This is a genomic window from Burkholderia sp. NLJ2 (genome assembly GCF_049487195.1).
Taxonomy (GTDB): domain Bacteria; phylum Pseudomonadota; class Gammaproteobacteria; order Burkholderiales; family Burkholderiaceae; genus Burkholderia; species Burkholderia pyrrocinia.
In genome coordinates this window covers 860,190-917,289 of sequence record NZ_CP137809.1, presented here as the reverse complement: position 1 = coordinate 917,289, position 57,100 = coordinate 860,190, and the positions used below count along the sequence as shown (strand labels likewise).

At 66.3% G+C, this 57,100-nt stretch carries 49 protein-coding genes and 5 pseudogenes (2 of these 54 only partly in view); 34 read left to right on the top strand and 20 right to left on the bottom strand.

Annotation, left to right across the window (positions count from 1 at the left end; translation table 11 throughout):
- The 4 genes and pseudogenes from R9B84_RS20730 to R9B84_RS20715 all read left to right on the top strand — a co-directional run.
- Positions 1 to 762 carry the 3' portion of a hypothetical protein gene (locus R9B84_RS20730; protein ID WP_423760228.1) on the top strand. It extends 582 nt beyond the left edge of the window, so the window shows 762 of its 1,344 coding nt (coding positions 583-1,344); the start codon falls outside the window, past its left edge; its stop codon occupies positions 760 to 762.
- 285 nt (positions 763 to 1,047) lie between these two features.
- Complete coding sequence (locus tag R9B84_RS20725; protein ID WP_423760227.1) at positions 1,048 to 2,892, top strand: type III effector HrpK domain-containing protein; 1,845 nt, start codon at positions 1,048 to 1,050, stop codon at positions 2,890 to 2,892.
- Between the two features lie 24 nt (positions 2,893 to 2,916).
- A complete protein-coding gene (locus tag R9B84_RS20720) occupies positions 2,917 to 3,450 on the top strand; it encodes a GNAT family N-acetyltransferase (RefSeq protein WP_423760226.1) in 534 nt (177 codons plus the stop codon).
- Between the two features lie 16 nt (positions 3,451 to 3,466).
- Positions 3,467 to 3,619, top strand: a pseudogene (locus R9B84_RS20715) (IS110 family transposase); the annotation flags it as partial.
- Here the strand turns inward: R9B84_RS20715 and R9B84_RS20710 are convergent.
- The 5 genes and pseudogenes from R9B84_RS20710 to R9B84_RS20690 all read right to left on the bottom strand — a co-directional run.
- Positions 3,579 to 3,767 (bottom strand): annotated as a pseudogene (locus tag R9B84_RS20710) (IS256 family transposase); the annotation flags it as partial. The pseudogenes R9B84_RS20715 and R9B84_RS20710 sit on opposite strands and share 41 nt — an antisense overlap.
- A 15-nt stretch (positions 3,768 to 3,782) precedes the next feature.
- Positions 3,783 to 5,123, bottom strand: a complete 1,341-nt coding sequence (locus R9B84_RS20705) for a sigma-54-dependent transcriptional regulator (RefSeq protein ID WP_423760225.1) — start codon at positions 5,121 to 5,123, stop codon at positions 3,783 to 3,785.
- Positions 5,120 to 6,997, bottom strand: a complete 1,878-nt coding sequence (locus tag R9B84_RS20700; protein WP_423760224.1) for an ATP-binding protein — start codon at positions 6,995 to 6,997, stop codon at positions 5,120 to 5,122. The genes R9B84_RS20705 and R9B84_RS20700 overlap by 4 nt, the downstream gene beginning before the upstream one ends.
- Before the next feature lie 51 nt (positions 6,998 to 7,048).
- On the bottom strand, positions 7,049 to 8,410 hold the full coding sequence (locus R9B84_RS20695; RefSeq protein WP_423760223.1) for an MFS transporter: 1,362 nt from the start codon (positions 8,408 to 8,410) through the stop codon (positions 7,049 to 7,051).
- Positions 8,411 to 8,756: 346 nt separating this feature from the next.
- Positions 8,757 to 9,443 (bottom strand): annotated as a pseudogene (locus tag R9B84_RS20690) (MFS transporter); the annotation flags it as partial.
- Between the two features lie 71 nt (positions 9,444 to 9,514).
- Between R9B84_RS20690 and R9B84_RS20685 the strand changes: the two are divergent.
- Complete coding sequence (locus tag R9B84_RS20685) at positions 9,515 to 10,723, top strand: NAD(P)/FAD-dependent oxidoreductase (protein ID WP_423760222.1); 1,209 nt, start codon at positions 9,515 to 9,517, stop codon at positions 10,721 to 10,723.
- A 116-nt stretch (positions 10,724 to 10,839) separates the two neighbouring features.
- Here the strand turns inward: R9B84_RS20685 and R9B84_RS20680 are convergent, their stop codons facing one another.
- Positions 10,840 to 11,340 (bottom strand): Ohr family peroxiredoxin, encoded by a 501-nt coding sequence (locus R9B84_RS20680; RefSeq protein WP_423760221.1) that lies wholly within the window; start codon positions 11,338 to 11,340, stop codon positions 10,840 to 10,842.
- Positions 11,341 to 11,744: 404 nt separating this feature from the next.
- The gene (locus R9B84_RS20675; protein WP_423761008.1) at positions 11,745 to 13,265 is read right to left on the bottom strand and encodes a PLP-dependent aminotransferase family protein; all 1,521 of its coding nucleotides are present in this window, start codon (positions 13,263 to 13,265) and stop codon (positions 11,745 to 11,747) included.
- Between the two features lie 193 nt (positions 13,266 to 13,458).
- Here R9B84_RS20675 and R9B84_RS20670 point away from each other — a divergent pair, with 193 nt between their 5' ends.
- From R9B84_RS20670 to R9B84_RS20660, 3 genes are all read left to right on the top strand, one after another.
- Positions 13,459 to 14,202 (top strand): SDR family oxidoreductase, encoded by a 744-nt coding sequence (locus R9B84_RS20670; protein WP_423760220.1) that lies wholly within the window; start codon positions 13,459 to 13,461, stop codon positions 14,200 to 14,202.
- Positions 14,203 to 14,283: 81 nt separating this feature from the next.
- Positions 14,284 to 15,321: a LysR family transcriptional regulator gene (locus R9B84_RS20665; RefSeq protein WP_423760219.1), complete on the top strand. Its 1,038-nt coding sequence runs from the start codon at positions 14,284 to 14,286 to the stop codon at positions 15,319 to 15,321.
- Between the two features lie 456 nt (positions 15,322 to 15,777).
- A complete protein-coding gene (locus tag R9B84_RS20660) occupies positions 15,778 to 17,244 on the top strand; it encodes a sensor domain-containing diguanylate cyclase (protein WP_423760218.1) in 1,467 nt (488 codons plus the stop codon).
- Between the two features lie 167 nt (positions 17,245 to 17,411).
- Here the strand turns inward: R9B84_RS20660 and R9B84_RS20655 are convergent, their stop codons facing one another.
- The gene (locus R9B84_RS20655; protein WP_423760217.1) at positions 17,412 to 17,540 is read right to left on the bottom strand and encodes a hypothetical protein; all 129 of its coding nucleotides are present in this window, start codon (positions 17,538 to 17,540) and stop codon (positions 17,412 to 17,414) included.
- 217 nt (positions 17,541 to 17,757) lie between these two features.
- On the opposite strand from R9B84_RS20655, the gene R9B84_RS20650 reads away from it, so the two are divergent.
- From R9B84_RS20650 to R9B84_RS20640, 3 genes are all read left to right on the top strand, one after another.
- Positions 17,758 to 18,729, top strand: coding sequence for a hypothetical protein (locus tag R9B84_RS20650; RefSeq protein WP_423760216.1), 972 nt, complete (start codon positions 17,758 to 17,760; stop codon positions 18,727 to 18,729).
- 151 nt (positions 18,730 to 18,880) lie between these two features.
- Positions 18,881 to 19,990, top strand: a complete 1,110-nt coding sequence (locus R9B84_RS20645) for a DNA alkylation repair protein (RefSeq protein ID WP_423760215.1) — start codon at positions 18,881 to 18,883, stop codon at positions 19,988 to 19,990.
- 263 nt (positions 19,991 to 20,253) lie between these two features.
- Entirely contained in the window at positions 20,254 to 20,727 is a 474-nt protein-coding gene (locus tag R9B84_RS20640) for a universal stress protein (protein ID WP_423761007.1), read from the top strand.
- Between the two features lie 361 nt (positions 20,728 to 21,088).
- Here R9B84_RS20640 and R9B84_RS20635 read toward each other — a convergent pair whose 3' ends face one another.
- Positions 21,089 to 22,855 carry a SulP family inorganic anion transporter gene (locus R9B84_RS20635; protein WP_423760214.1) on the bottom strand — a complete coding sequence of 589 codons (1,767 nt, stop codon included), beginning with the start codon at positions 22,853 to 22,855 and terminating at the stop codon, positions 21,089 to 21,091.
- 185 nt (positions 22,856 to 23,040) lie between these two features.
- On the bottom strand, positions 23,041 to 23,265 hold the full coding sequence (locus R9B84_RS20630; protein ID WP_423760213.1) for a hypothetical protein: 225 nt from the start codon (positions 23,263 to 23,265) through the stop codon (positions 23,041 to 23,043).
- Positions 23,266 to 23,567: 302 nt separating this feature from the next.
- Between R9B84_RS20630 and R9B84_RS20625 the strand changes: the two genes are divergently transcribed.
- Positions 23,568 to 24,557: a zinc-dependent alcohol dehydrogenase family protein gene (locus R9B84_RS20625; RefSeq protein WP_423760212.1), complete on the top strand. Its 990-nt coding sequence runs from the start codon at positions 23,568 to 23,570 to the stop codon at positions 24,555 to 24,557.
- A gap of 25 nt (positions 24,558 to 24,582) precedes the next feature.
- Here R9B84_RS20625 and fnr read toward each other — a convergent pair whose 3' ends face one another.
- Positions 24,583 to 25,326: a fumarate/nitrate reduction transcriptional regulator Fnr gene (gene fnr, locus R9B84_RS20620; RefSeq protein ID WP_423761006.1), complete on the bottom strand. Its 744-nt coding sequence runs from the start codon at positions 25,324 to 25,326 to the stop codon at positions 24,583 to 24,585.
- On the opposite strand from fnr, the gene R9B84_RS20615 reads away from it, so the two are divergent.
- Entirely contained in the window at positions 25,223 to 25,624 is a 402-nt protein-coding gene (locus R9B84_RS20615; protein WP_423761040.1) for a hypothetical protein, read from the top strand. The two genes, fnr and R9B84_RS20615, sit on opposite strands and share 104 nt — an antisense overlap.
- Before the next feature lie 91 nt (positions 25,625 to 25,715).
- Here R9B84_RS20615 and R9B84_RS20610 read toward each other — a convergent pair whose 3' ends face one another.
- Positions 25,716 to 26,363 (bottom strand): response regulator, encoded by a 648-nt coding sequence (locus tag R9B84_RS20610; RefSeq protein WP_423761005.1) that lies wholly within the window; start codon positions 26,361 to 26,363, stop codon positions 25,716 to 25,718.
- A gap of 339 nt (positions 26,364 to 26,702) precedes the next feature.
- On the opposite strand from R9B84_RS20610, the pseudogene R9B84_RS20605 reads away from it, so the two are divergent.
- Positions 26,703 to 26,810 (top strand): annotated as a pseudogene (locus R9B84_RS20605) (universal stress protein); the annotation flags it as partial.
- Between the two features lie 100 nt (positions 26,811 to 26,910).
- Here the strand turns inward: R9B84_RS20605 and R9B84_RS20600 are convergent.
- The 3 genes from R9B84_RS20600 to R9B84_RS20590 form a co-directional block, all read right to left on the bottom strand.
- Positions 26,911 to 27,744, bottom strand: a complete 834-nt coding sequence (locus R9B84_RS20600; RefSeq protein ID WP_423760211.1) for a universal stress protein — start codon at positions 27,742 to 27,744, stop codon at positions 26,911 to 26,913.
- A complete protein-coding gene (locus R9B84_RS20595) occupies positions 27,741 to 28,244 on the bottom strand; it encodes a universal stress protein (protein WP_423760210.1) in 504 nt (167 codons plus the stop codon). Before R9B84_RS20595 ends, R9B84_RS20600 begins: the two co-directional genes overlap by 4 nt.
- 212 nt (positions 28,245 to 28,456) lie before the next feature.
- Positions 28,457 to 29,296, bottom strand: coding sequence for a universal stress protein (locus R9B84_RS20590; RefSeq protein WP_423760209.1), 840 nt, complete (start codon positions 29,294 to 29,296; stop codon positions 28,457 to 28,459).
- Between the two features lie 180 nt (positions 29,297 to 29,476).
- Between R9B84_RS20590 and R9B84_RS20585 the strand changes: the two genes are divergently transcribed.
- Positions 29,477 to 29,629, top strand: coding sequence for a hypothetical protein (locus tag R9B84_RS20585; protein ID WP_423760208.1), 153 nt, complete (start codon positions 29,477 to 29,479; stop codon positions 29,627 to 29,629).
- A gap of 74 nt (positions 29,630 to 29,703) precedes the next feature.
- Entirely contained in the window at positions 29,704 to 30,744 is a 1,041-nt protein-coding gene (locus R9B84_RS20580; RefSeq protein WP_423760207.1) for a zinc-dependent alcohol dehydrogenase family protein, read from the top strand.
- Positions 30,745 to 30,814: 70 nt separating this feature from the next.
- Here the strand turns inward: R9B84_RS20580 and R9B84_RS20575 are convergent.
- A pseudogene (locus tag R9B84_RS20575) lies at positions 30,815 to 30,958 on the bottom strand (MBL fold metallo-hydrolase); the annotation flags it as partial.
- A gap of 107 nt (positions 30,959 to 31,065) precedes the next feature.
- On the opposite strand from R9B84_RS20575, the gene R9B84_RS20570 reads away from it, so the two are divergent.
- A complete protein-coding gene (locus tag R9B84_RS20570; RefSeq protein WP_423760206.1) occupies positions 31,066 to 31,623 on the top strand; it encodes a GNAT family N-acetyltransferase in 558 nt (185 codons plus the stop codon).
- Between the two features lie 30 nt (positions 31,624 to 31,653).
- On the opposite strand, the gene R9B84_RS20565 is transcribed toward R9B84_RS20570, so the two are convergent.
- Entirely contained in the window at positions 31,654 to 32,532 is an 879-nt protein-coding gene (locus R9B84_RS20565) for a LysR substrate-binding domain-containing protein (protein ID WP_423760205.1), read from the bottom strand.
- Positions 32,533 to 32,658: 126 nt separating this feature from the next.
- Between R9B84_RS20565 and argH the strand changes: the two genes are divergently transcribed.
- The 9 genes from argH to R9B84_RS20520 all read left to right on the top strand — a co-directional run bounded on the left by argH (position 32,659) and on the right by R9B84_RS20520 (position 42,858).
- Positions 32,659 to 34,092 (top strand): argininosuccinate lyase, encoded by a 1,434-nt coding sequence (argH, locus tag R9B84_RS20560; protein ID WP_423760204.1) that lies wholly within the window; start codon positions 32,659 to 32,661, stop codon positions 34,090 to 34,092.
- A complete protein-coding gene (locus tag R9B84_RS20555; RefSeq protein ID WP_423760203.1) occupies positions 34,086 to 34,979 on the top strand; it encodes an amino acid ABC transporter permease in 894 nt (297 codons plus the stop codon). Before argH ends, R9B84_RS20555 begins: the two co-directional genes overlap by 7 nt.
- Positions 34,976 to 35,779: an amino acid ABC transporter ATP-binding protein gene (locus tag R9B84_RS20550; protein WP_423760202.1), complete on the top strand. Its 804-nt coding sequence runs from the start codon at positions 34,976 to 34,978 to the stop codon at positions 35,777 to 35,779. The genes R9B84_RS20555 and R9B84_RS20550 overlap by 4 nt, the downstream gene beginning before the upstream one ends.
- Before the next feature lie 97 nt (positions 35,780 to 35,876).
- Entirely contained in the window at positions 35,877 to 36,710 is an 834-nt protein-coding gene (locus tag R9B84_RS20545; protein WP_423760201.1) for an ABC transporter substrate-binding protein, read from the top strand.
- Positions 36,711 to 36,717: 7 nt separating this feature from the next.
- Positions 36,718 to 37,590 carry a polysaccharide deacetylase family protein gene (locus R9B84_RS20540; RefSeq protein ID WP_423760200.1) on the top strand — a complete coding sequence of 291 codons (873 nt, stop codon included), beginning with the start codon at positions 36,718 to 36,720 and terminating at the stop codon, positions 37,588 to 37,590.
- A 2-nt stretch (positions 37,591 to 37,592) separates the two neighbouring features.
- A complete protein-coding gene (locus R9B84_RS20535; RefSeq protein ID WP_423760199.1) occupies positions 37,593 to 38,495 on the top strand; it encodes a polysaccharide deacetylase family protein in 903 nt (300 codons plus the stop codon).
- The gene (locus R9B84_RS20530; RefSeq protein WP_423760198.1) at positions 38,492 to 39,886 is read left to right on the top strand and encodes an MmgE/PrpD family protein; all 1,395 of its coding nucleotides are present in this window, start codon (positions 38,492 to 38,494) and stop codon (positions 39,884 to 39,886) included. Before R9B84_RS20535 ends, R9B84_RS20530 begins: the two co-directional genes overlap by 4 nt.
- A 1,393-nt stretch (positions 39,887 to 41,279) precedes the next feature.
- Complete coding sequence (locus R9B84_RS20525; protein ID WP_423760197.1) at positions 41,280 to 42,650, top strand: undecaprenyl-phosphate glucose phosphotransferase; 1,371 nt, start codon at positions 41,280 to 41,282, stop codon at positions 42,648 to 42,650.
- A gap of 46 nt (positions 42,651 to 42,696) precedes the next feature.
- Positions 42,697 to 42,858: a hypothetical protein gene (locus R9B84_RS20520; RefSeq protein WP_423760196.1), complete on the top strand. Its 162-nt coding sequence runs from the start codon at positions 42,697 to 42,699 to the stop codon at positions 42,856 to 42,858.
- A gap of 124 nt (positions 42,859 to 42,982) precedes the next feature.
- On the opposite strand, the gene R9B84_RS20515 is transcribed toward R9B84_RS20520, so the two are convergent.
- The 3 genes from R9B84_RS20515 to R9B84_RS20505 all read right to left on the bottom strand — a co-directional run bounded on the left by R9B84_RS20515 (position 42,983) and on the right by R9B84_RS20505 (position 47,031).
- On the bottom strand, positions 42,983 to 44,002 hold the full coding sequence (locus R9B84_RS20515) for an acyltransferase family protein (RefSeq protein ID WP_423760195.1): 1,020 nt from the start codon (positions 44,000 to 44,002) through the stop codon (positions 42,983 to 42,985).
- Between the two features lie 242 nt (positions 44,003 to 44,244).
- Positions 44,245 to 45,474, bottom strand: a complete 1,230-nt coding sequence (locus R9B84_RS20510; RefSeq protein ID WP_423760194.1) for an O-antigen ligase family protein — start codon at positions 45,472 to 45,474, stop codon at positions 44,245 to 44,247.
- A 48-nt stretch (positions 45,475 to 45,522) separates the two neighbouring features.
- Positions 45,523 to 47,031 (bottom strand): lipopolysaccharide biosynthesis protein, encoded by a 1,509-nt coding sequence (locus R9B84_RS20505; RefSeq protein WP_423760193.1) that lies wholly within the window; start codon positions 47,029 to 47,031, stop codon positions 45,523 to 45,525.
- 1,128 nt (positions 47,032 to 48,159) lie between these two features.
- On the opposite strand from R9B84_RS20505, the gene R9B84_RS20500 reads away from it, so the two are divergent.
- The 8 genes from R9B84_RS20500 to R9B84_RS20465 form a co-directional block, all read left to right on the top strand.
- Complete coding sequence (locus R9B84_RS20500) at positions 48,160 to 49,215, top strand: polysaccharide biosynthesis/export family protein (protein WP_423761004.1); 1,056 nt, start codon at positions 48,160 to 48,162, stop codon at positions 49,213 to 49,215.
- A 5-nt stretch (positions 49,216 to 49,220) separates the two neighbouring features.
- Positions 49,221 to 49,652 carry a low molecular weight protein-tyrosine-phosphatase gene (locus tag R9B84_RS20495; protein ID WP_423760192.1) on the top strand — a complete coding sequence of 144 codons (432 nt, stop codon included), beginning with the start codon at positions 49,221 to 49,223 and terminating at the stop codon, positions 49,650 to 49,652.
- Positions 49,653 to 49,657: 5 nt separating this feature from the next.
- Entirely contained in the window at positions 49,658 to 51,844 is a 2,187-nt protein-coding gene (locus R9B84_RS20490) for a polysaccharide biosynthesis tyrosine autokinase (RefSeq protein WP_423760191.1), read from the top strand.
- Positions 51,845 to 51,913: 69 nt separating this feature from the next.
- Entirely contained in the window at positions 51,914 to 52,798 is an 885-nt protein-coding gene (locus R9B84_RS20485) for a glycosyltransferase (protein ID WP_423760190.1), read from the top strand.
- Between the two features lie 85 nt (positions 52,799 to 52,883).
- Positions 52,884 to 53,840: a hypothetical protein gene (locus R9B84_RS20480; RefSeq protein ID WP_423760189.1), complete on the top strand. Its 957-nt coding sequence runs from the start codon at positions 52,884 to 52,886 to the stop codon at positions 53,838 to 53,840.
- On the top strand, positions 53,837 to 55,381 hold the full coding sequence (locus tag R9B84_RS20475; protein WP_423760188.1) for a hypothetical protein: 1,545 nt from the start codon (positions 53,837 to 53,839) through the stop codon (positions 55,379 to 55,381). The genes R9B84_RS20480 and R9B84_RS20475 overlap by 4 nt, the downstream gene beginning before the upstream one ends.
- 77 nt (positions 55,382 to 55,458) lie before the next feature.
- Positions 55,459 to 56,688, top strand: a complete 1,230-nt coding sequence (locus R9B84_RS20470; protein WP_423760187.1) for a glycosyltransferase — start codon at positions 55,459 to 55,461, stop codon at positions 56,686 to 56,688.
- Positions 56,685 to 57,100: the start of a glycosyltransferase family 2 protein gene (locus tag R9B84_RS20465; RefSeq protein WP_423760186.1), read on the top strand. The gene runs 823 nt beyond the window's last position; 416 of the gene's 1,239 nt are visible here — the first part of the coding sequence; its start codon is at positions 56,685 to 56,687; its stop codon lies beyond the right edge, outside the window. Before R9B84_RS20470 ends, R9B84_RS20465 begins: the two co-directional genes overlap by 4 nt.

The window sequence follows — 57,100 nt, the reverse complement described above, 5'->3', positions numbered from 1 at the left end:
AGGCTTTACCAGCTCGCGATGAATCCGTCTTCGGGAACACCTGGGGACGTGTCGAAGGCCGCCAAGTTCATGCTTGCCAACCCGGATACATACCGGCAGCTCGAAACGCATGACGTTGCGGGTGCCGACGGTATTTCGGGGGTTGCCAACTTCCAATGGGCGGCGCAGGGCGGACTCGATTCGAGTTCGGCTGCGCGGACGGCCGATACGGGCTCGGCTGAGGAAGTCAAGCTCGGGAGCAAGGCGGAACTCAATGATGCGTCGATGACCGCTCAGTCGGCCGCGGGTGCGCTCGGCAGTTACATGAGCCAGAACGGGATCAGCACGGTCGATCCGAGCAGGCTTTACCAGCTCGCGATGAATCCGTCTTCGGGAACACCTGGGGACGTGTCGAAGGCCGCAAAGTTCATGCTTGCCAACCCGGATGCTTACCGGCAGCTCGAAACGCATGACGTTGCGGGCGCCGATGGTATTTCGGGGATCGCCAACTTCCAGTGGGCGGCCCAGGGTGGGCTTGATTCTTTCGCGGCGGCTGACACGAAAGTGGTTGCCGGCCCCATCCTGGCTGGCGCCCCGGTCATGGCGGCTGGCCCCAGCTTGACTGCCGGCGCGAAATCGGAAGCCAGCGTGAATTCTGGCGGCTTGCAGAGTGCGATCGACGCGATGAACAGTGCCGTCGCGCAGGCGGCGAAGGCGCAAACGGCTGCCAGTTCGATCTCGGGCGCTGACCCGGCGGATTCAGCATCCGACGACAACGCGTAACCCGGCCGTATGCGGGTGAAGCAAGGTGGCGGCGGACGCCCGCGCGTAGCGTCGGGGTTCGCCGGATCCTTGCCTCGCGACGACACGGGCCCGCCACCGTCACGAGCCTCGTTCCAGGTCGGCATGTGGCGTGCCGGCGTTGCGTTCGGCGCCCTATGGAATCGCGTGGCGTAGTCGACCCAAACCCACGTATGAGGCCGTGGCAAGCCGGAATTCGAAGCGAACCAGTGGACGATCGACATTCAGGTACGTACGGGCATCAATATATAAGGATTCCTGCGTTTCATGGCTATCTCACCGACTCTTGCGACGAACAGGCAACCCGTCGATTTGACCGGCTACGAAAATGTGCCCGGTCCGGCCGCCGAGGCGCTACAGAGTGTCGAAGCACAGCTTCATCACCTGATGGCGCGTCAGTTGCAGGGCGGTATTGCGACGGCACGGCACCAGAACGTCGATTTCCGAGCGGCGCAATACGCTCCGCTCGACGACTACACCAAGATGTACGACCAGGCGGACCGGGACCGGTGGTCCGATCTTGCTGCCCTTGGTCAGGGCATGTCGCTCGAGCGGCCGCTGGCCGCGATGCAAATTCTGTCCGGAGAACGACAGCCGTCTGCGGCACAGACCGCGGCTGCGCTGCAGTTCGTCAACGATAATCCATCGCTGAAGACCGCGATGCAGAACACCGGTGGGCTAAAGCCTGATGGCAGCGTCGATCGGAACAAGGTCGGAGATCTGCTAAAGGACGTCGAGGCGAATCTCGCCAAGGCGGACGATGACGTGAAGGCGTATCAGAAGGACCATCCGAGGGCTGGCCGGGATGCGCTCAACACAGTCCGTGCGGCCGCATTGCTGGAAGCCTATGAGCCGATTGTTGGCGAGTCGGCGGGACACCAGTCGAGCGGAAAGAACCACAGCTATTCCACCGGCGGTAAAAACAATGGCGGCGGTCTGACGACAAAACAGCAAGTTGCCGATCTGCAAAAGAATGAGGGTTTCAGTTCGGCGCTGAGAAGCGCCGCGAAGGCGTGGTCGACGAGTGGGGCATTCGATGACCTTGATCGCGCCGGCGACGACAAGGCGACCGAAAAGGTCGACGACATCTTTTCGGCCAATAACCTGCATCACTTCATCACGAAGGACGCGCCGACCAGCGATTCGACCGAACATGCATTCCTGGAGAAAGCGAGCCTCGAGAACATCACGGCCGGCACCGACATCAGCAAGCTCGATCAGGACATCTTCGCCAATCCGCAAAACTATTCCCCGCAGCAAAAAGCTGCGGTGATGGTCAAGCTGATGGAGACGCTGGTCGACGTGCAAGCGGGTGGCGCTGACAAGCTGCGCGATGTTACCGCAACGGTGCTTGCGCTGAAGCAAGACATCATGATGCTGGCGAATGATCCGGCGACGAACGACTATCTGCACCAAACGGTGCCGCCGGAGATGCAGAACCTCGACGCGACGTTGGAGCAGGCGGGCGGCCTCGTGAGAGATTCCGAAGGGGAAGGTGGAATGGCCAGTGCAAACGGCACGAACCAGGTTTCCGCTCGTAATACCACAAACCAGGTGAAAGACGCACTCGACGAAGCGGAAAAGAACGCAAAGAGACTGGGCAAGTTGGGGAATGAAGAGGGCGTGGAGGCGACGGATGCGACGGAGAGCATCACTGATGGTGCGGAAACTGCGGAGAGTGCGGTGGACAGCGCAGTGGAAGGTACCGCGGAGGGTATAGGAGAGGCGGCGACAGGCGCCGTCGATGGAGCGGAGGGTGCGGTAACGGGCGTTGCGGAAGGTGCGGTTACAGGCGCTTCGGAAGGCGCGGTAACGGGCGCGGAAGGCGCGGCAACGGGCATTGCGGAAGGCGTGGAGGGTGTACTGGCCGGAACCGAGGGAGCGGTAGTCGGCGCAGAGGCCGGCACGGGCGTGGCCGAAGGCTTGATGGGCGCCGTGGCAGGAGGAATGGCCGCGGCGGCTCCGGTGCTCGCAGTCGGCGCCGCGATTGCAGGGATCGCGGGCATCATACTGGCGATCGTGGAAGCAGTGAAAAAAGCACAGAATCAGAAAGCATTCGGCGAGAACGTCAATCCCACACTCAATCAATTCGGCATTCCATTGCCGAAATGAAGAGGCAAGCCGGAGGGGCATGCAATGCGCCGAGTGCTGCTGGATCGCAGTGAGGAAGTCATGCGCTTCGTCGCTGACAGGACTGGAGAGCGTCGCTACGACGACTATGCGACGATCGGCCTCGAGAAGAATGGTTGCATTGTCGCGGGGGTTGTCTTTCAAGGGCACAACGGCCCCAACGTGCTGATGCATTTCGCGCTCGACGGATCGCGCCATCTCATTACACCGGCGTTCATCTGTGCCGTGTTTACCTATCCATTCAAGGTACTGCGCTGCAAGCGAGTGACAGGTCTCGTGCGGACCGACAATCACGACGCGCAGCGGTTGGACGAGCATCTCGGCTTTGTGCAGGAGGGGGTGATGCGCGCAGGTGCGAACGACGGGACCGACTTTATCCTGTATGGGATGCTCAGGCACGAGTGCCGATTTCTGAGCGGTCGATATTTCGAAGCGCTGCGGATCGAGTTGCCAAGAATTGCCGACGGATACCGCGAAGCGGCTTCGTCGGCGAGAGGCGACATGGCCAACGCAAGTCTATCCGGTGTGGTAGGTGGCTAATCAGACGATTCGGAACCTGCCCGAAGTCTGGATGCCCGACGAGTCGACGCTGGCGATGCGCCGCCAGATCTCACGCCGTTCACAATGGGTCCGGCAACGCACGCGGCTGAACAACGAGATTCATGCGGGGCTGGCCGCCCACCTGAACCTGGCGAGCCCGGATACAGATTCATCTCGGTGCCCATCGCGGGTTCGATGGCCGCCTTGTTGAACGCCGGCATCAGGTCCTGCACCTCGGCGGGCGCCATGGGTCCCTTGACCAGTTCCTCCAACAGGACCTTGGGCAGCTCAGGCAGCGGCCCTCGGGCCGATGCCATTAAGACTACTGAAAGTTATCGAAACGTCGTCGCGTCGATCCCGTGCCGGGTGATCTTGTCGTACAGCGTCTTGCGAGGCAGGCCCAGTGCCTCGGCGGCCCGGATGACCTGCCCCCCTGCATTACGCAGCGCCTCCTCGATGCATACACGTTCCGCCCGCGCCATGCGCGACGCGAGCGATTCGGCACCGGCTGGCGGTTGCGCCAGACCGTCGTCAACGCCCAGGCAGAACCGCTCGGCCACGTTCTTGAGTTCGCGCACGTTGCCGGGCCAGTCATGGAGCTGCCAGCGCATCATGTCCTCTGGTGCCCACGCCGGTTCCGGCTTGTCGTAGCGGACGCTCGCCGCGCGTACGAAGTGCGAGAATAGCTCGGGAATATCATCCGCGCGGTCCCGCAGCGGCGGCAGATCGATCGACACGACATTGAGCCGGTAGTACAGATCCGAGCGAAACCGCCCCTGATCCGACAGTTGCTTGAGATCCTGCTTGACGGCGCCGATCACGCGGACGTCGACCGAGATCGACGCGTTGCTGCCGAGCCGCTCGATGCTGCGTTCCTGCAGCACGCGCAGCAGCTTCGCCTGGAGCGCGAGCGGCATCGTTTCGAGTTCGTCGAGAAACAGCGTGCCTCTGTTCGCGTATTCGAACTTGCCGATGCGCCGCTGGTGGGCGCCCGTAAACGCGCCCGGCTCGTGACCGAATATTTCGCTTTCGAACACTGCCTCAGGCAGCGCCGCGCAGTTCAGTGCGACGAACGGACCCGGGCGGTGGCTGGCCGCGTGGAGCGCCCGCGCCAGAACTTCCTTGCCGGTGCCGGTTTCGCCGACGATCAGGACATCGGCGCCCGTGGGCCCGATCGCATCGATGAGCGCATGAATGCGCTGCATCGCCGGCGAGCGGCCGAGCAACGGCCGTTCGCTGCTCAGTTGCGCGCGCAGGCTCTGGTTCTCCATCACGAGCTTGCGGTGCGCCAGCGCCCGCCGCACGGTATCGACGAGCCGGTCGGAGTGAAACGGCTTCTCGATGAAGTCGTACGCACCGGAGCGCATCGCGCCGACCGCCATCGCGACATCGCCGTGCCCGGTCGTCAGGATGACGGGTATGTCGGCTTCCGCAGGGCGCGCCTTGATGCTGTCGAGCAGTGTGAGACCGTCGATGCCGGGCAGCCGGACATCGCTGACGATCACCGCCGGTGGATCGTCGGCGAGCGCGGCGAACGCGCTTTCGGCGTCCTCGAACTCGCGGACGTCGATGCCTTCGAGCCTCAGCGCTTGCGCACAGCCGAGCAGCACTGCCGGGTCGTCGTCGATCACGTAGACGGCGTGTGCGCCGTGCGTGGTGTTCAGGATCGTCATGTCGATAGTGAAGCTTTCGTTACGCGTTGCAGTTCAATCGTGAAGACCGCGCCGCCTTCGTCGCGATTGCGCGCATGCAGGCGGCCGCCAAATTCGTCGACGATGGCCTGCGAGATCGCGAGCCCGAGCCCGAGGCCTTTTCCAGCCGGTTTGGTCGTGAAGAACGGTTCGAAGAGGCGCGCCATGACGTCCGGCGCGATGCCGTTGCCGCTGTCGGCCACGCCGACGCGCACGGATTCTCCGGACAGGTCCGCCGTGACCGTGACCTGGCGGGCCGCGACGGCCGTCGCACTGGCGTCGATCGCGTTGGCGAGCAGGTTGACCAGCACCTGTTCGATCCGGATCGAACTGGCCAGCACGATGGCATCCGGCGGCACCGGCTCGACGCGGATCGTCACGCCCGCCGCCTTCCGGTGCGGCTCGATCAGGAGCAGCGCCTGGCGCAGCGATTCGCCGATCGACACGGGCTCCCGGATGATTCCCTCGTGCCGCGCGAATCCCTTCACGTGCGCGACGATCCTGCCCATCCGTTCGGCCAGCTCGTTGATCAGCACGAGGTTGCGCGTCAGGTCGCCCGGGCGGCCCAGTTCGGTCATGCGCACGGCGTTGCTCGACAGCGTCATGATCGCGGCCAGCGGCTGGTTCAGCTCGTGCGTGATGCCGGCCGCCAGCTGGCCGAGCGCAGCGAGCTTGCCGGCCTGGATCGCGGTGTCGCGCGTGTCGCGCAGGATGCGTCGCGCCGCATCGAGCGCGTCGACCTTCTCTTCGAGCGTTGCGTTGGCGCGAGTCAGTTCGGCGGTGCGCTCGGCGATCCGTTGCTCGATGTCGCGCTGCGCTTCCAGCAGCGCAACGCGCGCATGCTGCCGCTCCTTCTTCCGGCTGTTGCGGAGCCAGACGAGCGTGACGAGCGCAAACGCGAGCGCCGTCGCGGCGGCCGCGCTGATGGACGCGAACGCCGCGCTGCGCCGGTCGTCGGCCGGATCGACGAGCACGGCGACCTTCCAGCCGAGCGGGCCGACCGGACGATACACGACGCGATACCAGTCGGGACGTCCGCCGAACGGCGCGACGTGGAGCCGATCCGGCGGGGCGGCCCGTTGCGGGGTGCCGCGCGGGAGCGTGGTGATCGTTCCGAGCGGCGCGTCGCCGTATTGCCGGGTCTCGTCGAGCTTGCGGCGCGAGTCGGCGGACAGCGGCATGAGCGCGCGATAGCGCCAGCCGGTCACGGACGACAGGAATGTCACGTTGTCCCCGTCGATCACCAGCACGATGTCGCCGCTTTTCGTCAATGCGGATTCGTACCGGTCGAGCGATGACTTGATCGCAACCGCGCCGATCGCGCGCCGCCCGGGACGGGCAAGGTCCTCGATCGGCACCGCGAGGAAGTAGCCGGCCTCCCCCGTGGTGTTGCCCACGCCGTAGAACCGCCCGACGCCATGCTGCATCGCGCTCGAGAAATAGGGGCGAAACGCATAGTTCGCGCCGACGAAGCTCCCCGGTCCATCGCTGTTGCTCGCGGCGAGCGTGGTGCCGTCCGCGGTCATGACATACGCGGCAGAGAGCTCCGCGTTGGTCTGCACGGCCTTCAGATAGGTGTTGGCCTGCTCGCGCAACCGTGCGTTTCCGGGCTCGTCCAGCAGTTGCGCGAGCACGGGCTCGAGTGCGGCGATGCGCGGCAGCGATTCGTAGCGCGCGAGCTGCGATTCCAGCGTCAGCGCATAAAACGACGCACGCTGCGCGACTTCGGCGACGTGCACGCGCGCGTAATGCCGCAGCGCGAGCACGTAGGTCAACCACGCGGTCGCGCCGCAGCACGCGACGATCGCGAGCGCGGCCGTCGTGCGGCGCAGCCGCCTGGCGGTGCGCGCATTCATCGCGCGGCGCCCCCGGTGCGGGCGCCGCGCGGCGAGGCGGCGCGGCCGGCGTCAGTCCTTGATGAGCGAATGCTTGCCGGTGTCGCGCATGCAGACGTAGACGAGCAGCGAACAGAAGATTGCCGCGGTGACGTACCAGTAGAAGAGCGTTTCATGACCTGCCTGTTTGAGCCAGAGTGCCAGATACTCCGCGGTGCCGCCGAAGATCGAGACGGTCAGCGCGTACGGGAAGCCGACGCCCAGTGCCCGGATTTTCGCAGGAAACAGCTCCGCCTTGACGACCGCGTTGATCGACGTATAGCCCGACACGATCACGAGCGCCGCCATGTTCAGCAGGAAGGCCGTCCATGCGTCGTGCGTGTGGCTGATGGCCGTCATGATCGGCACCGTGAACAGCGTGCCGAGCACGCCGAACGCGATCAGGACCGGGCGGCGGCCGATGCGGTCGGAAATCCAGCCGACGACGGGCTGAAGCAGCGCGAACAGCGCGAGCGACGCAGCGGACACGAGCGTCGCGTCGTGCTTGCTCATGCCGACCGTGTTGACGAGGAATTTCTGCATGTAGATCGAGTACGTGTAGAACGCGATCGTGCCGCCGATCGTCAGGCCCACCACGGTCAGGACCGCACGCGGGTGCTTGCGCAGCTCGGCCAGCGCATTCTGTTTCTCCTGCTTCTTCTGCGCGCCGCGGGCCTTTTCGAACTCGCCCGTTTCCTCCATCGACGCGCGCAGGCGCATCGCGGCGAGCGCGCCGGCCGCGCCGATGAAGAACGGAATGCGCCAGCCCCAGCTTTCGAGCTGGTGGGTCGTCAGCACGAACTGCTGAAGGACGATCAGCACCGCCAGCGCGAGCAACTGGCCCGCAATGAGCGTCACGTACTGGAAGCTCGAATAGAAGCCGCGATCCCGCGCCGTCGCCACTTCGCTCAGGTAGGTGGCCGACGTGCCGTATTCGCCGCCGACGCTCAACCCCTGGAGCAGGCGGGCGACGACGAGCAGCGTGGGCGCCGCGACACCGATCACGTCGTAGCCGGGGCACAGGGCGATGATGAGCGAGCCCATGCACATCAGCACGACCGATACGAGCAGCGCCGGGCGGCGGCCGTAGCGATCGGCATAGACGCCCATCAGCCACCCGCCGATCGGGCGGGCAAGGAAGCCGACGGCAAACACGGCGGCGGTGTTCAGCAGTTGGGCGGTCTGGTTGCCGGCCGGGAAGAACGAATGGGCGAAATACAGCGCGAAGGCCGAATACACGTACCAGTCGTACCACTCGATCAGATTGCCCGCCGACCCCGAGAAGATCGATTTGAGGCGGCGCAGCTTGTCGGCAGATGCTGAGGCCGCCGGCGCTTGCGCTGAAGCTCGGGGGGACGGTGCGTGCGCACCGGGTTCGGTAAAGGTCGGCTCCATGGCGTCTCCTGAAGTGTTATGAGCGTGCCGCTCGGTGCGGCTTCAGGACGAAGGCAATTATGGTGCCAACGCGCAAGCGTGAGGTCTGTTTTTCAAGCCTTTGAATTTGTTGATGATTTCTTGATTTGCCGAACGAGGCGGCAGGCCGTCTGTGCGGATTTCCGGAATCTTCCTGCGTTCTCGTGCGGTTGGCCGCTCAGCGTCGACGCGTGCGGGCCGGATGCTCGCTCACGGGCCGCCGAGACCTGGCGCTTCGGCGGCAGATCCCCGACTCGTGGCGTCGAACGACACGGCGCCGGTGTCGCAGGTTTGCGCGCCGACGGCATCGGCCACGCGGCGCGCGTGTTCAATGCACGGTGCGCTCGCGCAGCACATGCGCCGGCCGCGCATGACGCACGAACACGCCCGCCAGCACCGCGCCGATCAGCGCGATCGCGCCGGCCAGCACGAACGCGAACGACCCGCTGCGCTCGACGATGAAGCCGGTCACGGCCGGCCCGATGAGGCCGGAGAGACTGCCCATGCAATGCAGGAAGCCGCTGACGCCGCCAACACGTTCGGGATGCACGACGTCCTGCACGATCGCCCAGTAGATCGCGCCGGTGACGTACAGGAAGAACAGCGACACGGACATCAGCGCCACCGCACCCTGCGTCGACTTCACCGTGCCCGCGAACGCGACGCATGCGCCGGCGCCGAGCAGGCAGGTGACGAGCACGATCCGCCGCGACATCAGCAGGTTGCCGGTGAGCCGGTACAGGCCGTCCGAGATCGCGCCGCCGCACGCGAGGCCGATCATGCCGACGAGCCAGGGCACGACGGTCGCGACGCTCATCTCGCGGATGTTCAGGTGATGCGCGCGCACCAGGTAGCTCGGGAACCAGCTCAGGAAGAAGAACAGCACATAGTTGTAGCTGAAGAACGCGACCGCGGTCGCGAGGATGCGCGGCTGCCGGACGTAATGCGACAGCGTGAGCGCCGCCGCGTCGCCAGCCATGCGGTGGGCGGCTGCCGGTGCGCTGCCGGTCGGCGCGCCGTTCACCCGTTGCATCGAGTTCGGTGCCTGTCGTCGAATTTGCAGTTTTCCAACCGAAGGCAATAATCATGTCGCAGAAAATCTTGATCGTGGGTGCCGGCTTCGCCGGAGTGTGGGGTGCACTGGGTGCGGCTCGCGTGCTTGACAAGGCCGGTGTGGGAAGCGGTGACGTTGAAATCACGTTGATCTCCCCGAAACCGGAATTGCAGATCCGGCCGCGGCTGTACGAAAGCGAACCGCAACGGATGGCCGCACCGCTGCTGCCGCTGCTCGACGCTGTGGGCGTGAAATTTGTCGAGGGCAGCGTCGACGAGATTTCGGTTCGCGAGAAGACGCTCAGCGTTGCGCTGGCCGACGGACAAAAGCGTTTGCTGGCGTATGACCGGTTGCTGCTGACCAGCGGCAGCGCGTTGAGCAGGCCGCCGGTTCCGGGGCTGGCGGAACACGCGTTCTCGGTCGATCGTATTGAAGACGCGGTAGCGCTCGATGCGCATTTCGCTGCGCTCGCGAAGCTGCCGGATTCTCCGGCACGCAATACGGTCGCCGTTGTCGGCTGCGGCTTTACGGGTATCGAGGTCGCCACTGAATTGCCGAAGCGCTTGCGCGAGTGGTTTGGCGCCGACGTTGCGAGTCGTGTCGTCGTGATCGGCGCGCAGGACGATATCGGTCCCGATCTTGGTCCCAATCCTCGGCCGTACGTATCGGAAGCCTTCGACTCGCTGGGCATCGAGACCGTACTCGGATCGCGCGTCGTGTCGGTCGGGGCAGACGGTGTTCGCACCGCGTCGGGCACCCATATCGAAGCGATGACCGTGATCTGGGCCGGCGGGATGCGTGCGAGTTCGCTGACGGCGCAAGTCTCGTCGCAGCTTGACCCGCTCGGGCGCGTCGAGGTGACCTCCGATCTTCGCGTGGCGGAAGCCCCCCATGTGTTCGTCGCGGGAGATGTGGCGCGCGCCCGGAGCGACGATGACGGGCACTATGCGTTGATGTCCTGTCAACACGCGATCGTGATGGGGCAATTCGGCGGGCACAACGTCGCCGCGGATCTGATCGGGGAGGCCATGCTGACATACCGGCAGCCGTTCTATGCGACCTGCCTCGACCTTGGCGAATGGGGCGCGGTTTACTCGGAAGGCTGGGATCGTCAGATCAAGCTGACGCACGCGGAAGGAAAGGCGCGCAAACAGGTGATCAACACGCAGTGGATCTACCCGCCGGCGCCGAATCGTACCGAAGCGTTGGCAGCCGGTAACCCGCAAGCGTCGGTCGACTGACCCATTCGTGCCGCCTGAGTTGTTGCGAGATGCGCAGCGATTCAGGCGGGCGGCGGCGGTGAGCGTCTTCGACAGATAGTCGCGCCTCCGCCGCCCGCCGCCCGACGGGCGGCGAGTCAGTCGACGACGGTCACGATATTGACCGACCCCTGCCTGGCCATCTTTACGTACGGGCACAAGCGTTCTGCAGTTCGAACCCTCTCTTCCGCGGTGCTTCGGTCTACACCCGGCATCCGGACCCGCACGTCGATGACCAGTGCATAGCCGCCATCCATGGGATCGCGGCCGAACGTCACTTGTACCTCCACGACAGTGTCGGTGATCTCCACTGCCGCGCGCTTCTCGATCAGGTTCAGCGCCCCATGGAAGCATGCGGCGAAACCCGCGGCGAACAGTTGTTCGGGATTGGTGCCGTTACCGGGCCCGCCGAACTCGGCGGGCAGCCGCAGATCCACGGCAAGATTCCCGTCATCCGAACGTGCCACGCCGGATGCGCGGCCGTGCCCCGTCTCGCCGCCGGAAACCGTGACCGTCGTCGTATAGAGGGGATGGAAATCCCGGCCCCGATACCGGTCGAGGAGGGAAAGCGGGGGCGCTTGCAGCTTCTTGTCGTGCATGATGCATTCTCGTGTTCAAGGACGCGCGTTCCGATCCCGGTCGATTGATTCGTCGAAGTCGTCTTGCGAAGGCGGGCCGCACTGCCCGGGCAGACATCGTCTTCGGGAAATGGCATGGAACGAACGGTCATATCAGGAATGCGGCAATCTCGTGGTGCAGCCCGATTCCTGGTTGGTCCGCGGGACAAAGTCGCCCCCATGCTAAAGGAGTACGGGTGGTGGCGGTACGGCTGCCGACGGAGACATGATGTTTCCCGTTCGGCACCAATCCGGACCGACAGTATCTGGCTGTTGCCGGTGCGCTTCATGACGACCGGTGCGCCGATCCCGCTCGCCAGGCCCGGCAAAACGAGGCTGCGGGCTCGTACCGCCGAGTGCGACTGCCGGGTGCCGCGTGCCGGGCTTCAGCGATCCACGCACGCGCGCAGCGTTTGCGCGAGGCGGCGCGCTTCTTCCGCATCGGCGATATTCGCGAATCCGATGATGAGGCCGCGCGGCGTTTGCCGCGTGCGGCTGTTCGTATACCAGATGGACAGCGGCAAGATCGCGAGCCCCGCGTCGCGGGCGCGCGCGGCCACGGCGACGTCGTCGACCGGGCCGTCGGGCCCCTCGGGGAACTGCACCGCGAACTGGATGCCGCCGGCGGGCAATTCGACGATCAGCCGCTCGCCGAACGCCTGCTGCAACGCGTGCACGATCAGCGTGCGTCGCTCGCCGTACAGCGTGCGCATCCGCTTCAGATGGCGGGCAAAGTGGCCCTGTTCGATGAAATCCGCCATGGCCGCCTGCAGGAGCGTCGGCGAGCCGGCATTCATGCTGCTCGCGACCCGTTCGACGCGCTCCACGGCTCGCTCGGGCACGACCGCGTACGCAAGCCGCAAACCGGGATACATCGCCTTGCTGAACGTGCTGCAGTAGATCACGTGATCCCGCCGGTCGAGACTCTTCAACGCCGGCAGCGGGCGGCCCACATAGCGAAACTCGCTGTCGTAGTCGTCTTCGACGATCCAGCCCGACGCTTTTTCGGCCCAATCCAGCAGGGCGATGCGTCGGGCAAGCGACAGCGTATGCCCGAGCGGGCTCTGATGCGACGGCGTCACCAGCGCGAAGCGTGCCCGTGCGTCCAGCTGCATCGCGCGCTCGACGTCGATCCCTTCGGCGTCCACCGGCACCGGCACGAGCTGTACACCGGTCTCCGACAGAAAGCCGCGTGCGAGCAGATAGCCGGGATCCTCGAACCACACACGGTCGTTCGGACGCGCGAGGCTGCGCAGCACGAGTTCCAGCGTCGCGCGGTAGCCGCCGGTGATGAACACCTGTTCCGGCGCGCAGGTGACGCCGCGCGACAAGGTCAGATAGGTGGCGATGTGCTCGCGCAGCGGCCGGTAACCAAGCGGATTCGGGTAGCCGAGCATCGCGCGGTCGCTGCTGCGCGCGTGCAGCGACACGAGCCGGTGCCATACCTTGCGCGGAAATGCGTCGAGCGCCGGGACCCCGGGTTGCAACGGGCGCGGCTCGCCGCTCATCGCGACGGCGATCGGCTGCGGGCGTGGCGGAGCTTGGCTGCCGGACCGCCCGCCCGACGCCCGTTGCGAGCCGGTGTCCGCGGCGCACTGTGCTGGTTCGACGGCACGCGCGGGCAGCGAACCCGTCAGCGATATCGGCAGCGACGGCGACACGAACGTGCCGGCCGCGCCGCGCATTTGCAGATAGCCCTCGTCGACCAAGATCATGTATGCCTGTTCGACGGTGCCGCGCGCGGTGTTCAACTGGGTCGCCAGGCCGCGCAGCGCGGGCACGCGATCGCCGGGACGCAGATGGCCCGCGGCGATCGCGGTTCTGAACCGCTCGCAAATCTGCAGATAGACCGGCAACTGATGGTGCCGGTCGATTTCGATGCTCAGGGTGGGCGTTGACGCGGACATCATGGCCTTGTGGGTGACCGGAACGGATACGGTATGGACTAGTTGGGTCGACGATTCTTGGCTCTTATCGATAGGACATGATTCTTCCACAATTGCGCCATGCGATGTGACGGGTATGACCTGCTTCGTCGGAGACGGCGCCCGTCACGCACCCCGCGCATTCAAACGAATTCCTTTCGTCAGGAGATTTGCGATGAAGATCGTTGTCATCGGCGGTTCGGGCCTGATCGGCTCGCGTGTCGTCACGCTGCTGGGCGAAGCGGGCCATCAGGCGCTTGCCGCATCACCGAGCACCGGCGTCAACAGCATCACGGGCGAAGGCCTGACCGATGCGTTGATGGACGCGGACGTCGTCGTGGACGTGGCGAATGCGCCGTCATGGGAACCGAAGGCGGTGCTGGACTTCTTCCGCACGTCGGCACGCAATCTCGGCAGGGCCGAAGTGGCCGCAGGCGTGCGCCATCACGTTGCGTTGTCGATCGTCGGCTGCGACCGGATGCCGGAGAACGGTTATTTCGCGGCCAAGGTCGCGCAGGAGCAGGCGATCGAAACAGCGGGCGTACCGTACACGATCGTGCGCGCCACGCAATTCATGGAGTTCATCGGCGGTATTGCGGATTTCGGCACGGAAGGCGGCACGGTCCGGGTCGGTGACGGGCTGTTCCAGCCGATCGCCGCGGAAGACGTCGCGGCGAACCTCGCGCAGATCGCGCTTGCCGGGCCGCTGAACGGCACGGTCGAGATCGCGGGCCCGGACCGCGCGCCGTTCGCGGAGATCGTCGCGCGCTATCTGAAGTCGGTCGGCGACACGCGCCCGGTCGTGACCGATCGCGACGCCCGCTACTACGGCGGCCGCGTCGAGGAAAAATCGCTCGTGCCGCTCGGGAATGCGCGACTCGGCGGCATCAGTCTCGACCAGTGGCTTGCAAGAAAGTAATTCGCGCTGGCACGTGTTGCGGTTCGCCGGCGCAGGCCGGCGAAGACCAATCGGGATGAGCGGTATCTGGGGGCAGCGGAAATGAATCAAACGGAACCATCGGAGCAGGGCGTTCGTCGCGACTTCCCTGGTTGCGCCGATGCATTGTCGGCGAGCTTCGGTGCAAGCTATGCGGGCATCCTTGCGTTCGTCGCGGTGGCGAGCGAGGGGAGTTTTACCAAGGCAGCCGAACGCCTCGGCGTCGGCCGGCCGGCCGTGAGCCGGAATGTCCAGAAGCTGGAAGCGCAGTTGAGTACGCGGCTGTTCCAGCGGACCACGCGCATGACCGAACTGACTTGCGAAGGCCAGCGATTCTTCGAGAACTGCCATCAGGGCGTCGCACAGATCGTCGAAGCCATGAACGACATGCTGGAGCTGCGGCAGGGGCCGCCACGCGGCCTCATTCGAATCAGTTCGTCGGTGGGATTCGGCAGGAAAGTCGTTGCGCCATTGCTTGAAACGTTTGCGCGGGCCTACCCCGACATCGTCATCGATCTGCTGCTCGACGACCGGCCGATCGACCTGGTGTCGGAACGGATCGACGTGTCGTTCCGCAACGGGCGCATCGAGGACTCCAGCATCATTGCGCGGCAACTGATTCCGATGCAGATGGCGCTCTGCGCGGCGCCGTCGTATGTGGCCAGGCATGGCCTTCCGAAGCATCTGGACGATCTGGCCCGGCACGAGTGCATCAATTTCCGTCTTGCCAGCGGTCGCGTATTCGAATGGGAATTCAATGTCGACGGCCGCCTGCAAAAGTACCTGCCGACGTCCCGCCTCACGTTCAACGACTCGGATCTGGTGTTGCGTGCGGTTCTGAATGGATCGGGCATTGCGCAGATGGCGGGCTATCAGATTCGCGACCATATCGCATCGAACGAGCTCGTTGTCGCGCTGGCGAATCATGTACCGGACGATCGCGGCCACTATATCTGCTATCTCGGCCGGCAACACCTTCCGACGCGCATTCGTATCTTCATCGACTTCATGACCGAACAGATACGCGCACTCGACCTGAACTGCATGACGCGGTTCAATCCGGATATCGCGGATGCCCCGTCGGCGGGATTGGCCGCGTGAAGCGTTCGTGAGGAGTCGTTCCGGCGCTGTCCGCAAAATCGACGGGGCGATCGGCCGCTGGCTCGACATAGCGGCGTCGTGCATTCCCGAAGCACGGGTTACGACAGATTGCGAGGCGACATCGCCGCGCTGACCGGCAATTTCCACCGATGATTGTCGATACGAATCGACACCCGGCGCCAGCCTCTTGCGGCGTCAGCCTGAATGCCGAAGGCCCCCTGTGACGGCACATCGCTTTCCCTGCGTGACGCCGTCGAATCCCGCGAATTGAAGCGAGTTGTGCGACGATTCACCGTGAATCGCTCACACATGCAACGTCGTACCCAAATTCCAGACAATTTTGCGCTCGCAACTGCGTACGCCTGACGGCGTCCGCGCTTGCACATGCGCCCGTCCCTTTTTAGTATGACGAAACCACGCCCGGGCCGGGCACACGTTCATGCAACGAGGAGACCCATGCATCCCCGATCGGCAGCCCCCTATTCCATCGTGGTGATCGGCATTGTGATTGCCTGCGCACTGATGGGCCTGTGCGTGTTGCAGCTGTTCCAGAGCCGCCACGATGCGCTCGACCGTGCCGGCGAAACCTCGCGCAATCTCGGCCTGGTGGCCGAGCGCGACATCGAGCGCAACTTCGAGCTCTACGACCTGTCCTTGCAGGCGGTGATTCAGGGTCTGCAACGCCCCGACGTGATGGCTGCTCCGCCGTCCTTGCGGCGTGCCGTGTTGTTCGACCACGCGATGACCGCGCAATTTCTCGGCTCGATGCTGGTGATGGATGCGAGCGGCGACATCATCCTGGATTCGGCCAACGACGTGCCGCGACAGGGCAATTTTGCGGATCGCAAGTACTTCACCATCCACCGCGACAATCCGGACGCAGGGCTCTATGTCAGTGACCCGTTCGCATCGCGCCTGCGTGGCGGCACGCTGAGCATCGTGCTGTCGCGTCGGGTATCGAATCCGGACGGCTCGTTTGCCGGCGTCGCGGTGATCGCGGTCAACCTCGAATATTTCCACCAGCTGTTCGCCGGCCTGTCGTTGGGACAGCATGGGTCGATCTCGCTGATCGGCGACGACGGCATCATGGTGATGCGCCAGCCGTACGACGTGCGCACGATTGGCCGCGATCTCAGCAAAGCAGCCACCTTTCGGCGGTTCCAGACGGCGCCGGATGGCACGTTCCTGGAAACGTCATCGATCGACGGCGTGCGCCGCCTCTACTACTTCAGGCACCTGCCGAAGCTGCCGCTGATCATCATGGTTGCGGAAGCCGAGCAGGACATCTATGCAGCGTGGCGGCACCGCGCAACGACGATCGGTGCACTGGTGGTGACGTTCGGCGCCGCCTTCATCGCGTTGTCCGTCATGCTCGGCGCACAACTGCGGCGCCGGATGCGTGCGGAGTCCGAGCTCGTGCTGCTGGCGCGCACCGATGGTCTCACCGGCCTCAACAATCGCCGCAGCTTCGGGGAAGTGCTGGACCGCGAATGGCGGCGAGCGCGGCGCGCGCATTCCGTGTTCTCGCTGTTGTTCGTCGATGTCGATCGCTTCAAGGCCTACAACGACACCTACGGCCATCAGGCCGGGGACGACGCGCTGGCTGCGGTCGCGCGCTGTATCGGCGAGAACATCCGCCGGCCGGCCGATACCGCGGCCCGCTACGGCGGCGAGGAATTCGTGGTGCTGCTCCCGGATACACCGCAGACGGGAGCGGCCCAGATTGCGGAGAGGATTCGTGCGGCGATCGACGAACTGGCACTCGAGCATGCCGGCAGCGAATACGGACGCGTCACCGCCAGCATTGGCCTGGCGAGCTGGACGCCGGACCAGGATGGCGAGGCCGGCGCGGTGATCAAGGCGGCCGACGAGGCGTTGTATTACGCGAAGGCGACTGGCCGCAACAAGGTTGCCGCCCTTTAGTCCACCGACTGACCGCCGTCGGCCTGACCCCCGGGTTCCACGACGAGAGCGGCACGACACCGCCGCAGGGCCAGTCTTCCGCATTGGCAGGTAACGCGACGGCGTACCGGCGCAATCTCACGTCGTACACGGATTCCGCCGGATCGCATGCATCGTTGCGGCTTTCGTCACAACAGGCAGACCCGGCGCAGGGTGACCGTTCTCCGATAGACGGATCGATCGAGCCACGGCACGAACACATACTCGTCGTATGCGTCGCAACCGATCAGAATCCAGTGGGACAGAACGTTGGACATGATGGTCTCCTTGACTCCGCTCGTTTCGATGCGAAGGGTGCCGACGCGTCGCGATCGTCATCCGTCGTGCTCACACACCGTATACCCGGCGAGCACGGCGCCTATTCCCGAAACCGCGCGATGCACTTCATGCGCGGAATGTTGCGCGTCGCCGGAATAAACGGGCCCGCGCCGCGGTATGCGGATCAAGCACCGGACGCATCGAGGGGAGGCGCCAATGAACGGCAAGGAGAGGCAAACCCGGGATATCCCGAACCGATCGCGGCGCGATCGCGAGGGTGCCCCGAAGGTCAACGAGGCATCGCGGCCATCGTTGCTACAGGATCGGATCGGCATGCGTCCACCGTTGCGCAACCGCGCGCCGCGTCCCGCGCAGCACGCGATCGACGCCGATGCCGGCAAACCGGTGTCGGCGCACGACGGGATGCGCAAGGCCGCGCGAAGGCTGCAACTCGGTTCCGGCATCCTGTTGTGGCTCTATATTTCCATTCATATGGTCAATCACGCGCTCGGCATCTGGTCGATCGATATCGCCGAGCGCGGACTGCACCTGGCCATCGGGCTCTGGCAAAGCGCGCCCGGCACGATCCTGCTGTATGGCGCGGCCGGCCTGCATTTCGCGCTGGCGATCCGCACCATTTACGGCCGTCGACACTGGACGCTGCCGCCCGCCGAATGGCTCCGTCTCTGGGCGGGGCTGAGCCTGCCCATGCTGTTGATACGCCACGTCGTCGGGACCCGGGTTGCGACATCGTTCTACGGTTTCGAGCCGAACTACGAACGAGTCATCGTGTCGCTCCTCACGAGCGGCACGCAGGGTCTGCAGATCGCGCTGCTCGCACCGGGTTGGGTGCACGGCAGTCTCGGGCTGTGGTTTCATTTGCGCCGGCATGCATTGTTTCGGCGTGCAAAGTTTGTGCTGCTGGCCATGCTCGTCCTGCTGCCCGTGCTGTCGGCGGCGGGATTCGTGCAGATGACGCGCGCGATCGTGCCGGGAAGCCTCGCCGTACCGGCACCCGACGCGGCGCTGGTTGCGCACCGCGCCGCGCTCGACAGTTGGCGACATCTCCTCGTCGTCGGTTATCTGTCGTTGATTGCGGCTGCGTTCGCCGGCGGTCAGTTGCGAAACAGGCTCTTCAGCAGCGGTTCGCGCGATCCATCCCGCGAGCAGCGGCGAACGGACGCATGAACGCATGAACGCCGCGCGCCCGCTCGCGGTTCGCGCACGTCGATTGCGTGTCGCACGGGTGCTCGGGCCGGGCAAAGTCTGCTGACAGGAATTGACAGGGGCTTCGGCGATACTGTGCGCTTTCGCCCCCATCGATCTGAACCCCCTCGCAATGACAACCGATCAAGCTCCCGTCCCGCTGAAGGAATCGCTGGGCAAGCGGCAGTTCCACATGCTGTCCGACGTGCTGCATTCGATCGAGCCCGCGTTCGACCGGGCCGCATTTCTTGCGACGGCGCTCGACGGCCTCGACGGCTTGACGTTGATGGAACGCGTCAGGCGCGCCAGCGTGGCGATCGACACGGGGGCGCGGTCGCTGCCCGGCGGATACGATGCCGCGCTGGCATTGTTGCAGGAGGCGGCGCCCCGATTCGGCCGGGGTTTTGTGTCGCTGATCGCCCCCGATTATGTCGGGCAGTACGGTCGGCACACGTTCGACCGTTCGATGGACGCGCTGAAATATTTCACGCCGTTCGGCACGTCGGAATTCGCGGTGCGTGAATTCCTGCGCATCGACAGGGTGCGTGCGCTCGCCGTCATGGAAACCTGGTCGCACGATGCGGACGATGCAGTACGCAGGCTGGCAAGCGAGGGCAGTCGCCCGCGCCTGCCATGGTCGTTCCGGCTCCGCGAGATCGAGGCCGACCCGGCGCTGGCGGCGCGGATACTCGACAATCTGCGTTCCGACTCGAGCGCTTATGTCCGCCGGTCGGTCGCGAATCACCTGAACGACGTGGCGAAGATGCATCCGGCATGGGTGCTCGATCGGGCCGAAAGATGGGGCGGCGACGATCCGCATACGCGATGGATCGTCCGTCATGCGCTTCGCACCCTCGTGAAGCAGTGCGATGCGCGAGCGCTCGCGATACTCGGTGCTGAAAGTACGCCTCGCCTGGAGGTCGGCCCGTTTGACGTGACGCCCGCGCAGGTGGTACTCGGCGAGTCGATCACGCTCGCGTGCGAGCTGCGTTCGACCGCCGAGGCGGCGCAGCGGCTCGTCGTCGATTATCGGATCGGCTATGTGAAGCAGAATGGCGATGCGTCGCCGAAGGTGTTCAAGCTGAAGGGACTGACGCTCGAACCCGGCCAGCGCATCACGCTCCGGCACAGTCGGGCGATCCGCGATTTCACGACGCGCCGGCACTATGCGGGCCGGCATGAGGTCGAGCTGATCGTCAACGGCCGGGTCGTGGCGCGATCGTTCTTCGCGCTCGCCGTGTGAGCGGGGCCGTTTGCGGGCTCGACCTCGTCGTGCGAAGCGGCGTGAAGGCGGGATGAATGGCGACGCGATCCGCTCGATGCGGCCGGCGGGGTGGGGACCTGCGGCGGGTCGACGCGATGCGCGATGACCTCCGGTTGCGCCGCGTGCCGATTTCGTTGCGGGTTCGAACCGTTGACCTCGGTCAACGTCCGTTGCCGGCGAGCGCCGATGATGAAAACAAATCCGAACGCCGCCGGCGCGTCGGTTCATCGAGCGAGGTCGGTATGTACACGAAGATCATGGTCGCCGTAGACGGCAGTCCGTCATCGAAACTGGCGCTCGACGAAGGCGTGAAGCTGGCCGGAATGTGCGGCGCCCGTCTTGTTGCCGTGTTCGTCGTCGACAAATCCCTCCTGATCACTTACGCCGGACGAATGAACCCGAATGCATTGATCGACGAGGTTCGGCGCGATGGTGTCGAGGTCTTGCGAGACGCCGAGCGGACCATGTCACGCGCGGCGGTGAATGGCGATACGGAAATCGTCGAGACGGACCTCGGTCAGGATATCGCCGAATGCCTGCAGCGTTACGTCGTCGATCGTTCGATCGATCTGGCCGTGATCGGCACGCACGGACGACGCGGTGTGCGGCGGCTGGTGCTCGGCAGCGTCGCCGAACGCTTTCTGCGCGGCTCGAGTTGCCCGGTCCTGCTCGTGCGCGGCGATGATGGCGCACATCCCGCCGTCGCGCCAGCTTAGCGCCGGCATGCGGTGCTGCGCCAATCCGATCTTCAGCACGGTTCCACGAAGAAGGGACGACAGTGCAGGCTGCGAATGGCCGCACGTGCCTGAACCTCGCGCATTGGCTATCGTTGCAGGATCCATGTGACGCTCGCGTCGCCGGACGGCGCATGCGAGCGTACGTTCGCGTCCGATAGGACCCACGCCACCGAGCACGAGGCCGCGGTCGACGGGCTGCGAGCCGCGATGACCTGGATCGAGATGAGGAAATCGAACACGTTCACGGTCTGAATCGCCGGCTGTCGCTGACGTGCCGTATCGGTGTCGCATCGACGATGACGTTTGGTCCGTCACGCGATGCGATCCGCCCCGGATCCCGCTAGTCGTCTGCCCGATCTCGACCGCGAAGCGATGACGTCGGGCGCGCGGTCGGCTCGTCGTCGCGCGCATGTTCGCCAGGTTGCTGAACGTGATGCGCAACGGCGTCAGTCAAGGTCGGAAAGAAGCTGGCGGGCCCGAATGCGTCGAACAGGCCATAAGCGCGCAGGCGATCCTTCACCGGCCCCTTCATTTCCGCGAAATTCAGCGCGATGCCTTCGTCCCGGAGCTCGTCGCAAAGCGCCACGAGCCGATCCGCGGCACTGACATCGATGTCGGTGACGGGCTCCGCCGCGACGACGATTCGATTGACCGGACCCGCCGACCGCGCGAGCGCAACGCGCAGATGCTCGCAGAAGATTTCGACGTTCGCGTAAAAGAGCGGGGCATCCCAGCGGAACAGCACGAGCCCGGGCGTCTGCACGGCGTCCGGATGCCGCGCAATGTCGTGATAGCCGCGCACGCCCGCCAGCCGGCCAAGCACCGCATCGTACGGATGCCATGCACGCCAGACGAACGACAGCAGCGACAGCGCGCTGGCGAGCAGGATGCCGGGCACGACACCCATGCCGATGACGCCTGCAAAGCACAGCACCGAAATCAGGCATTCGCCGCGGCGCATCCGATACAGTCGCACGACGCTGCGAACGTCGGCAATCCCGAACGCGGCGTAAATCACGACAGCGGCCAGCGCGGCGCGCGGGACGGCCGTCAGCAACGTCGGCGCGGCAATGAGCAGCAACGCGATGCAGCTCGCCGCGACGAGGTTCGTGACCTGGCTTTGCGCACCCGCCGCAATCGCGACGGGGGTGCGCGATGCGCTGCTGCTGACCGCGCAGCCCTGCATCGCACCGGCCAGCAGATTGGCCGCGCCCAATGCGACCAGTTCCTGATTGCGGTTCGGCGTGTCGCCTGCACGCGCGGAAAGGGCGCGCGACAGCATGCTGATGTCGGCGAACGACACCAGTGCGATGGCGATCGCGCCGGACGCGAGCGCGGTCACATCGGCGAGCGAGACGACCGGAAGATGCGGTGCAGGCGTGCCGGCCGGCAATGCGCCGATCGTCGCGACCCCGTGCAGCGGCGACATGCGCGCGGCCAGCGTTGCCGCGAGCACGGCGATCAAGACACCGGGCCAGCGCGGCATCGTGCGCTTCATCAGCGCGATTGCCGCGAGCACGCCTGCGCCCAGCACACACGCATCGGTGGAAAACCGGTGCTCGACGAGGGCCCGCACGATCTGCGGCAGGCCGGAGAACATGTCGTTGCTCGTGACGGACATGCCGAACAGCTCGGGCAACCGGCCGACTGCGAGCGTGACGGCGATGCCGTTCAGGTAACCGTACTGGATCGGACGCGACAGCAGATCGGTGACGAAACCGAGGCCGAGCGTACCGAGCAGGATGCAGATCGTTCCGGCCGACAGCGCCAGCGCGCCGGAAAGCGCGATGGCCCGCTGCGGGTCATGACCGGCGAGCGGGACGATGGCCCCGGCAATCAGCGCGGCCAGCGCCGAATCCGGGCCGAGGACGAGGATCCGGCTCGGGCCGAGCACCGCATAGGCGAGCAACGCGGCGATCGATGCGTAGAGCCCCGTGACGGCGGGCAGGCCGGCCGCCTGCGCGTAGCTCATGCCGACCGGCACCAGCACGGCCGAGAGCGCCAGGCCCGCATACAGGTCGCGCGCGAGCCACGCGCGCCGGTAGTTCGCGAGTAGCGCAACGCCAGGGAGCATGCGGGCGATGCGTCCGGAAAGCGGCCGGTTCATCGTGGCTTCATCCGGGAGAAGTCCGGTCGAAAGGGATGGCTTGCTCCTGTCAATGCGCGTTCATCGCGATGCGGCCAGCCTCGACCGACGGACGAAATGGCGGTGCGAGAGGGGGCATTGCTTCGGATGACGGGGCCGATGCCGTCGCACCGGATGCCGGCGCGGCGGCTCGACCACGCTCGATTTCACGCCGCCTTGAGCGCCGAAAGCTGCAGTGCCTGTGCGAAACGGGCCAGTGTGGCGATCGATCCCGTCACGCTTTCGTACCGCTCGCGTCCGATCTGTCCGTCGAGTATCACGAGCATGCCTGCGTCGCGAGCGAGTGCGACGAGTGCCAGCGTGTCGAGTGCGGCTGTCTCGTCCTTGCCGGTCTGATTGCCCGAATCGGAAAGATAGGTAGCGTGTGACATGACGGCTCTCCTGGTGGCTCGAGATCGGGATACCGCGCAGCCGGTATCGATGGTTTCAGTATCGTTGCCGCGCCCGTGCGATTCAATCGGCGTACCCTGAAGCTGCGGTAGGAATCGCGAGAATGCCGTCGGCGGATTCCTACATGGCACGCCGGGATCGACTTCGGAAGGAATCGTGTCGGCAACCGCCCGGCGGCCGTTGACGCACATCAAGCGCGTGTCACCGGATCGTACGGACGCGGCGCCCGGCGACCAGCCTTGGAACGCGAAGCGCGCGAAGACGATCGCGCGAGGAGGCGAGCATGCTTGCGATGATGTTTGACGGCACGACACCGACTTTGCGCGAGGCACGCATGCCGGACCCGTTGCCGGCGGCGGGCCAGCTGCTGATCGACGTACACGCATGCGGCGTATGCCGGACCGATCTCCACGTTGTCGACGGCGATCTCGCGCATCCGAAGCTGCCGCTGATCCCGGGGCACGAAATTGTCGGAACGGTGCGCCTGGTCGGCGACGGCGTGACGGGTTTTTCCGTCGGCGACCGGGTGGGCGTTCCATGGCTCGGATCGACGTGCGGTCATTGCGCGTATTGCGCATCCGGGCGGGAAAACCTGTGCGACAGCCCCGGATTGACCGGTTATACGATCGACGGCGGCTATGCCGAGTGCGCGGTCGCCGACCATCGGTATTGCGTGCACCTGCCGCAGCGCTATTCCGATCTGGAGGCCGCACCGCTGCTGTGCGCGGGCCTGATCGGCTACCGGACGTTGCGGATGGCCGGCAACGCTCGCCGCATAGGCATCTACGGTTTCGGCGCGGCGGCCCATCTGGTCGCGCAGGTCGCGCATCTCGAGGGGCGAAAGGTGTTTGCGCTGACGAAGCCGGGCGACACCGTGGCGCAAAAACTTGCGCTGTCGCTGGGTGCGGCATGGGCCGGCGGCAGCGACGAAACGCCGCCGGAGACACTCGATGCCGCACTCATTTTCGCGCCGGTGGGCGCACTGGTGCCGACGGCACTCCGCGCGGTCGACAAAGGCGGGATCGTCGTGTGCGGCGGCATTCACATGAGCGACATCCCGAGCTTTCCGTACGCGTGGCTGTGGGGCGAGCGCCGCATCGCGTCGGTGGCCAACCTGACGCGTGCGGATGCAGTCGAATTCATGCGGATCGCCGATGCCATGCCGCTGCAGGTCGAGGCAGTGCGCTACGCGCTGACCGACGCGAACCGCGCGCTCGACGACTTGCGCGGCGGGCGCGTATCGGGTGCCGCCGTGCTGAGCATGCGCGGTTGATCCGCTCGACCGATCCGCGGCGCGGTCAGATTTGCCGCAGCCCCTCCGAATCGACGATGCGAATCTGCTTGCCTTGCGCCGCGACGAGCCCCTTGTGCTGGAACTTCGACAGCATGCGGCTGACCGTTTCGAGCTTCATCCCGAGATACTCGCCGATTTCGTCGCGCGTCATCCGCAGCACGAATTCGGCGGCCGAGTAGCCGCGTGCCTTGAAGCGCGCGGAAAGATTCAGCAGGAACGCGGCCACGCGCTGCTCGGCGGTCATCGTGCCGAGCAACAGCATCAGCGCGGATTCGCGGACGATTTCGCCGCTCATCATCTGGTACACGTGGTGCTGCATCGGCCGCACTTCGCGGCACATCTGCTCGAGCTGGCCGAACGGAATGATGCAGACGGTGCTGTCCTCGAGCGCGATCGCGTCGCCGTTGTGGTGTCCGGTGTGCACGCCGTCGAGCCCGAGTGATTCGCCGACGATCTGGAAGCCCGTGATCTGCTCGTCGCCGTCGCGATGCATCACGATGGTCTTGAACGACCCGGTTCTCACCGCATAGATGCTGTTGAACGTGTCGCCCGCGCGAAACAGCGTTTCCCCGCGCTTGATGTGACGCGTCGTGCAGATCATCGCGTCGAGCCGCGTCAGATCGTCGGACGAAAGGTCGGACGGCATGCACACGGTACGCAGCGTACACGTCGAACAGCGGGACGTGGCGCGCTTCGGCTGGTCCGCCGGTTCGACGGGATGCAGCGGGATGACCGCGCGTAACGGCATGGTCGTCGAGATATCGGCATTGCTCTGCATGATCGGCTCCAGTTGGGGCAGCGGCGAGCCGCCGTGGGGCGGGATCGCGCTGGCCGTCGTACCGGCGGCTTTGGCCTCTGCCGCTTTCCTGACGGGAGCGCCACACCGGGCAGGCCGGGAAACCGGTACGCCGGTTTCGACGATGATGCTGCCTGTGCTCCGGGAGGCACGCATGATTGGTTTTCTTGATCGGCAGTATGGATGTTGCGCGACGTCGAGGAAATCAGCAGGCCTTGAAGATGCGGTAGGAGAGCGGGAAGTTCTGTAGGGCGTTTCCTACAAGGGGGTGGGGTTTTGTCGCGCTCGCTGCGGCGGGCGCGGCATCCGCCGGCGGGCGCCGACCGTGCGCCACGTCGTCGTCAGAGGTCGTCCGGATCGTCGAACAGCTTGTGACGCATCGCATAGCGCACGAGTGCCGTATCGTTCGGCATCTGCATCTTTTCGAGTATTCGCGTTTTGTACGTGCTGACGGTCTTGACGCTGACGCAGAGCGCCTGCGCGATTTCGGAAACCGACTGGCCGGTGGTGACGCGCCGGAATACGTCGAACTCGCGGTCGGACAGGCGCTGATGCGGCAGGAGGTCGGTCGGCTCGTTGAGGCTCTGCGCGAATTGCTCGGCCATGGTCAGGCTGACGTACACGCCGCCGGCCGCGATCTTGGTTAGTGCCGCGACCAGCTCGGCACCGGCGCTTTCCTTGGTCATGTATCCGGATGCCCCCGCGCGAAACGCGCGCACCGCGTATTGCTGCTCGGCGTGCATCGTCAGCACGAGGATATGCAATGCCGGTTGCTCGTCCCTGATCTGCTTGATGAGTTCGATACCGTTGCGTCCGGGCATCGACAGGTCGAGCACCAGCACGTGTGCATCGGTGCCGCGTATCAGTGCGATCGTCGAAGCGCTGTCGCATGCTTCGCCCGCGACGACGAAACCGCTTGCGTTCTGCAGGATGTGCCGCAGGCCGTCCCGGACGAGCGCATGGTCGTCGGCGATGAGTACCCGGATCATGGCAATGCGCGCCCTTGCCGGGTCGCGTGGAGCGGCCATCCGACGGCGTGGGTCGATTCTGTTCCCGGCTCGGGCATCGCAATCGTCCGATGTTGGTCGAAGGTCGTGATGGCCACCGTCAACGACGGGACGATGGCCTTCGTCATACGGGCCAGATCGGCGGGTCATCCGGTCCGCGGGTGCGGCAGAAAGTGTGCGCGCTTTGCCGGCGTTCGCCAATCGGGACCGATGCGGACGGCCGGCACCGCGCGTGCTTGACCGGCGTCAACCGGATGGCGGCCGTCGGGATCCGGCTGGTTTTTCAACCCGATCGAAACCGGACGACGACAGGGAGGCGCCATGTCTGCACGGATCTTTGCAGCACTCGACGGCAGCCGCAGCGCGCGGCTCGCGCTCGACGAGGCGATTTTGCTCGCACGCACGTCGGGTGGCCTGATCGTCGCCGTGCGTTGCTCGGCAGCGTTGCGGAAGCGCTGGTGCGCACCGCGGACCGGCCGGTGCTGGTCGTGCGGGAAGGGCCGGGCGCGGCTGTCCCGTTGTCGCTCGCTCAGTGAGACAGCAGGACCGGCACCGTCATCGTCTCGAGGATCGTGCGCGTTGCACCGCCCAGCACGCGCTCGTGCATGCGGGCATGGCTGTACAAGCCCATCACGAGCAGATCCGCATGCAGGTCGGTCGCCCGGTTCAGCAGCGTCGCGCCCACGCTGACCGACCGTTCGCGCGGCGTCGTCGAGAACGATGCGCGAATGCCATGGCGTTCGAGATACGCGGCGACGTCGACGCCTGCCGGCGTCTCGTCCGGATCGGGACGCTTGTGGACGATCGTCTCGACGTTGACGAAGCGCGCGCGGACCAGCAGCGGCAGCGCGTCGGCCATCACGCGCGCGGCTTCGCGCCCGCCGTCCCAGCCGATCAGCACGTTCTCGCCGAGCGTTCGCACGTCGCCCGCGCAGGGCACGACGATCGCCGGGCGTCCGCTGCCCATCACGACATCCTCGACGAAATGGCGTGCCACGTAGGTCGTGCGGTCGTCGGGGTCTTCCTGGCCCAGGAGCAGCAGATCGGCATGTCGCGCATGCTGGACCGCGGCATCGGTCGCGTTACCTGCCGGCGCCCGCCATTCGACGCTGCGTCCCGCGCGCTCGGCGGCCATCAGGAAGTGCTCCTCCGCGTCCTTGCACCGCTGCTCGCACAGGCGCTCGTAGACGGCAAGCTTGAGCGGTTCGTCGGGCCGTCGCAGCGGTTCGAAGAGGTCCTGGCAGACCACGTAGAGGCCGATCAGATGCGCGTTCCAGCGCCCCGCGAGTTCGAGCGCGAGGTCGACGCGCGTCGAGCAGCGCGCGCTGTCGTCGAGGTGGACCAGCAGGGTCTTGTAGCTCATGACGGTTCCTTTTCGGCCGATGCCGCAGGGGTTTCGGCGGGCTCATTCGGTGGGCAACTCGCCGGGATCATCAGGACGGGGCACCTGGCGTGACGCAGCACGCGCTCGGCCACGCTGCCGAGGACGAGGCGACGAAAACCGCGCCGTCCATGCGTGCCCATCACGATCAGGTCGGCCCCGATTTCGCCGGCGAGGCTGACGAGCCGTTGCGGGATGTCTTCGCCCGCCGGCGCGACATCGGTGATCTGCGGCGTGCCTGACACGCCGCGCGCTTTCATGCGTTTCGCTGCGTCGTCCGTGACGCGCAGCCCTTCTTCACGGAAGGCATCGATCAGGATCGACGGGTCGTATCCGTACGTGTCGTAGGCCGGCACCAGGAAATCGACGACGTAGACGGGTGTCAGCCGCGCCCCCGTTTCCGACGCGAGCGTCAACGCGGCGTCGAGTGCGCGGGACGACGTGTCGCTGCCGTCGAGCGCCACCAGAATGTGCGAGTACATGGCGTGTCCCTTGAACGGATGTCGATGGAATCATCATCGGCGCGTGCGTGTCGATCGCGCTGATCTGGATCAAGCGTCCCGGTTGGCGCGAAGCACGCGCACCGCCGCGCGCGCCGCGATTCAGGTTTCGTCGGTCGGCTCGACCACCACGATGATCGCGCTCGACGAACCGGCATTGACGACGAGGCGCGCGAGCGTACGCATCGGCCGGCTCAGTGCGACATCAGCACCGGCAGCGTCATCGACGACAGCACCGTGCGCGTCGCGCCGCCCATGACCAGTTCACGCCAGCGCGGATGGCCGTACGCGCCCATCACGAGTAGGTCCGACCCGGTTTCGTAAGCGCGCGACAGCAGCGTGTCGCCGACCGACGAGCCGGTGCCGGTATCGATATCGAGCACGTTGACGTCGCGCGCATGGCGCGCCAGCATCAACGCGGCATCGGCGGCCGGAATGCGCGTGGTTGCCGCTTCCGAATTGCCGTTGACCACGGCGACGACCGTCGTGCGTTTCGCATGCTCGAGGAAGGGCATCGCATCGTGCGCGGCGCGGGCAGCTTCCCGGCTGCCGTCCCAGGCGACGATCACCCGTTCGCCGATCGACGGGAATTCCCCGGTGTACGGCCAGAACAGCACCGGGCGACCGACAGACAGCACGAGGTTCTCCGGAAACTGGTCGTCGATATAGCTCTCGGGATCGTTCGGGTCGCTTTGGCCGGCGATCACGAGGTCGGCCAGGCGCGCCGCACGCGGCACGGCCACATTGGCGCGCTCGTCGGCACGCACCCAGGCAGCCGGCACTTTCGCGCGTGCCGTCTCCGCGTGGAACAGGCGCTCCAGCGCGCCGAGCCGTTCGTCGCGCCGTTCGCGATGCTCGCGGAAATAATCGGCGGAACCGGCCATCACGTAGAACGAATGCGGCTCCGGCGTGTAGACCGCGAACAGCCCGGTCAGATGCGCACCGAAACGCCGGGCGAGACGCAATGCGAACTCGAGCCGCGAATGCGCACGGGCGCTCGTATCGAGGTGTACGACCATGCTCTTGTAGCTCATCGGAATCGCTCCATCGACGGGTGATCCGCCAGTGCAATCCAGTCTACGAAGCAGGTTTTCCGCGCGCTTGACCCAGATCAACGGCAGCCGTGCGCCGCGGCTGCACAGTACGACGGTCGCGATGCCGCTACCGGGCGGGCGGCATGACGCCGATGCCGACCGATCGATCGGATCGACGAAATGAAGACGATGATCCGCACACTTTCAGGATACCGAATGACGTTCGTCGCACGGGCTGCGATCTCGCATCGTCCCTGTTCGCGCGAACCGTGGCTGGCGGCGCGAATGGCGGGCATCGTCGTGGGGGCGTGCGTCGGCCCCGCATGCCCGTGAAGGCGAAACCGGGACGATCGGCATGCGCCAGTCCCGACGAGCTGATGGGTCACCCTTTCGATGGAGCAACAGCGATGAAAGCACTCGTCTACAACGGGCCGGGGCGCAAGGCGCTCGAACGGCGGCCCATGCCGGAACTGCAGTCGCCCACCGACGCGATCGTCCGCGTGACGCGCACGACGATCTGCGGAACCGATCTGCATATCCTCAAGGGCGACGTACCGACGTGCGAACCCGGCCGCGTTCTCGGCCACGAGGGTGTCGGCGTCGTCGAACAGGTCGGCGCCGCGGTCGACGCGCTGAAGCCGGGCGATCACGTGCTGATTTCGTGCATCTCGTCGTGCGGCCGATGCGAATATTGCCGCCGGGGACTGTATTCGCACTGTACGACCGGCGGCTGGATCCTCGGGCACCGGATCGACGGCACGCAGGCCGAGTACGTGCGCATTCCGCATGCGCAGACCAGCCTGTACCGGATTCCGGCCGGCGCGGACGAGGACGCGCTCGTGATGCTGTCCGACATCCTGCCGACCGGATTCGAGTGCGGCGTGCTGAACGGCAAGGTGCAGCCGGGCTGCACGGTCGCGATCGTCGGCGCCGGCCCGATCGGGCTGGCGGCGTTGCTGACCGCGCAGTTCTACTCGCCGGCGCAGGTCATCATGATCGACCCGGACAGCAACCGGCTCGAAGTCGCGCGACGCTTCGGCGCGACCGATTGCTTCGACGGCCGCACCGGCGACCCGGTCGACGAGGTGATGAAGCTGACCGACGGCGTCGGCGTCGATTGCGCGATCGAGGCGGTCGGCATTCCGGCGACGTTCGAGATGTGCACGTCGCTCGTCGCGCCGGGCGGCGTGGTCGCGAACGTCGGCGTGCATGGGGTCAAGGCAGATCTGCACCTCGAGAAACTGTGGGATCGCAATATCTCGATCACGACGCGGCTCGTCGACACGGTCAGCACGCCGATGCTGCTGAAGACCGTGCGCGCCGGGCGCCTCGACCCGACGCGCCTGATCACGCACCGGTTCTCGCTCGACGACGTCGAGCGTGCGTACGACACGTTCGGCCGCGCGGCGCAAACCCATGCGCTGAAAGTCATCATCGAAGTCGGCTGATTGCCCGGTATCGCGCGGCGGGAGCCGGCACGCGACGTCCGGTTCCCGCCACGTGCGGCCGGCGCCGCCGTCAGGATGAAAGCGCGGCCGGCTCGTGCATATCGCCGGACTGGATCTCGTCGAGATCGACGCGCTGCGCGTAGGTCGGCACCTCGCACGGCCAATGCAATCGCTCCGAGATGCGCCGCCGCAATGCATCGGCCGCGGCGGGTTCGCGAGCGCGGCCTCGCTCGCCGGACGGGCACGTGTCTGACCGCAACCGGTCATTCGACATCGCTGCCGGGATCGTCGACAATCCGTCGTATTGCACCGCGCCCGCGCGTGCCAGGCCGCCCGAGAGAATCCTCAATGACCGGAATATCCATCAGGTCCGCCAATATCGACGACGCACAGGCGATCGCCGATTTCCACGTCAAGGTCTGGCGGCATACCTATCGCGATCTCGCGCCGGCGCAAGCGCATGCCGTCCTCGACGAGCGCTATCGCGGTAAAAGATGGCAGGAAAAGCTGGCGTCGAACGACGGCGATCAGCTGGTGCTCGTTGCGGAGGCCGACGGCAGGATCGTCGGCATCGGGGCGGCCGGCGCGCCGTCGGAACCGATATTCGACGGCCGTGGCGAGATCAAATTCCTGTATGTCGATCCCGAATTCACGCGTCGCGGCATCGGCCGCATGCTGCTTGCACAACTCGCGACGCATTTGAGCGGGTTGCGGTATCAGGGCGCCGCGTTGAGTGTCGTCAAGGGAAACGAATCCGCGATTGCCTTTTATGAAGCGCTGAACGCGCGGCTTGCCGGCGAGACCATCGATGCGGGGCCGATCTGGCGGTCGCACAACATCGTCATGGTGTGGGACGACCTGGCGCATCTCGTTTCCTGACCGAAACCCTGCCGCAAGCAACGGCGCGCATCACGCGAGGCAGGCTCGCAGCCACGACGTGAACGCGGTCACGAGCGGCGTCTCGGTCAGCTCGTGACGCGTGACGAGATAGTACGCATGACGCGACGGCACCGTGGCACTGAACGGCCGCACGAGCGTGCCGTCGATCAGGTCGTCGCGCACGGACAGGCTGTCGCCGAGCGCGACGCCTTGCCCATGCACCGCGGCTTCGACGCCGATGTGCGCGTTGCCGATTTCGAGGATGCGGATGCCCGGCAGCTTGTCGGCGTTCGCTTCCGCCAGCCAGCGCATCCACGAGCCCGCATGCTCGCAGAACAGCGTGCGTCCGGCGAGATCCTGCACCTTGCGGATCGCATCGGGTCCGTTCATCAACGCCGGGCTCACGACCGGGAACAGCGCCGGATGCTCGAGCAGCTCGACGTGCCGGTTGCGCCAGTTGCCTTCCCCGTAGCGGATGCAGACGTCGACGTCCGTCGAATAGATCTCGCGTTCGTCGTTCGACGGAATCACCTTCAGATGGATGCCCGGATAACGCTCGAGAAAATCGCCGATGTGCCGGGCGAGCCAGCGCGACGTCAGCGACAGCGGTGTCGACACGACGAGATCGCCGACGGCGGCCGGCGAATCGAGCCTGACGGTCGCGTTCGCGATCATGTCGAACGCGGCGCCGACCGGTTCCAGCAGCGCCTCGCCTTCGGGCGTGAGCTTCACGCGCGCCTTTGATCGGACGAATAGCGCGACGCCGAGCGTGCTTTCGAGAATGCGGATCTGGTGGCTGACCGCGCTCGCGGTCACGTGCAGTTCGTCGGCCGCCGCCGACACGCTGCCGCGCCGGGCGGCGGCTTCGAACGCGCGAAGCGGGTTCAGCGGGGGCAGGCGGTTGCGCATCGGCGAGTGTGTCGCAGGCGACAGTGCTGAGAAAAATTCCATTTAAGCCGAGTCAATTTCTCGCTACAACAAAAAAAATTGAATGCCTACAGTGGGGGCAATCCAACCGAGTCGAGGTCGACCGCAATGAGCCTTACCGAACCGATCGAACGCCTGTGGGGCGGCCGCTTCCAGTCGAAACCGTCCGACGCGCTGCAGAACCTGTCCCGCTCCGATCCGAGTTTCTATCGCCTCGTGCCGTACGATCTGGCGGGCTCCCGTGCGCATGCGCGCGAGTTGAACCGCGCCGGCATCGTGAACGACGACGACCTCGCGCAGTTGCTGGCCGCGATGGACGGCATCGCGCGCGACTACGCGGCCGGCGCGATCGCGCCGTCGCTCGCCGACGAGGACGTGCACACGTTTCTCGAGCGCGTGCTCACGCAGCGGCTGCCGGCGCTCGGCGGCAAGCTGCGCGCCGGGCGTTCGCGTAACGACCAGGCGGCGAACGACCTGCGCCTGTACCTGCGCGACAAGGCGCGCCAGCTCGTGCGCGGCGTGCTCGACCTGCAGCAGGCGCTGGTCGGGCAGGCGAGCCGGCACGTCGACACGGTGACCGCCGGCTTCACCCATCTGCAGCCCGCGCAGCCGATCGTGTTCGGCCATCAGTTGCTGGCGCATGCGCAGTCGCTGTATCGCGACGCCGACCGCCTGGTCGACTGGGACCGCCGCACCGCGCGCTCTCCGCTCGGCGCGGCCGCGCTGGCGGGCTCGGCGATCTGCGTGCGGCCCGAGCTGTCCGCGCAGGAGCTCGGTTACGACGCGCCGTGCGAGAACTCGATCGACGCCGTGGCCGCACGCGATCACGTCGCCGAATTCGCGTTCGTCGCGAGCATGCTGGCCGTGAACCTGTCCCGCCTGTCGGAAGAAGTGATCCTGTGGACGTCGCGGCAATTCCGCTGGGTGGAACTCGACGACGGTTATGCGACGGGCAGCTCGATCATGCCGCAGAAGAAGAACCCGGACATCGCGGAACTCACGCGCGGCAAGGCGGGGCGCCTGATCGGCAACCTGACGGGCCTACTGGCGACGCTGAAGTCGCTGCCGCTCGCATACAACCGCGATCTCGCGGAAGACAAGATCGCCGCGTTCGATTCGATCGACACGCTCGAACTCGTGCTGCCGGCGATGGCGGGGATGATCCGCACGATGCGCGTGAATGTCGACGAGATGCGTCGCCAGGCGCCGCTCGGCTTCACGCTCGCGACCGAGGTCGCGGACTGGCTTGCGCTGACGGGTGTGCCGTTCAGCGAAGCGCATGAAATCACCGGCGCGCTCGTGCGTGCATGCGAACGCGACGGCATCGAGCTCGCGGACGCCAGCGCGGAACAACTGCAGGCCGTCGACCCGCGCCTCGCGCCGGCGGTGCGCGCGCACCTGACGCTCGACGCGGCCGTCGCCGCACGCGGCGGCGCGGGCGGCACGTCGCCCGCGCGCGTGCGCGAGCAGATCGGCCGCCTGAGCGACGCGATCCAACGCCAGGCCGCATGGGCGGCCGACTACCGGGGGCCGTCATGCTGAGCGCATCCGATTCGCGCCGTCTCGACGGCGCACCCGGGCCGGCTGGCGCCGCGGCAGACGAGATCGCCGGCCTCGTGCGCGTGCGCCGGCGTTACTGGGGTCGTTATGTCGCGTCGATCGCGATCATTGGCGCGCTCGCCTACGTGGCCGCCGCGTTCGCGCGCGGACAGATCGAGTGGCGCGTCGTCGGCCAGTTCCTGACCGCGCGCTCGATCCTGACGGGGCTCGGCAACACGATCGTGATGACCGTGCTCGCGATGACGCTCGGCGTCGTGCTCGGCGTCGTCACCGCGGTGATGCGGCTGTCGTCGAACCCGGTGCTCGGCGCGATCGCGCAGGGCTACATCTGGCTGTTCCGCGGCACACCGATCATCCTGCAACTGCTGCTGTGGTTCAACCTCGCGCTGGTGTTTCCGACGCTCGGCATCCCGGGGATCGCCGAATTCCGGACCGTCGACGTGATGACGCCGTTCCTTGCGGCGGTGCTCGGACTCGGCATCAACCAGGGTGCGTATACGTCGGAAGTCGTGCGCGCGGGGCTGCTGTCGGTCGATACCGGCCAGTACGAGGCCGCGAAATCGATCGGCATGCCGCGCCTGCAGGCGCTGCGCCGGATCATCCTGCCGCAGGCGATGCGCGTGATCGTGCCGCCGATCGGCAACGAGCTGATCGGCATGGTCAAGCTGACGTCGCTCGCGAGCGTCGTGCAGTACGCGGAGATGCTGCACAACGCGCAGAACATCTACTACGCGAACGCCCGCGTGATCGAGTTGCTGATCGTCGCGGGCATCTGGTATCTCGCGGTCGTCACCGTGCTGTCGCTCGCGCAGGCGCGCGTCGAACGACGCTTTGCACGTGGCGCGGGTCGCGCGGCGGGCCGCGCATGAACGACACGACCCTCAACCATCGGGAGAACGTCATGACGAACGCGGTCGTTCGCGCGGTCGACGTGCGCAAGTCGTACGGCGATTTCCAGGCGCTGCACGGCATCACGCTCGACGTCGCGCAGGGCGAAGTGCTGTGCATCATCGGGCCGTCGGGCTCGGGCAAGAGCACGTTCCTGCGCTGCATCAACCAGCTCGAGACGATCAGCGCGGGCGCGCTGTGGGTCAACGGCGAACTGGCCGGCTACCGGCGCACCGGCGACCGGCTCCACGAGCTGTCGGAGCGCCAGGTCGCGCGCCAGCGGCTGGCCACGAGCATGGTGTTCCAGCGCTTCAACCTGTTTCCGCACAAGACCGCGCTCGAGAACGTGATCGAGGGCCCCGTGCAGGTGCTCAAGCGCCGCCGCGCGCAAGCGGAGGAGGAAGCGCGCGCGCTGCTCGCGCGGGTCGGGCTCGCGCACAAGTGCGACGCGTTTCCGGTCGAGCTGTCGGGCGGCCAGCAGCAGCGCGTCGCGATCGCGCGGGCGCTCGCGATGCATCCGCAACTGATCCTGTTCGACGAGCCGACGTCGGCGCTCGATCCCGAGCTCGTCGGCGAAGTGCTGGCCGTGATGCGCGATCTCGCGAAGAGCGGGATGACGATGATCGTCGTCACGCACGAGCTCGGCTTCGCGCGCGAGGTGGCCGACCGCGTCGTGTTCATGGACGGCGGCCGGATCGTCGAGAGCGGGCCGCCGGACCAGGTGCTGTCCGCGCCGACGCACGCGCGTACGCGCGATTTCATCTCGGCCGTGATCGCATGAACGGGCCGGGCGCCCCGACCCGCAGCGCCCGATCGATCGAGCCGTCAACGAGACCGGCGCAGCACCCCATTACTCCACTACGACAAGGCGACACCCCATGAAAGCATCCGTCCTGACCCGCACGCTGGCCGCCGTCGCATTCGGCGCGCTCGCGCTTCATGCCTCCTTCGCAGTCGCCCAGGCCGCGAGCGCGAAGCGCACGCTGAACGTCGCGATCGTGCCGAACTATCCGCCGTTCGAATACAAGGATCCCGCGACCGACAAGCTCGCGGGCTTCGACGTCGATCTCGGCGAAGCGCTCGCCGCGAAGATGGGCGCGAAGCTGAACTGGGTCGAGACGAGCTTCGACCAGATGATGAGCGCGGTCGCGACGCAACGCGTCGACATGATCCTGTCCGGCATGACCGACCTGCCGACGCGCCGCGACGCGGTGACGTTCGTCGACTACATCGAGACGGGCCCGCAGTTCTACACGCTGAAGGCGCGCGCCGGCGAGTTCGCGCAGATGGGCGCGCTGTGCGGCAAGCGCGTCGGGTCGAGCCGGCGCACGTCGTTCCCGGACAACACGACCGCATGGAGCGCGGAGAACTGCGTGAAGGCCGGCAAGCCGGCGATCGTCGTGGTCGGCACCGACGGCTCGTCGGACGCGCGCATGCAGTTGCGCCAGAACCGCATCGACGTGGCCGTGCAGGGCGGCGAGACGCTGCCGTACCAGAACAGCCTCGAGCAGAACGCGTACGCGCCGGTCGGCAAGCCGTTCCTGTCGCAATACACGGGCATCGGCGTCGCGAAGAGCAACACCGCGCTGAGCAGCGCGCTGACGACGGCGCTCAACCAGCTGATCGCGGACGGCTCGTACCAGAAGATCCTGGCGAAGTGGGGACTGCAGGAGCACGCGGTGACGAAGGCGATGATCAACGGCACGCACTGAGCGCGCGATGGCGGCGCTCGCTCCCCGCTGGCCGGACGCGAAGCGCGCGTGCGTCGCGCTCGCGTTCGATCTCGACGGCCCGACCGGCGACGCGATGCTGAACGGGTCGATCTGGCGCAACCCCGCGTATTTCACGCTCGGCAGCTACGGGCCGTGGCGCGCGCTCGGCCGCTTGCTCGACATGCTCGCGGCGTTCGATCTGCCCGCGACGTTCTTCGTGCCCGCGTGGGTCGCACGGACCTGGCCCGCGCAATGCGCGGCGATCGTCGAGCGCGGCCACGAGATCGGCTACCACGGCTACCGGCACGAAGCGTTCTGGACGCTCGAGCCCGGGCGGCAACGCGAGATCATGGCGCAGTCGGCCGACGTGTTCGCGCGTACGCTCGGCGTGCGGCCGGTCGGGTTCCGCACGCCGTCCGGCGACTGGAGCGCGGCGACGGTCGCCGTGCTGCGCGAAGCCGGCGTGCGCTATTCGAGCTCGATGCGCGGCGACGACCGGCCGTACCTGCTGTACGGCGAGGCCGGCGAGCCGCCGCTCGTCGAGATACCCGGCCGTTGGGAGACCGACGACTACGCGTCGCTTGCGTATCACCGCAACCCCGATTATCCGGCCGGGCTCGACCGGATCGCCGGCTACGACGCGACCCTCGACAACTGGACGCGCGAATTCGACGGCGTCTATCGCGAAGGGCTGTGCCTGACGACGCTGCTGCATCCGAAGGTCTGCGGCAAGCCCGGCCGCATCGCGCTGCTCGAGGCATGGCTCGGTCATATGCGCACACAGGACGGCGTCTGGTTCGCGCGCTGCCGCGAAGTGGCCGACTGGTGGCTTGCGCAGCACGCGCGAGATGCGCAACCCACGCAACGGAGCGGCCTGTGACAATGACCCATTCATGGCCGGGCGGCGCGCGATGCGCGGTCGCGATCACGGTCGACTTCAACGACATTCACGGTATCCAGACCCGCGAGCCGCGCATCGTCGGCCGCGAGAAATCGCTGTCGGTCTGGCGTTACGGCGCGGCGCGCGGCGTCGACCGGCTGCTTGCGACATTCGACGCATTCGGCGTTCCGGCGAGCTGGTTCGTCCCGGGCATCGTCGCCGAAACGCATGCGGAAGCGGTGCGCGCGATCGCCGCGGCCGGCCACGAGCTCGGCGTGAGCGGCTATCGCTGCGAAGACTTCGACGCGCTGCCGCTCGCCGCGCAGATCGATGCGTGCCGCGCCGGGCGGGCGGCGCTCGCCGACACGATCGGACGCGACGTGCAAGGTTTTCGCTCGTTCACCGGCAATTGGGCCGACGGCTTTGCGGATGTCCTCGTCGACGAAGGCTTCACGTGGTCGTCATCGTGGCGTGGCGACGATCTGCCGTACGTGCATCCACGCGGCGACGGTGGCGCGGACGGCGCGCGGCTCGTCGAGCTGCCGCTGCACTACGAACTCGAGGACGAGCCGTACTTCGCGTTCAACCTGTCGCCGCCCGTGCCGGCCGGTCAGCCGCGCATCGCGGCGTATCGCGACGTGCTCGACAACTGGCGGCGCGACGTCGACGGGTTTCGGCGCTTCGGGCTGTGCTGCGTGCTGCGGCTGCATCCCGAGATCATCGGCACGGCAGCGCGGATCGACTTGCTGCACGCGTTGCTCGCGCATCTGCGAGACGCGGGCGACGTCTGGTTCGCGACGGGGCGCGACATCGCGAACTGGTGGCGTGCACAGGCGCCCGTCAATGCCCCGGGACATCCGGTCGACGTGTTCGCGCACTGCTTGGCAGAGGAGTCGGCGCGATGACGATGAAATCCGACACGCGCGCAACGCGGCTCGCAGCGTTCGTCGCGCAGACGCCCGCCGACGCATTGCCGGACGACGTCGTCGCGAAGGCGAAGCGTCATGTGCTCGATACGTTCGGTGCCGCGCTGGCGGGCGCGTTGGCCGTCGAGACGCGCAGTGCCCGTGCGCTGACCGGCGCCGTCGCGCATGGCGGCGCGTCGCTGTGGGGCACGCGCCGCGCCGCGGGCGCGCGCGATGCGGCGTTCGTCAACGGGATTGCCGCGCACGCGCTCGAACTCGACGATTCCGGCGGCTGCGATCATTCGGGCGCGGTCGTGCTGCCGGCCGTGCTCGCCGCGCTGTCGTGCGCGGGGCGCCCGGTGACGGGCCGCGAATGCGTGGCGGCGATCGTGCTCGGCTATGACGTCGGCCGGCGCGTGCTCGAGGCAGCGGGCGGCTACTCGGCCCACAACGGCGCGGGCTGGCATTCGACGCTCAGTTGCGGCGTGTTCGGTGCGGCCGCCGCGAGCGCGCGCGTGCTCGGGCTCGACGCCGCGCGCACGCGCGACGCGCTCGGCCATGCGGCGAGTTTCGCGGGTGGCCTGTGGGGCTTCATCCACGACGGCTCGCAGACGAAGCGGCTGCACGCCGGGCGTGCGGCGGAGGGCGGCGTGCTCGCGGCGCTGCTCGCGCGCGAAGGCGTGAGCGGCCCCGCGCACGTGTTCGACGACGTGTGGGGCGGCTTTTTCAACACGTTCGCCGCGCAATCGCATGCGCCCGACGCATTGACCGACGGCCTCGGCGCGCACTGGAAGCTGATGCGCTGCTCGATCAAGCCGCACGCATCGTGCCGCAGCGCGCATGCGGCTGTCGACGCGGCGCTGCAGCTCGCGGACGGCCGCACCGTCGAGGCCGGCGAGATCGAGCGGGTGGTCGTGCGCGCGAGCGCGTTCGTGGCCCGCATGTGCGGCGGTCGCGACCTGTCGACGCTGTCGTCCGCGCAGATGAGCCTGCCGTACGCGGTGGCGGCGGCGCTTGCATTCGGCGACACGGGGATCGACGTGTATCGCGCGGGCCGGCGCACCGATCCGCGCGTGACCGCGCTGCTCGCGCGCATCGCGGTCGACGTCGATCCGGCGCTCGGCGATCTCGACGAGCCGACCGTGATCCTGTATCGCGCGGACGGGGGGCAGGAAGCGCGCCACGTGCCGATCGCGCTCGGCGACCCGCGCAATCCGCTGTCGGACGCAGCGCTGCTGGCGAAATACCGTACGCTGGCGGGCATGGCGCTCGACCGTGCGCAGGTCGATGCGCTGAGTGACGTGTGCCTGTCGCTGGACCGGCAGGCGGATGCGCGCGTGATGAACGACTGGCTCGCAGGCGATGCCGAGGCGGCGGAGGCGATGGTCTGAATCTCGACGTCGTGTCGAAACGGGATGGGCGTACCCGTCCGGGAGCGGGAGTGAACGCGCCGCATCCGGAGCCGTGAGCGCGGGACGGGCCTTCCGCAGAGTTGGCCGCCGGTGAAACCGACATTATGTTGCTGTCGATATAAAGGGCGAACGCATTAAAAATAATCGTCCGGAAGCGACGAAAGAAGTGCGCTATACGTCTCTCTTGCTGCATCGGCCATTTTTCGGTGGAAATCGGGAAAAACGCCAATACTGCGTCAGGATTCAGATGTCTCCCCATATTTCCGGTAGCTGATCGCTCGAAGCCCGATCTTGCTTCGAGAAATGACTTACCTCGATTCAGCCCTTGCTCGTGAGCATCCGCATCGTGCCGTCACCCCACGAAAGAACTCGGGTTTTGCGAGGCGGCACTGTGCGGGTAATCAGCTGAGGAATCTCGTCACGGCCGTGCGCCGGACTCACCCGGCCTGGTGTACGCGGAAGAGAAATGCGCCTGTCGACGGTAGCGATAACGCCCCTCACGTTGCCATGCAAACGGCAGCAATCTGCGCGTCCCGGATGCCGTTCATGTCAGATGCGTTACGGCGTGTCGTTACGTTACGTGTGCGAACGCCGCAGTTGCGCAAACGTTGCACAGGATTATTCCGATTTATTCATACTTTTCAAATTCCGGACATAGGTCATTGGTTTATCGAGGATTTTCCGCGTCGCAACAAGAGAATGCGTCTCGATGGCATGGATCGTGCATTAAACGCTATGTGCCGAAGTAGTTAATACCATAACGTTTAGACCAATCATGAATAAGATCCACACTCCGATATCCGGACGCGACGCGGGGGCGAAGCGGTCGATTCCGGACATTCAATCGATCAATTGCGTCCATTCAGGATGGCTCGGGCGCGGCATTTCCGTTGTCATACCGAACCGTGTTGACACGTCCTTGCGGCGGTCATGCAGCGGCGCGGGGGCGTGCGCCTAAGCAACCAGAAGTTCGTCCGTCGTCCGGAATCCTGGCGTGAATTGAACCGCCCGTTCGATAAAGGAGCATTCTATTTCATATAGGAATACGAATTTATTGATTGATTCATCGACGGATTGATGCCGCCCGGGATGAATGGTGTCGATGCATCGGGATACCGAGGGCGGAGTACGTCCGGCGTCAGTCGGGACATGTCCGTTGGCGCGGCGATCGGCGCGAAGCGCGGACAGTCGGGTGGCGCCGGCACTTGATTGCGTGCGGGAAACCGGATGTTGAGGAATGCCTGAAATGAGCACACTCGAGTTCGTCGACGATTCGCACCGTGCCGAAGACGACATCGTGCGCGTCGACGATGCATGCGAGCGCGCTTGACGGCAAATACGGGCGCCATCGTGCGCCGCCTGGAGAAGAACCATGTTCGGATTTCAGTCGATCATTGCGCGCCTGCTCGATGCACTCGTCGTGGTGCTGGGGGCAGCTGCCGCGTCGCATGTGCGGTTCGATGACGATTCGCTCGGCCGACCGGACGCGATGGTCGTCCCGTTTGTCGCGATGCTGACGCTCGCCCTCTTTCCGGGATTTCAGGTGTATCAGTCGTGGCGCGGGCGGTCGTGGATCGCGATGATCAGCCGCATCAGTGCTGCATGGGTCGCCGTGCAGTCATGCAACCTCGTGCTGCTGTTCGCGATGCATCGCGTCGATCAGGTGTCGCGGCTGTGGTTCGTCTACTGGACGGCGATCGCGGGATGCGGATTCATCGTCATCCGCCTGGCTGCCTATACGATGCTCGCACGCGTCAGGCATGCGGGCCTGAATCTTCGCAAGGTGGCGATCGTCGGAAACGGCGCGCATGCCGTGCGTGTAATCGAAACGCTGGCGCTGTCCCCTGCGAGCGGGTTTCGCCCCGTCGTGCTCCACGATCCCTCGGGATCGTCCAACGGCGTCATCCCGGCGATCGCGGATTTCGCCGAGTTCGCCGCGGCCGTGCGTGCCGAAGCCGCGACGGAAATCTGGCTCGCGTTGCCGATCTCCGAGGAACGGACGATCCGGCGCGTGCTGAAGACGTTCGGCGACGATCTGATCAATATCCGCTTCATGCCTGACATGTGCAGCATCGCGTTGCTCGGCGGAACGATGATGGATCTCGTCGGCATGCCGGCGATCAACCTGGTTGCATCGCCGATGTCGCATCGCGCCTTGATGCAGAAAGCGCTGTTCGACCGGGTGTTCGCGGCCGCGGCACTCGCCGCGCTGGCGCCGCTGCTCGCCGTGATCGCGCTGGCGGTCAAGCTGTCGTCCCCGGGCCCGGTGCTGTTTACGCAGGTCCGGAAAGGCGCCGATGGCCGGGTGTTCAGGATCTACAAGTTCCGCACGATGCGCGTGCACGCCGAACAGGCCGGCATCGTGCGTCAGGCGACCCGGGGCGACTCGCGCATCACGCGCGTCGGCGCGTTCCTGCGTCGCACCAGCCTCGACGAGTTGCCGCAGTTCTTCAACGTGCTGTGCGGCGACATGTCGGTCGTCGGGCCGAGGCCGCACGCCATCGAGCACGACGATCTGTACCGGCCGCTCGTCGAGGGATACATCCATCGTTACCGGATCAAGCCGGGCATCACCGGATGGGCGCAGGTCAACGGCTATCGCGGCGAGACGGATCACCTCGACAAGATGGTTGGCCGTGTCCAGCACGATCTCTATTACCTGCGCAACTGGTCCTTCGGGCTCGACATGAAAATTGTCGCCGCCACGGTGCTGAAGGGCTTCGTCCATCCGAACGCCTACTGATCCCGGCCGTGATCGAACGCATTCCGGTCGTCTGCGACGGCACCGCATGTCGCAGCCCGATGGCGAGCGCCATGCGGGCGCATGCGGTGCCGTCCGCGCAGGTGCGTTGCGCAGGACTGATCGCGCTGGCGGGCCGGCCGCGATCGACGTGATGCGCGAACGCGGCATCGACATCGCGTCGCCTGTCGCGCAATCGGCCTTCACCTGACGATACCGCTCGATCACGAGGCCGAGTCGACCCGGCAGTGGGCGAGCTCGTTGGCAGCAGTCGCGCCTTGTGACGCAGACCGGGTGCCGTCGTGTGCCGGGCGGCCTGCCGCCGGTTTCGTTCGCTACATGACCGCGGAACCGGGCCGCATGCCGCGGGCCGAACCCGGAATGATCCGGCCGAGTGCCCGGCGCAGCGCCGGGTCATAGCCCCTGTCGAGCCAGAGGACGAAGAGCGCGATGCATAGCGTGAACGCGATGCCGGAAAGCCCGACGATGCGCGCATTTGCGTGCAATGCCGTCTGTTCGATCCCGGTGACGAGATTCCCGGTCGGGCAGTGAAGCACGTACAGGCCATACGATATCGTGCCGCTGTAGCTGCAGAATGTGCGAACGACGCCGCTCGGCTCGATGCGCGTCGCGACGATCACGATGGCGGGAAACAGCAACGCGACGACCACGGCCGTATAGATCCGTTCCGCATGCCCCGTCACGTCGACGGCGAGTACCGCCGCGATCGCGAGCATGACCAGAAGCGTCAGGACATTGCCTGGCTTGCGGACGGTGCCGGTATGGCGATGAACCAGGACGCCGACCGAGAACGAGAACACGACACGGACGAGCCCGACCGGGAGGGTCGTGATTTTCCATCCGCCGTTGAACGCGTCGTGCGACGTGAGCCAGACGACCAGCATCAGCGTGATTGCGACGACCGCGACCAGCACGCGATTCGACAGGACGGCCACGAATCGGCCGAACAACAGGTTGGCAACCAGTTCGAAGAACAGCGACCAGCTCGGCGAGTTCAACGGATAGAGGGCGCCGCCTCTCGGGACGGGCAACATGACGACCGCGAACGCGGTGACCTTCGCGAGGCCAGCCCACGAACTGCCGGCGGGCCACGCGTCGAACAGGCCCAGGATGACGAACGACAGCGCGCCCAGCAGGGCGCCCAGGATATAGAGCGGATACAGGCGGATGAAGCGGGCTCGCATGAACTGAAAGGTCGTCATGCGCTGGTCGAGCAATCTCGATTCATACGTACGGGCGAGAACGAAGCCGCTCATGACGAAGAACAGGTCGACGGCCAGATAACCGTGGGAGAAACGTGCCCAGGGAAACAGCGCCGGCAGATGCAACGTCATGACCACAAGTGCTGCGATACCCCGAATGCCGTCGAGCGCGACATACCTGTCTTCATTCCTTTGCACGTTATCCCCCGTTTGCGCATCGGACGACATGAAGCAATGTCCATGCCTTTCAGCTATTCCGGTTGTGTCGGCCGGTTGATTCCGCCACAGGAACGCGGCGGGATTCGGCCCATGAATTCAGGCCATGCACATGCACATCGATTCTCTGCACCGCGGGCCCGTGACAGGCCATCGCGTCACCGCAGCACGACGGCATGCGCTTCAGCGGGCGCTGCAACGCCGGCTTCGATGCGCCTGCGTGCGCCCAGGGTGCTGCCCAGATGGCATCCGATGAACGCCCAGAAATACCAGTTGTAGCTGAGGTAGTAGAGCGTGTTGTCGGAATAGCTCTCGAGCAGATAGGCGGCGATCAGCGCAACGGCCATGGCGGCCGTCTTCTTGTCCGTTCTCGACCGGTGGATCGCCACCGCAAAGGCAAGGAACACAGCGACGTAGAGGCCCAGCCCGACCATGCCCGTTTCGTAGATGGTCTGGATATAGGCGCTGTGTGCGTCGGCGCTTTCCTCCAGCGGGAAGAAGAAGCGCGAGTTGCTGCGGAACGAGCCCAGGCCTTTTCCGGTCGTGCGCGAATCCTCCGAATCGACCAGCGCGTACTGCCACAGAAGCTGTCGCCACGAATAGGAATCGATCTGTACCCCGCGATGCACGTCTTGCGCGGTGCCTGACGACCCCAGGTCACTGAAGCGGTCCGAGATGGCAGGCACGAGCAGCAGGGCCGGGACCAGCGCCAGCGTGACAAGCAGCTTGCGGTTCGCGAGGGCTGCATAAATCGCGAAGGCCGCAGCCGTGGCGATCCACGCACTGCGCGTTTCGGTCAGCAGCAGCAGCACGAGCAGCAGCCCGACATACGGCAGGCGTCCCGGAAGGATGCGGGGTAGCCGGTTGAGCCGCTGGAACCGTCGTTCGTAGAAGAGCGTGGTGATGACGAGCAGCAGGTAGAACGCAAGGATGTTCGGATGCTCGAACGTGGCGCTCAGTCGCCCGGCGAGCCGGTCGATGAACACGTACTGGAAGATGCCGAACAGCGCCACAGCGAAGGACGAGTAGATGATGCACTTGAGCAGCGCCTCGGCGTGGCTGGCGAGCGTGCTCGTATTGAACGCGATCGTGAAGACCATGTACGTCGACAGCAGGCCGAGGAAGAGCCGGAAGCCTTCGCCGGCGTCGGGCGAGCGCGACAGCGTGAGCGCCGCATACGCGAGGTAGGCAAGCCAGATCAGCAGCGGCGCGTGCAGGGCCCGGATCCCCTTGCGCATCACGACGAACATGCCTGCCGCGATGATGACGGCATTGAGCACCGCGCCCGGCGAAAAGCCGCTACCGTCCAGGCGCAACGCGCCGAACACGACATCGAGCGCGGACCGGATCACGATGATCGCAAGGAAGAGTCGACGAATGAGCGGCATGTGAGTTCCAGCGTGCAAGGTCGGTCGGGGCGGGCGCGCTCGGGCGCGTCACGTCGGCCGGGTGGGGTTGGTTTCGCCGGCGGCGCTGCGTGCGCCGCGCCGCGCCGTGCCGGCTCGCGGGCGGCCGAGCACCGTCTGGCAGAAGAAATCGAGGTCGCCCGTCAGCTTCACCCAGCCGAGATAGGCGAGCGTGACGCCGGCGATCTTGGCGGCGAGCACGAGCGGCTGAAACGCGGTGTTCGCGGCCGGCGCGAGGCCGGCATGGCATGCGGCGAGCATGCCTGCGATGCCGATCATGCAGGGCGTCGTGGGGCCGAACAGGTCGCGCAGCGAGCGGTGGAACCCGTAGCGCGCGAGGATGTGGAAGCCCTGCACGGCGTTGACGAGAAAGCTCCCGGCCAGCAGCCACGAGAACACGACCAGGTCGCCCGCGTGAATGCCGAGCGCCATCGCCGCGATGCTCGTGACGGCGGACAGCGCGCCGGAGAGCGACAGCAGATCGGTGCGCCCGAGCGCCTGGTAGATCGCGCCGATCGACGACAGCACGACCTGCACGACGATCGACAGGCTCAGCACCGAGAAGATCGGCACCGCGCTGCTCCACTTGCTGCCGTACGCGAGGTGGATGATTTCCGGCGCGCAGACGAAGCAGCCGATGCCGGCGTATCCGCCGACGATCGTCAGCACGCGGACGACGTCGCGATAGGACGAGAAGATCGTGTCCTTCTGCTGCTGTCGGGCCGCGTAGATCGGCTGCAGCGCGGGCGAGACGACCTGGGTGAGATTCGAGATCGGCATCAGCATCAGCCGATACGACATGTCGTACAGGCCCAGCGCGTGGCTACCCATGATGCGGCCGATCATCAGCTTGTCGAGGTTTCTCGTGAAGTAGTTGATGAGATTGAAGACGAACTGGTATCCGGAGTAGGCGAGGATCGTCGACAGGCCGCGGAAGTCCGGCCGGATCAACGGATTGAAGCGGCACGCGAAGAACGAGAACATGAGCATGAACGCCGCATACGACGTGCTCTTGATCGCAAGCGCAATGACGCCGCCGCCGCTCCAGGCGCTCCAGATCGCGACGGTGCCCGACAGCAGCGCCGCCGCCACTTCGATCACGACGATCGCACGGAAGCGCTGGGCCTTGCGCAGCAGCGCGAACGGCACGATGCCCCAGCACGACAGTGCGATGGTGGCGCCGAGATAGAGCGAGATCCCGGTGTATCGCGGTTCCCGGTAGAAGGCGGCGAGGAACGGGCCGCCGAGCATGAAGATCGCGGCCAGCGCGCTGCCGACCAGCACGGTCAGCCATTGCAGCGTCGCGAGCTGTTCGCGACGCAACTGCTGGAACTGCACGATTGCCGGTCCCAATCCCATTTCGCTGAGAAACGAGAAGAACGTGACGAGCACGGACAGCACGGCAACCATGCCGAAGTCTTTCGGGTTCAGCAAGCGCGCAAGCGTGCCCGTCACCAGCAGCTGCACGAGGATGTTGCTGTAGCGCCCGACGAAATTGATCGAGATGCTCGTGCGAATGGCGCGATTGAGGTTCGACATACGTTTGGTCTTCGAGATGCGGGGCCGGCCAGCCGGCCGCGAGGGGCGCGTCGTCCGGTCGGCGACGATCGCGCGCCGGCGCCGGTCGGACGATCCGCCAATACATTCGTCACCCGTCGCAATACTCATGCCATCTCCCCGCGCTGCGGACGGTGTGTGCCGGGGACGATCCGTGCGATCCCGGTTCATCATCGCGGCGATTGTTACGTAACGCTCGCGCCGCTTGCGCCGGACGTGTTACGTAACGGCACGCTCGCCCGACGGCCGTCGAGTCCGCTGTGCACGCGCAGCGGCGAACGCGTCGGCTGTCCCGCGTGCCGCGCACGCGTACCGGATTCGCGGCGTGCTTCGGTGTCGCGCACCGCTCGAACCGTTTGGCATACATCCTGCTTGATGAGGTGCGTCGTCGTGTGCGGACGTGACGCGAGGCCTGGCCGGCAGTGCCTGCCGTGTCCGAAGGCCGCGTCCGCTCCATGCGGTCGCGTGATCGGAAGTGCCCGCGATGCGGGCGTGCGGCCGAAGCGTGGCCGCCGTGGATATCGATAACTACATCGAGTGCGCCGCACGCGCCCGGCCTAGATTAAATACGGGGGAATCACCATGCCTATTCGCGTCGCCAGAATTCGAACCTATCCGCGCGAGAGTGCATCTGCCGTCGATCGTTCGCGGTTCGGAGGACTTGATGCGCTTGCCGACTACCGAGCGCAGGGCCGAGCCGGGACGGCAGGCGGCGAGCGCGCCGTGCCCGGTCCGTCGTAGCCGCGCGCGAACGTTCGCGGCAAGGGGCCTGCCTGCGGGCGATGCCGCTGGTGTGAGGCCGTAGCCGCAGCGCCTGACCGGGCGCGCAGTCGATTCCGTCGCAGGCATGTGCCGCACGGTGGCGCACTACTGCCCGGCGAGATCGCGTCGGAATCCGTCCAGATGATCCGTATCGAATCCGGCTGGCATTGAACAGCGCCGGTTTCGACCAGAATTCGAGCAATGTCCATGATTTCGAGACGCGCACTATCGTTGATGAATGCGTTGGCATCGGCTGTCGCAGGGATGCGCGGCCGCATGCGATGGCAGGTATGGTTCGCGGGCATTTCGCTCTGCAGTGTCCTGCCGGCATGCACGGTCGCGCCCGGGATGCGCATGGCGCACTCGCCTAGCGTGGTGGCGACGAGCGCGAGCCCGTCGGGCCCGGAGAAGTCGATAGAAGTGCCGATCATTCCGGTCGACCTGCAACTCATCCGGCAGATCAGCGACGCGGACCGGCGCCAGAGCGTCGACCAGGTGCGGCCGCTCATCGCGAAGCCGTCGCCGTATCGCCTCGGCGTGGGCGACGTGCTGCAGATCACGGTGTGGGACCACCCCGAGATCAGTGCGGCGCTGGGGCCGCAGCCGAGCACACCGCAAAGCCGTCCGAACGATCCGTCGCAGGGGTTCGTGATCGACAGCGCGGGAAACCTGCAGTTTCCGTATATCGCCAGCGTGCACGCGGCAGGCCTGACCGTCGACGCGCTGCGCGCGGCGATGCTCGAGCGGCTATCGAAGGTGTTCGTGAGGCCGCAATTGACGGTGCGCGTGGCGTCGTACCGGTCGCAGCAGGTCTACGTCGATGGCGAAGTGAAGACGCCGGGCGCGCAGCCGGTCAACGACATCCCGATGACGCTCTATGAGGCGGTTTCGCGGGCCGGCGGTTTTCTACCGACGGCCGACGAAGGACGCATGACGCTGATTCGCGACGGCGCGACCTACGATCTCAACCTGGCCCGCCTGATCGCGAAGGGTGTCAATCCTGCCGACATCCAGTTGCGCAACGGCGATCTGCTGCGTGTCGTGTCGCGCGACGAGAACGGCGTGTTCGTGATGGGGGAAGTCAACAAGCCCACGACTGCGTTGTTCATGAGGTCGGGCGGCCTGAACCTCAGCGACGCGCTGTCCCAGGCAGGCAGCATCAACTCCACCAGCGCGGATGCCGCGCAGGTCTTCGTCATTCGCGGCGCACAGACCGAGGGCGCGCAGGTGTATCAGCTCGATGCGCACTCCCCGGTGTCGATGGTGCTCGCCAACCAGTTCGAGCTGCAGCCGCGCGACATCGTCTACGTCGGCGGCAACGGCCTCGTCCGCTTCAGCCGTGTGCTGCAATTGCTGCTGCCGGGCATCACCGCGGGCCTGACCGGCGCGCTCATCACGAAATGATGGACATGATCCTGGTCGTCTGCGAGGGCAACATCTGCCGCAGCCCGATGGCCGCGGGGCTGCTGAAGCGCGCGTTGCCCGCGCTTCAGGTGGTGACCGCGGGCTTGACCGCACGGCCCGGCAGGGAAGTGGACCGCGATGCGCTCGAGGTCATGGCGCAGGTCGGCGTCGACATCGGCGCGCACGTCTCCGCGCCGCTGACGCCGGCGCTGATTCGCTCGGCAGACATCGTGCTCGCGATGACGCGCGAGCAATGCAAGCGTATCGAGTCGGCGAATCCGTTCTCGACCGGGAAGGTGTACCGGCTCGGGCACCAGCAGCAAATCGATATCGCGGACCCGTTCCGCCTCGGGCGCGCGGCCACGACGGCCTGTCTCGCCGACATCCAGCGAGCGCTGACGTACTGGCTCGACATCATTGGCCAACCTACACGATAACCGTCATGGAAGTGACTCAAAAACTCCGCCGCATTTCGCTGACAGGCGACGACGAGATCGACTTGTCCGAGTACCTCTCGGTGCTCCGGGAGCGCTGGAAGGCTGTCGTCCTGTGCACGCTTGCCGGAACGTGCATCGGCGCGAGCTACGTGTTCGTCGCGCAGCCGGTGTATCGAGCCGATGCGATGTTCCAGATCGAGGACGGCGTGAATTCGACCCAGGGCATGCTCGGGCAGCTCGCGTCCGTCTTCGACACGAAGCAGTCGGCCATCGCCGAGATCGAGGTGATCAAGTCGCGCAAGGTCGTGATGGCGGCCGTCGACGAGCTGCATCTCGAGATCACGGCCTTGCCGCGATATGTCCCGCTGGTGGGCGCGGCGATCGCGCGGCGCCATGCCGGCGACGGCCTTGCGCCGCCGATGCTCTGGATGTCGAGGTTTGCATGGGGCGGCGAGCGGATCGACGTGTCGCGCTTCGACGTGCCGCGCGACACCTATGAAAAGCGCTACACGCTGGTGGCCGGGCAGGACGGGCATTACGAACTGCTGGACCCGGACGGCAATGCGGTGCTGCACGGCAAGGCCGGCGAGCTGTCGCAGGCCGGCGCGATCGCCCTTCGGGTCGATCGGCTGGCCGCCCGGCCCGGCACCCAGTTCCGGCTGGTCCGGACCTCCGCGCTGAAGGCGGCTGCCAAGCTCCAGACCGCACTCGCGTTCGATGACAAGAGCAAGCAGGCGGACATCATCAAGATGTCGCTGGACGGCCCCGATGCCACGCGCACGTCGCTCATCCTGAGCGCCATCGCGAACGCGTACCTGAAGCAGAACATCGACCGGAAATCCGCCGACGCCGAGCACGCGCTGACTTTTCTCGACGAGCAGTTGCCGGTGTTGCGCAAGCAGCTCGAAGCGGCGGAAACGCGCTACAACGATTACCGCAACAAGAAAGGCGCCACCGACATGGCGGAGGAGTCGAAGCTGTTGCTGCAGCAGGTGGTGGACAACCAGACGAAGCTGGAGGTGCTGCGACAAGATCGTGCCGAGCTCGGGCAGCGCTTTGCCGAAGGGCACCCGGCCATGCAGTCGATCGACGCGCGGATCGACACGGTCGACGAGACTCAAAAGAAGCTGAACAGCCGAATCGCGAGTCTGCCGAACACCGAGCAGGAAGCCGTGCGCCTGCTGCGCGACGTGCGCGTGAATACCGAGCTCTACATGAACCTGCTGGACAGCGCCCAGCAGTTGCGGATCACGAAGGCGGCCCAGATCGGCAACGTTCGCCTCGTCGACGATTCGGCCGAGCCGGAAACGCCCGTGTGGCCGAAAGGCTCCGTGATCGTCGCGGTCACGACGCTGCTCGGCCTCGTGGCAGGCACGATGGCCGCGTTTGCGCGGCGGATCTTCGTCGGCGGCGTGGAAAGGAGCGAAGACGTGGAGTCGGCCCTCGGCGTGCCGGTGTTCGCGGTGGTGCCGCGGAGCCCCGAGCAGCGGCGCCTGTCGCGGCTGATTCGCCGCAAGGTCGGCGACGGTGCGCGCGTGCTGGCGACCAGTTCGCCGGAGGACATCGCGATCGAAGGCATCCGGAGCCTGCGCACGGCGCTCAAGTTCGGGCTCGGCGGTGCGGCCAACAACATCATTGCGCTCACGGGGCCGCGCCCGGCCGGCGGCAAGTCGTTCATCTCGCAGAATCTCGCGGCGGTGCTGGCCAGCGGGAACAAGCGTGTGCTGCTGATCGACGGTGACCTGCGGCGCGGCCACCTGCATGAAGCGCTCGGCATCGCGCGGGAGCCGGGCCTCACCGATGTGATCCGCGGCGCGAGCCTCACCGATGCGATCGTGCGCGACGTGCTGCCGGGCGTCGACCTGCTGCCGCGTGGCGCGGAGAGCCTCAATTCCGCCGAGCTGCTGCTGTCCGATCGCCTGAAGGCGACGCTCGACGAGTGCAGTGCGGCCTATGACTTCGTGGTGATCGATACGCCGCCGGTGCTGGCGGTGACGGATCCGGTGCTGATCTGCCGCTACGCGGGCGTGTCGCTGCTGATCCTGCGGTACGGGCGCAGCCCGATCACGGAGGTCGTCGATGCCGCGAATCGGTTGCGCAATGGCGGCGTGCGGCTCAACGGCGTGCTGATGAACGACATGCCGCTCGAACGCATGCAGTACGGCGCAGCGTATTACGGGAACAGTCGCTAGCCGGCCAGCGCCGGCGCGCCGAACCGGGCGCATCGGCTTCGATCGACCGACACACACCGGGGTGGAAGCATGAACAACACAGTGGCGATCATCATTCCGACGCGCAATCGCCGGGCGCTGCTGGCGCGCGCGCTGCAGTCGGTGTTCTGCCAGACGTACGCGCAGATCGAGGTCATCGTCGTCAACGACGGCTCGACCGACGATACGCGCGCGTTCCTGGACGCGCTGGCGGCCCGCGAAGCGCGCCTGACCGTGCGCCACAACGAGCGGTCGATGGGCGCACCGGCCGCGCGGAACCTGGCCATCGGGCTATCCGACGCCGGCTTCGTGACGGGGCTCGACGACGACGACGAGTTCCTGCCGACGCGCATCGAGTCGCTGGTGTCGGCGTGGCATGCGCTCGATCGCCGCTCGGGAAACGTCGCGTGCCTGTTCACGGAGAGCGTGATGTTCGACGGCGTGACCCGCGCGGTCACGCGCGACCGCAAGGAGAGCGTGAGCTACCCGGACCTGTTCAGGCACAACTTCATCGGCAATCAGATCTTCTGCCCGACCCAGCGCGTCCGGGCGATCGGCTGCTACGACACGGCGCTTCCCGCGTGGCAGGACCTCGACCTGTTCATGCGCATAACGAAGACGTACGGCAGCGCGCGCCGGATTTCGGACGCGAGCTACGTGTGCTACGCCGACGATCGGCCCGACCGCATCTCGAAGAATTCGGCGTCGCTGCGCCAGGCGTTCGACCTCATCTGCCGCAAGCATGCCGAGGTGTCCGGACGGCTCCATCATCAGCTCTACATGCAGATCTTTTCGCAGTTCTACGGCACGCGGCCGACGTTCGACGACTGGAAGCGGCTCGTGACCTGGCGCGCGGACGCCGAGACCTTCATGCGGATGCTGCGCGCGGATATCCGCTGCCGCGTGCTGCGGCTGGGGCGGCCGGCAGGCGCCTGACCGGGCGCGAAGCAGGGGCCGCACCGGCGGCCCACCGACAAACCGTGTGCACGCGCTCGACCAACGGCGCCGGAAGGAGAACCTGGTGATCGACCAACAAGTACGCGCCGCCGCGTCGAAACCCGGTTTCGGGTTCCTGACGATTGCGATCGGTGCGGACCGCTACCTGAAGCAGGCGGAAATCCTGTCGCTGTCGCTGCGCCGGAACATGCCGGGCGTGCCGATCGCGATCGTGTCGGATAGCGACCGGCTCAAGCCGCACTGCGACATCCTGCTGCCGGTCGACCGGTCGATGCCGATCGCGACCGCGCAGAAGCTGCTGCTGGACGTCTACTCGCCGTTCGACGAGACGCTGTTCATCGACTCCGATTGCGTTGCGGTGCGCGACTTCAGCGACCAGATCGCGCGCATCCGCCAGTTTCCGTTCACGCCGGTGATCCAGACGCTGACGCCGCCGGACGGCACCGACGAGTACTTCGCGGATCTCGGCATGGCGCTGCGGCAGGTGGGCGGGCGCGCGTTCCCGAAGTTCAACGGCGGCGTGTATTTCTTCCGGCGCGGGGACGCGTCGAAGGCGGTGTTGACGCTGGCCCGCGACTATTTCCGCCACTACCGGGACTACGGCATCAAGCCGTTCGACCGCGGCGGCCCGGGGGACGAGACGGTCATCGGCCTTGCGCTTGCGCGGCTCGGCATGCTCGACCTGTACGACGACGGCGGCAGGCTGATGCGCACCCCGACGGGCCTGCGCGGGCGCCTGCTGATCGACCCGGTGAAAGGGGCATGCAGTTTCGAGCGCGCCGAGGGCATGGTGCATCCTGCCATCTGCCACTTCGCGGGGCCGTACTTGTTGACGCCTGAATATCGGCTCGCGGAAGTCGCGCTGAGAACGGGCATTTCGCAGGCGAAGCTGTCCGGTCTGACGAAGACCCGCGCGATCTGCGGTGCACTCGCCGCGCGCCTGATGCGGCTCGCGCGTTATCGGGTCGACGGTGTGAGGAAACGCGTTGACAGGATGCTCGCGACCGGAGGCGGGAAATGAAGACCATCGACAACGGAATGGATGCGCAGCCGGTCGACCTGCGCCGCCGCCGCGTGCTGACGGCCGTCGCGACCGCATCGTGCGCGTCGATGGTCGGCCCGCTGGGTGTGTTGGGTGCACCGTCGGCGGCGGTTGCCGCGAGCGGCGCGCAACCCGCCGGCAGCCTGTTTTCCGCGCAGTCGTTGTGGAACGCCAGGCCCGTGAACCCGCGGCTGGGCGGCACGTCGATCCCGGCGGACCGGAATCGCGCGTATCTCGAGCAAGGCGCATTCGGCAGCCGCGTGTTCGACGGACTGTCGACCGATGCGGCCATGACGATCGCCGGCGCGACGGGCAACGACGGCGTGTGGGTGTCGGACGAACTGCGTAATCGGCCGGTCGTGATTCCGCATTTCCCCGCCGCCACGCTGCCGGCGACCGGATCGGACGGGCACTGCGAGATTCACGATCGCACGACGAACCTGATTCATTCGTTATACGGACTGAAATACGACACCGCGGCGCGGACGTGGCGCGCGAAGAAATACACGGTGACGGATGCCGCAGGAACCGGCTGGGGTTCGCCCGAGCGGCCCGACGGGCCGCGGGCTGCGGGCGTGTCGACTGCCGGCGGGCTGTTGCGCATTCACGAGGCCGAGACGCTGCGCGTCGCGCACGCGCTTGCCGTCGCGCTCGACGCGAGCGGGCTGCGCAGCGGGCCCGTGTATCCGGCGACGCTCGAGGATCGCAACGGCGTGACGCGTTACCGCGGCCCGATTCGGCTTGGCACGCTGCTCATGCTGCCGCACGATTTCGACGAGAGCATGTTGACGATGCCGCATGCCCGCGTGATCGCGGCCACGCTCAAGACCTACGGTGCGCGCGTGGTGGATCAGACGTCCGGCACGTTCGCGATCTACGGGGAGATCGGCAGCGACTGGTCGCAGTCCACCGGCACGGGCGGCAAGTGGGTTGCGTCGTGGCAGACCGACCTCACGCGGATACGCGACGCGCTGCGCGAGGTCGCGGCGGTGGACGGCTGGCTCGATGCGAACGGCAACGCATTTGAGCCGCAGCCGTGGGCGGAGATGAACCTATTGTCGATGCGCGGGCCGTGGGTCGTGACGGGCGGCGCATCACCGGCAACGGCAACGGCACCGGCGGCGGCGGCACAAGCGCAGGCCGGCTTCGACACCGTGCGCGGGATGTTCGTGCTGCCGGCCGGGGACCGGCCGCTGGCATACCGCAAGCTGCTGTACCTGCGCGACGATGCGACGCCTGGCGGTTGGTTCCGCTGGCAGGACGCCATGCGCTGGTATGTGAATCCCACCCCGCGCGCGACGTACCGGATCGCGGCGAGCGGGTTCGGCGAGGTCGCCGCGTCGGTCGAGATCCGGACCCGGGACGGCGCGAAGTCGCTGGTGGCCACGCGTCAGCTCGCGATCGGCGAATCCGATCAACTGCGCGTGCCGGACGACGGTGCGCAGTTGACGGCGATCCACGTGTCGAAGCCGGCCGGCGCGGCGGCGGGGATCCGGCTCGACTTCGTCAGGGTGGCGTGACAGCCGGTCGTTCGGGCCGTAGCAGGCCTGGTGCTGCGCCCGCGCGGGACGCGAAATGAAGCAGTACAGAGGATTCCATGAAAGTTGCCTACGTCGTCAATCAGTACCCGAAGGTGAGCCACAGCTTCATTCGCCGCGAGATCCTCGCGCTCGAGAAGGCCGGGGTCCGGGTCGCCCGGTACGCGATGCGCGGATGGAACGGCGACGCGGTGGACGAGGCTGATCTCGCCGAGCGCGACGCGACCGGGTATCTGCTGAAGGCCGGTTTGCTGCCGCTGGCGATCGCGTCGATCCGGCAATGCGTGTCGCGGCCGAAGCGCTTCTTGCGCGCCGTCAGGCAGTCGCTCGAACTGATCGGCAGAACGGATCGCTCGCTGGCGCTGCATGCGATCACGCTGGCCGAAGCGTGCCTGCTGGCCGAGTGGCTAACGCGCGATGGCGTCGCGCACCTGCATGCGCATTTCGGCACGAACTCGACCGAGGTCGCGATGCTCGCGTCGACGTTGTCGGGCGTGCCGTACAGCTTCACCGTGCACGGCCCCGACGAATTCGACAAGCCGGAATTCATCAAGCTGCGGATGAAGGTGCGCCACGCGAAGTTCGTCGTCGCGATCAGCGATTTCTGCGCGAGCCAGATCTACCGGTGGAGCGCGTACGAGGACTGGGAGAAGGTTGCGATCGTCCGGTGCGGGGTCGACGCGTCGTTCGGCGACGGGCACGACTCGGCGCCCGCCGCCGAGCGCCGGCTGATCTGCGTCGGGCGGCTCTCGGCCCAGAAAGGGCACATGCTGCTGATCGACGCGCTCTCGGCGGTCGCGAAGGACATCGACGGCCTCGAGCTCGTGCTGATCGGCGACGGCGAAATGCGTGACGAGATCGAGGCGCTCGTGCGCGCCCGGGGGCTCGGCCGTGCCGTTCGCATTACCGGGTGGAAGGACACGCAGGGCGTGCGCGAGGAGTTGCTGGCCGGCCGCGCGCTGGTGCTCGCGAGCTTCGCCGAGGGGCTGCCGGTCGTGATCATGGAGGCGATGTCGCTGGGGCGCGCCGTGATCGCGACCGGGATCGCCGCCATTCCCGAGCTCGTGCAGCCGGCCCGGACCGGCTGGCTCGTGTCGCCCGGCTCCGTTGCGTCGCTGGCGGAGGCGATTCGGCAATGCATGGCGATGACAGACGCGGACCACGCCGAAATGGGTGCGCGCGCGCGGCAGCTCGTCAGGGAGCGGCACGATCAGGATCGCGAAGCGTCGCTGCTCGCGCGGCTGTTTGCCGGGCAGGCCCGGCCGGCGATGACCGGGAGGCGCGCATGATAGCAGCCGCCGTGGATGGGGTGTTGATGCTGGCGGCGGTTGCGTCGGTCGTGCCGGCGCTGACGCTGCTGGCCGAGGTGGCGATGTCGGTGCGCCGTGCGCGTCGGAAGTGGCAGGCGGGGGGCGAGCCAGGAAGCGGGCCGGAAGGTGGGCAGGAGGCTGGGCCGGAAGGCGTACCGCGTCCGTCGATTGCGGTGATCGTTCCCGCGCACGACGAAAGCCGGTCGATCGCCGCGACGCTGGATGCGCTGCTTCCCGACCTGACGGCGCGGGATCGCGTGGTCGTGGTCGCGGACAACTGCAGCGACGACACGGCCGAGATCGCGGCGCGTCTCGGTGCCGAAGCGATTTCGCGCGTGGATGCCGAGCGGCGCGGCAAGGGCTTCGCGCTCGAGTATGGCGTCGCGCATCT

Bases quoted from the DNA above. Each gene is read 5' to 3' on its own strand.
- R9B84_RS20525 (WP_423760197.1), top strand. From the start codon at position 41,280: ATGTTCGGATTTCAGTCGATCATTGCGCGCCTGCTCGATGCACTCGTC.
- R9B84_RS20650 (WP_423760216.1), top strand. From the start codon at position 17,758: ATGAACGGCAAGGAGAGGCAAACCCGGGATATCCCGAACCGATCGCGG.
- R9B84_RS20500 (WP_423761004.1), top strand. From the start codon at position 48,160: ATGCGCATGGCGCACTCGCCTAGCGTGGTGGCGACGAGCGCGAGCCCG.
- R9B84_RS20705 (WP_423760225.1), bottom strand. From the start codon at position 5,123: ATGACGATCCTGAACACCACGCACGGCGCACACGCCGTCTACGTGATC.
- R9B84_RS20600 (WP_423760211.1), bottom strand. From the start codon at position 27,744: ATGAGCTACAAGACCCTGCTGGTCCACCTCGACGACAGCGCGCGCTGC.
- R9B84_RS20495 (WP_423760192.1), top strand. From the start codon at position 49,221: ATGATCCTGGTCGTCTGCGAGGGCAACATCTGCCGCAGCCCGATGGCC.
- R9B84_RS20625 (WP_423760212.1), top strand. From the start codon at position 23,568: ATGCTTGCGATGATGTTTGACGGCACGACACCGACTTTGCGCGAGGCA.
- R9B84_RS20530 (WP_423760198.1), top strand. From the start codon at position 38,492: ATGACGATGAAATCCGACACGCGCGCAACGCGGCTCGCAGCGTTCGTC.
- R9B84_RS20665 (WP_423760219.1), top strand. From the start codon at position 14,284: ATGAATCAAACGGAACCATCGGAGCAGGGCGTTCGTCGCGACTTCCCT.
- R9B84_RS20645 (WP_423760215.1), top strand. From the start codon at position 18,881: ATGACAACCGATCAAGCTCCCGTCCCGCTGAAGGAATCGCTGGGCAAG.
- R9B84_RS20590 (WP_423760209.1), bottom strand. From the start codon at position 29,296: ATGAGCTACAAGAGCATGGTCGTACACCTCGATACGAGCGCCCGTGCG.
- R9B84_RS20635 (WP_423760214.1), bottom strand. From the start codon at position 22,855: ATGAACCGGCCGCTTTCCGGACGCATCGCCCGCATGCTCCCTGGCGTT.
- R9B84_RS20670 (WP_423760220.1), top strand. From the start codon at position 13,459: ATGAAGATCGTTGTCATCGGCGGTTCGGGCCTGATCGGCTCGCGTGTC.
- R9B84_RS20725 (WP_423760227.1), top strand. From the start codon at position 1,048: ATGGCTATCTCACCGACTCTTGCGACGAACAGGCAACCCGTCGATTTG.
- R9B84_RS20675 (WP_423761008.1), bottom strand. From the start codon at position 13,265: ATGTCCGCGTCAACGCCCACCCTGAGCATCGAAATCGACCGGCACCAT.
- R9B84_RS20595 (WP_423760210.1), bottom strand. From the start codon at position 28,244: ATGTACTCGCACATTCTGGTGGCGCTCGACGGCAGCGACACGTCGTCC.
- R9B84_RS20640 (WP_423761007.1), top strand. From the start codon at position 20,254: ATGTACACGAAGATCATGGTCGCCGTAGACGGCAGTCCGTCATCGAAA.
- R9B84_RS20550 (WP_423760202.1), top strand. From the start codon at position 34,976: ATGAACGACACGACCCTCAACCATCGGGAGAACGTCATGACGAACGCG.
- R9B84_RS20720 (WP_423760226.1), top strand. From the start codon at position 2,917: ATGCGCCGAGTGCTGCTGGATCGCAGTGAGGAAGTCATGCGCTTCGTC.
- R9B84_RS20555 (WP_423760203.1), top strand. From the start codon at position 34,086: ATGCTGAGCGCATCCGATTCGCGCCGTCTCGACGGCGCACCCGGGCCG.
- R9B84_RS20660 (WP_423760218.1), top strand. From the start codon at position 15,778: ATGCATCCCCGATCGGCAGCCCCCTATTCCATCGTGGTGATCGGCATT.
- fnr (WP_423761006.1), bottom strand. From the start codon at position 25,326: ATGCCGTTACGCGCGGTCATCCCGCTGCATCCCGTCGAACCGGCGGAC.
- R9B84_RS20490 (WP_423760191.1), top strand. From the start codon at position 49,658: ATGGAAGTGACTCAAAAACTCCGCCGCATTTCGCTGACAGGCGACGAC.
- R9B84_RS20520 (WP_423760196.1), top strand. From the start codon at position 42,697: ATGTCGCAGCCCGATGGCGAGCGCCATGCGGGCGCATGCGGTGCCGTC.
- R9B84_RS20505 (WP_423760193.1), bottom strand. From the start codon at position 47,031: ATGTCGAACCTCAATCGCGCCATTCGCACGAGCATCTCGATCAATTTC.
- R9B84_RS20615 (WP_423761040.1), top strand. From the start codon at position 25,223: ATGCACACGGTACGCAGCGTACACGTCGAACAGCGGGACGTGGCGCGC.
- R9B84_RS20545 (WP_423760201.1), top strand. From the start codon at position 35,877: ATGAAAGCATCCGTCCTGACCCGCACGCTGGCCGCCGTCGCATTCGGC.
- R9B84_RS20585 (WP_423760208.1), top strand. From the start codon at position 29,477: ATGAAGACGATGATCCGCACACTTTCAGGATACCGAATGACGTTCGTC.
- R9B84_RS20700 (WP_423760224.1), bottom strand. From the start codon at position 6,997: ATGAATGCGCGCACCGCCAGGCGGCTGCGCCGCACGACGGCCGCGCTC.
- R9B84_RS20685 (WP_423760222.1), top strand. From the start codon at position 9,515: ATGTCGCAGAAAATCTTGATCGTGGGTGCCGGCTTCGCCGGAGTGTGG.
- R9B84_RS20580 (WP_423760207.1), top strand. From the start codon at position 29,704: ATGAAAGCACTCGTCTACAACGGGCCGGGGCGCAAGGCGCTCGAACGG.
- R9B84_RS20535 (WP_423760199.1), top strand. From the start codon at position 37,593: ATGACCCATTCATGGCCGGGCGGCGCGCGATGCGCGGTCGCGATCACG.
- R9B84_RS20510 (WP_423760194.1), bottom strand. From the start codon at position 45,474: ATGCCGCTCATTCGTCGACTCTTCCTTGCGATCATCGTGATCCGGTCC.
- R9B84_RS20515 (WP_423760195.1), bottom strand. From the start codon at position 44,002: ATGACGTTGCATCTGCCGGCGCTGTTTCCCTGGGCACGTTTCTCCCAC.
- R9B84_RS20470 (WP_423760187.1), top strand. From the start codon at position 55,459: ATGAAAGTTGCCTACGTCGTCAATCAGTACCCGAAGGTGAGCCACAGC.
- argH (WP_423760204.1), top strand. From the start codon at position 32,659: ATGAGCCTTACCGAACCGATCGAACGCCTGTGGGGCGGCCGCTTCCAG.
- R9B84_RS20695 (WP_423760223.1), bottom strand. From the start codon at position 8,410: ATGGAGCCGACCTTTACCGAACCCGGTGCGCACGCACCGTCCCCCCGA.
- R9B84_RS20680 (WP_423760221.1), bottom strand. From the start codon at position 11,340: ATGCACGACAAGAAGCTGCAAGCGCCCCCGCTTTCCCTCCTCGACCGG.
- R9B84_RS20565 (WP_423760205.1), bottom strand. From the start codon at position 32,532: ATGCGCAACCGCCTGCCCCCGCTGAACCCGCTTCGCGCGTTCGAAGCC.
- R9B84_RS20475 (WP_423760188.1), top strand. From the start codon at position 53,837: ATGAAGACCATCGACAACGGAATGGATGCGCAGCCGGTCGACCTGCGC.
- R9B84_RS20610 (WP_423761005.1), bottom strand. From the start codon at position 26,363: ATGATCCGGGTACTCATCGCCGACGACCATGCGCTCGTCCGGGACGGC.
- R9B84_RS20540 (WP_423760200.1), top strand. From the start codon at position 36,718: ATGGCGGCGCTCGCTCCCCGCTGGCCGGACGCGAAGCGCGCGTGCGTC.
- R9B84_RS20485 (WP_423760190.1), top strand. From the start codon at position 51,914: ATGAACAACACAGTGGCGATCATCATTCCGACGCGCAATCGCCGGGCG.
- R9B84_RS20630 (WP_423760213.1), bottom strand. From the start codon at position 23,265: ATGTCACACGCTACCTATCTTTCCGATTCGGGCAATCAGACCGGCAAG.
- R9B84_RS20655 (WP_423760217.1), bottom strand. From the start codon at position 17,540: ATGTCCAACGTTCTGTCCCACTGGATTCTGATCGGTTGCGACGCATAC.